Annotated in this window: 55 protein-coding genes and 3 tRNA genes (2 of these 58 cut by a window edge); 18 read left to right on the top strand and 40 right to left on the bottom strand. The window is 67.3% G+C overall.

The genetic code is table 11. The features are described from left to right. The 3 genes from NIBR502770_RS04460 to NIBR502770_RS04450 form a co-directional block, all read left to right on the top strand. Positions 1–1,014, top strand: partial view of a DUF4439 domain-containing protein gene (locus tag NIBR502770_RS04460; protein WP_246857399.1) — the 3' portion only. Its footprint begins 99 nt before the window's first position; 1,014 of the gene's 1,113 nt are visible here — the last part of the coding sequence; the start codon falls outside the window, past its left edge; its stop codon occupies positions 1,012–1,014. A 102-nt stretch (positions 1,015–1,116) separates the two neighbouring features. Beyond that, positions 1,117–1,884 carry a VIT family protein gene (locus tag NIBR502770_RS04455; RefSeq protein ID WP_141181156.1) on the top strand — a complete coding sequence of 256 codons (768 nt, stop codon included), beginning with the start codon at positions 1,117–1,119 and terminating at the stop codon, positions 1,882–1,884. Next, positions 1,877–2,917, top strand: a complete 1,041-nt coding sequence (locus NIBR502770_RS04450) for an aminoglycoside phosphotransferase family protein (RefSeq protein WP_246857398.1) — start codon at positions 1,877–1,879, stop codon at positions 2,915–2,917. The genes NIBR502770_RS04455 and NIBR502770_RS04450 overlap by 8 nt, the downstream gene beginning before the upstream one ends. A 68-nt stretch (positions 2,918–2,985) precedes the next feature. Here NIBR502770_RS04450 and NIBR502770_RS04445 read toward each other — a convergent pair whose 3' ends face one another. The 11 genes from NIBR502770_RS04445 to dxr all read right to left on the bottom strand — a co-directional run bounded on the left by NIBR502770_RS04445 (position 2,986) and on the right by dxr (position 14,545). Continuing rightward, positions 2,986–4,380, bottom strand: coding sequence for a pyridoxal-dependent decarboxylase (locus NIBR502770_RS04445; protein WP_141181155.1), 1,395 nt, complete (start codon positions 4,378–4,380; stop codon positions 2,986–2,988). A 55-nt stretch (positions 4,381–4,435) separates the two neighbouring features. Next, complete coding sequence (locus tag NIBR502770_RS04440) at positions 4,436–5,230, bottom strand: TSUP family transporter (protein WP_141181154.1); 795 nt, start codon at positions 5,228–5,230, stop codon at positions 4,436–4,438. Further along, positions 5,227–7,038, bottom strand: a complete 1,812-nt coding sequence (locus NIBR502770_RS04435; protein WP_141181153.1) for a proline--tRNA ligase — start codon at positions 7,036–7,038, stop codon at positions 5,227–5,229. Before NIBR502770_RS04435 ends, NIBR502770_RS04440 begins: the two co-directional genes overlap by 4 nt. A gap of 372 nt (positions 7,039–7,410) precedes the next feature. Further along, positions 7,411–8,169, bottom strand: coding sequence for a hypothetical protein (locus tag NIBR502770_RS04430; RefSeq protein WP_141181152.1), 759 nt, complete (start codon positions 8,167–8,169; stop codon positions 7,411–7,413). Positions 8,170–8,208: 39 nt separating this feature from the next. Continuing rightward, positions 8,209–9,099 carry a GNAT family N-acetyltransferase gene (locus tag NIBR502770_RS04425; RefSeq protein WP_141183316.1) on the bottom strand — a complete coding sequence of 297 codons (891 nt, stop codon included), beginning with the start codon at positions 9,097–9,099 and terminating at the stop codon, positions 8,209–8,211. Next, positions 9,062–10,228: a flavodoxin-dependent (E)-4-hydroxy-3-methylbut-2-enyl-diphosphate synthase gene (gene ispG / locus NIBR502770_RS04420; protein ID WP_141161002.1), complete on the bottom strand. Its 1,167-nt coding sequence runs from the start codon at positions 10,226–10,228 to the stop codon at positions 9,062–9,064. Before ispG ends, NIBR502770_RS04425 begins: the two co-directional genes overlap by 38 nt. A 34-nt stretch (positions 10,229–10,262) precedes the next feature. Beyond that, on the bottom strand, positions 10,263–10,556 hold the full coding sequence (locus tag NIBR502770_RS04415) for a YciI family protein (RefSeq protein ID WP_141181151.1): 294 nt from the start codon (positions 10,554–10,556) through the stop codon (positions 10,263–10,265). 98 nt (positions 10,557–10,654) lie between these two features. Beyond that, positions 10,655–11,182: a hypothetical protein gene (locus tag NIBR502770_RS04410; RefSeq protein WP_141181150.1), complete on the bottom strand. Its 528-nt coding sequence runs from the start codon at positions 11,180–11,182 to the stop codon at positions 10,655–10,657. Beyond that, positions 11,179–11,934 carry a MarR family transcriptional regulator gene (locus NIBR502770_RS04405; protein ID WP_246857397.1) on the bottom strand — a complete coding sequence of 252 codons (756 nt, stop codon included), beginning with the start codon at positions 11,932–11,934 and terminating at the stop codon, positions 11,179–11,181. Before NIBR502770_RS04405 ends, NIBR502770_RS04410 begins: the two co-directional genes overlap by 4 nt. A 77-nt stretch (positions 11,935–12,011) precedes the next feature. After that, positions 12,012–13,343 (bottom strand): RIP metalloprotease, encoded by a 1,332-nt coding sequence (locus NIBR502770_RS04400; RefSeq protein WP_141181149.1) that lies wholly within the window; start codon positions 13,341–13,343, stop codon positions 12,012–12,014. A 17-nt stretch (positions 13,344–13,360) separates the two neighbouring features. Then, on the bottom strand, positions 13,361–14,545 hold the full coding sequence (dxr, locus tag NIBR502770_RS04395; protein WP_141181148.1) for a 1-deoxy-D-xylulose-5-phosphate reductoisomerase: 1,185 nt from the start codon (positions 14,543–14,545) through the stop codon (positions 13,361–13,363). 108 nt (positions 14,546–14,653) lie between these two features. Here dxr and NIBR502770_RS04390 point away from each other — a divergent pair, with 108 nt between their 5' ends. Beyond that, positions 14,654–16,123, top strand: a complete 1,470-nt coding sequence (locus NIBR502770_RS04390; protein ID WP_141183315.1) for a lipase maturation factor family protein — start codon at positions 14,654–14,656, stop codon at positions 16,121–16,123. Here the strand turns inward: NIBR502770_RS04390 and NIBR502770_RS04385 are convergent, their stop codons facing one another. Genes NIBR502770_RS04385 through NIBR502770_RS04355 form a run of 7 tightly spaced genes read right to left on the bottom strand, consistent with a single transcriptional unit; the run spans position 16,124 to position 24,068 of the window. Next, positions 16,124–16,963 carry a CoA ester lyase gene (locus NIBR502770_RS04385; RefSeq protein WP_141161007.1) on the bottom strand — a complete coding sequence of 280 codons (840 nt, stop codon included), beginning with the start codon at positions 16,961–16,963 and terminating at the stop codon, positions 16,124–16,126. A 4-nt stretch (positions 16,964–16,967) separates the two neighbouring features. Then, complete coding sequence (locus tag NIBR502770_RS04380; protein WP_246857396.1) at positions 16,968–17,537, bottom strand: MaoC family dehydratase; 570 nt, start codon at positions 17,535–17,537, stop codon at positions 16,968–16,970. Further along, positions 17,534–18,310, bottom strand: coding sequence for a CoA transferase subunit B (locus tag NIBR502770_RS04375; RefSeq protein ID WP_370871403.1), 777 nt, complete (start codon positions 18,308–18,310; stop codon positions 17,534–17,536). The genes NIBR502770_RS04380 and NIBR502770_RS04375 overlap by 4 nt, the downstream gene beginning before the upstream one ends. Beyond that, the gene (locus NIBR502770_RS04370; RefSeq protein WP_141183313.1) at positions 18,307–19,071 is read right to left on the bottom strand and encodes a CoA transferase subunit A; all 765 of its coding nucleotides are present in this window, start codon (positions 19,069–19,071) and stop codon (positions 18,307–18,309) included. Before NIBR502770_RS04370 ends, NIBR502770_RS04375 begins: the two co-directional genes overlap by 4 nt. 20 nt (positions 19,072–19,091) lie before the next feature. Then, a complete protein-coding gene (locus NIBR502770_RS04365; protein ID WP_141181147.1) occupies positions 19,092–20,255 on the bottom strand; it encodes an acyl-CoA dehydrogenase family protein in 1,164 nt (387 codons plus the stop codon). A gap of 2 nt (positions 20,256–20,257) precedes the next feature. Continuing rightward, complete coding sequence (locus tag NIBR502770_RS04360; RefSeq protein WP_141181146.1) at positions 20,258–22,447, bottom strand: biotin carboxylase N-terminal domain-containing protein; 2,190 nt, start codon at positions 22,445–22,447, stop codon at positions 20,258–20,260. 13 nt (positions 22,448–22,460) lie between these two features. Then, positions 22,461–24,068: a carboxyl transferase domain-containing protein gene (locus NIBR502770_RS04355; RefSeq protein WP_141181145.1), complete on the bottom strand. Its 1,608-nt coding sequence runs from the start codon at positions 24,066–24,068 to the stop codon at positions 22,461–22,463. 172 nt (positions 24,069–24,240) lie between these two features. Here NIBR502770_RS04355 and NIBR502770_RS04350 point away from each other — a divergent pair, with 172 nt between their 5' ends. Further along, positions 24,241–24,879 (top strand): TetR/AcrR family transcriptional regulator, encoded by a 639-nt coding sequence (locus NIBR502770_RS04350; protein ID WP_141161012.1) that lies wholly within the window; start codon positions 24,241–24,243, stop codon positions 24,877–24,879. Positions 24,880–24,973: 94 nt separating this feature from the next. Here NIBR502770_RS04350 and NIBR502770_RS04345 read toward each other — a convergent pair whose 3' ends face one another. From NIBR502770_RS04345 to pdhA, 3 genes are read right to left on the bottom strand one after another with little or no spacing between them, the layout of a single operon-like run. Then, entirely contained in the window at positions 24,974–26,380 is a 1,407-nt protein-coding gene (locus NIBR502770_RS04345) for a dihydrolipoamide acetyltransferase family protein (protein WP_141181143.1), read from the bottom strand. Continuing rightward, on the bottom strand, positions 26,377–27,387 hold the full coding sequence (locus NIBR502770_RS04340) for an alpha-ketoacid dehydrogenase subunit beta (RefSeq protein ID WP_141181142.1): 1,011 nt from the start codon (positions 27,385–27,387) through the stop codon (positions 26,377–26,379). Before NIBR502770_RS04340 ends, NIBR502770_RS04345 begins: the two co-directional genes overlap by 4 nt. Then, positions 27,387–28,556 carry a pyruvate dehydrogenase (acetyl-transferring) E1 component subunit alpha gene (gene pdhA / locus NIBR502770_RS04335; protein WP_141181141.1) on the bottom strand — a complete coding sequence of 390 codons (1,170 nt, stop codon included), beginning with the start codon at positions 28,554–28,556 and terminating at the stop codon, positions 27,387–27,389. The genes NIBR502770_RS04340 and pdhA overlap by 1 nt, the downstream gene beginning before the upstream one ends. 193 nt (positions 28,557–28,749) lie before the next feature. Between pdhA and NIBR502770_RS04330 the strand changes: the two genes are divergently transcribed. From NIBR502770_RS04330 to NIBR502770_RS04315, 4 genes are all read left to right on the top strand, one after another. Further along, entirely contained in the window at positions 28,750–29,223 is a 474-nt protein-coding gene (locus tag NIBR502770_RS04330; protein ID WP_141161016.1) for an Lrp/AsnC family transcriptional regulator, read from the top strand. Between the two features lie 134 nt (positions 29,224–29,357). Then, positions 29,358–29,939, top strand: a complete 582-nt coding sequence (locus tag NIBR502770_RS04325) for a hypothetical protein (protein WP_246857395.1) — start codon at positions 29,358–29,360, stop codon at positions 29,937–29,939. Positions 29,940–30,084: 145 nt separating this feature from the next. Next, positions 30,085–30,489, top strand: coding sequence for a DUF4383 domain-containing protein (locus NIBR502770_RS04320; protein ID WP_141161017.1), 405 nt, complete (start codon positions 30,085–30,087; stop codon positions 30,487–30,489). A 16-nt stretch (positions 30,490–30,505) separates the two neighbouring features. Further along, positions 30,506–31,126 (top strand): hypothetical protein, encoded by a 621-nt coding sequence (locus NIBR502770_RS04315; protein ID WP_246857394.1) that lies wholly within the window; start codon positions 30,506–30,508, stop codon positions 31,124–31,126. Between the two features lie 137 nt (positions 31,127–31,263). Here the strand turns inward: NIBR502770_RS04315 and NIBR502770_RS04310 are convergent, their stop codons facing one another. After that, complete coding sequence (locus NIBR502770_RS04310; RefSeq protein ID WP_141161019.1) at positions 31,264–32,880, bottom strand: cation acetate symporter; 1,617 nt, start codon at positions 32,878–32,880, stop codon at positions 31,264–31,266. Then, positions 32,877–33,257, bottom strand: a complete 381-nt coding sequence (locus NIBR502770_RS04305) for a DUF485 domain-containing protein (protein WP_141181139.1) — start codon at positions 33,255–33,257, stop codon at positions 32,877–32,879. Before NIBR502770_RS04305 ends, NIBR502770_RS04310 begins: the two co-directional genes overlap by 4 nt. Positions 33,258–33,469: 212 nt before the next feature. Here NIBR502770_RS04305 and NIBR502770_RS04300 point away from each other — a divergent pair, with 212 nt between their 5' ends. Genes NIBR502770_RS04300 through NIBR502770_RS04280 form a run of 5 tightly spaced genes read left to right on the top strand, consistent with a single transcriptional unit; the run spans position 33,470 to position 37,950 of the window. Continuing rightward, a complete protein-coding gene (locus NIBR502770_RS04300) occupies positions 33,470–34,651 on the top strand; it encodes a sensor histidine kinase (RefSeq protein WP_141161021.1) in 1,182 nt (393 codons plus the stop codon). Between the two features lie 32 nt (positions 34,652–34,683). After that, positions 34,684–35,400 (top strand): LytTR family DNA-binding domain-containing protein, encoded by a 717-nt coding sequence (locus NIBR502770_RS04295; protein ID WP_141181138.1) that lies wholly within the window; start codon positions 34,684–34,686, stop codon positions 35,398–35,400. After that, positions 35,397–35,768 (top strand): DUF485 domain-containing protein, encoded by a 372-nt coding sequence (locus NIBR502770_RS04290; protein ID WP_141161023.1) that lies wholly within the window; start codon positions 35,397–35,399, stop codon positions 35,766–35,768. Before NIBR502770_RS04295 ends, NIBR502770_RS04290 begins: the two co-directional genes overlap by 4 nt. Before the next feature lie 7 nt (positions 35,769–35,775). Then, positions 35,776–37,242: a cation acetate symporter gene (locus tag NIBR502770_RS04285; protein WP_141183312.1), complete on the top strand. Its 1,467-nt coding sequence runs from the start codon at positions 35,776–35,778 to the stop codon at positions 37,240–37,242. Between the two features lie 18 nt (positions 37,243–37,260). Beyond that, positions 37,261–37,950 (top strand): hypothetical protein, encoded by a 690-nt coding sequence (locus NIBR502770_RS04280; protein ID WP_141181137.1) that lies wholly within the window; start codon positions 37,261–37,263, stop codon positions 37,948–37,950. A gap of 22 nt (positions 37,951–37,972) precedes the next feature. Here NIBR502770_RS04280 and NIBR502770_RS04275 read toward each other — a convergent pair whose 3' ends face one another. The 6 genes from NIBR502770_RS04275 to rpsB all read right to left on the bottom strand — a co-directional run bounded on the left by NIBR502770_RS04275 (position 37,973) and on the right by rpsB (position 43,017). Beyond that, entirely contained in the window at positions 37,973–38,557 is a 585-nt protein-coding gene (locus NIBR502770_RS04275) for a DivIVA domain-containing protein (protein WP_141183311.1), read from the bottom strand. A 134-nt stretch (positions 38,558–38,691) separates the two neighbouring features. Next, positions 38,692–39,612, bottom strand: coding sequence for a phosphatidate cytidylyltransferase (locus NIBR502770_RS04270; protein WP_141161025.1), 921 nt, complete (start codon positions 39,610–39,612; stop codon positions 38,692–38,694). Beyond that, positions 39,612–40,169 carry a ribosome recycling factor gene (gene frr / locus NIBR502770_RS04265; RefSeq protein ID WP_141161026.1) on the bottom strand — a complete coding sequence of 186 codons (558 nt, stop codon included), beginning with the start codon at positions 40,167–40,169 and terminating at the stop codon, positions 39,612–39,614. The genes NIBR502770_RS04270 and frr overlap by 1 nt, the downstream gene beginning before the upstream one ends. A 129-nt stretch (positions 40,170–40,298) precedes the next feature. Beyond that, on the bottom strand, positions 40,299–41,036 hold the full coding sequence (gene pyrH, locus NIBR502770_RS04260) for a UMP kinase (protein ID WP_141161027.1): 738 nt from the start codon (positions 41,034–41,036) through the stop codon (positions 40,299–40,301). A 150-nt stretch (positions 41,037–41,186) separates the two neighbouring features. Next, a complete protein-coding gene (tsf, locus tag NIBR502770_RS04255; RefSeq protein ID WP_141161028.1) occupies positions 41,187–42,023 on the bottom strand; it encodes a translation elongation factor Ts in 837 nt (278 codons plus the stop codon). Between the two features lie 130 nt (positions 42,024–42,153). Further along, a complete protein-coding gene (gene rpsB, locus NIBR502770_RS04250; RefSeq protein ID WP_141161029.1) occupies positions 42,154–43,017 on the bottom strand; it encodes a 30S ribosomal protein S2 in 864 nt (287 codons plus the stop codon). 446 nt (positions 43,018–43,463) lie between these two features. Here rpsB and NIBR502770_RS04245 point away from each other — a divergent pair, with 446 nt between their 5' ends. Further along, complete coding sequence (locus NIBR502770_RS04245; protein WP_141181136.1) at positions 43,464–44,048, top strand: M23 family metallopeptidase; 585 nt, start codon at positions 43,464–43,466, stop codon at positions 44,046–44,048. Positions 44,049–44,114: 66 nt separating this feature from the next. Here NIBR502770_RS04245 and NIBR502770_RS04240 read toward each other — a convergent pair whose 3' ends face one another. The 6 genes from NIBR502770_RS04240 to NIBR502770_RS04215 all read right to left on the bottom strand — a co-directional run bounded on the left by NIBR502770_RS04240 (position 44,115) and on the right by NIBR502770_RS04215 (position 49,390). Beyond that, positions 44,115–45,305: an acyl-CoA dehydrogenase family protein gene (locus tag NIBR502770_RS04240; RefSeq protein ID WP_141161031.1), complete on the bottom strand. Its 1,191-nt coding sequence runs from the start codon at positions 45,303–45,305 to the stop codon at positions 44,115–44,117. Between the two features lie 138 nt (positions 45,306–45,443). Next, a tRNA-Ile gene (locus NIBR502770_RS04235) sits at positions 45,444–45,517 on the bottom strand. Positions 45,518–45,592: 75 nt separating this feature from the next. Continuing rightward, the gene (locus tag NIBR502770_RS04230; protein ID WP_141181135.1) at positions 45,593–46,789 is read right to left on the bottom strand and encodes a glycosyltransferase; all 1,197 of its coding nucleotides are present in this window, start codon (positions 46,787–46,789) and stop codon (positions 45,593–45,595) included. Positions 46,790–46,905: 116 nt separating this feature from the next. Next, positions 46,906–47,814, bottom strand: coding sequence for a DMT family transporter (locus tag NIBR502770_RS04225; protein ID WP_141161033.1), 909 nt, complete (start codon positions 47,812–47,814; stop codon positions 46,906–46,908). After that, complete coding sequence (locus tag NIBR502770_RS04220) at positions 47,814–48,437, bottom strand: CDP-alcohol phosphatidyltransferase family protein (RefSeq protein WP_141181134.1); 624 nt, start codon at positions 48,435–48,437, stop codon at positions 47,814–47,816. Before NIBR502770_RS04220 ends, NIBR502770_RS04225 begins: the two co-directional genes overlap by 1 nt. A 101-nt stretch (positions 48,438–48,538) precedes the next feature. Next, complete coding sequence (locus tag NIBR502770_RS04215) at positions 48,539–49,390, bottom strand: phage holin family protein (RefSeq protein ID WP_141181133.1); 852 nt, start codon at positions 49,388–49,390, stop codon at positions 48,539–48,541. A gap of 178 nt (positions 49,391–49,568) precedes the next feature. Here NIBR502770_RS04215 and NIBR502770_RS04210 point away from each other — a divergent pair, with 178 nt between their 5' ends. From NIBR502770_RS04210 to NIBR502770_RS04200, 3 genes are all read left to right on the top strand, one after another. Beyond that, positions 49,569–50,792: a multidrug effflux MFS transporter gene (locus NIBR502770_RS04210; protein ID WP_141181132.1), complete on the top strand. Its 1,224-nt coding sequence runs from the start codon at positions 49,569–49,571 to the stop codon at positions 50,790–50,792. 58 nt (positions 50,793–50,850) lie between these two features. Next, positions 50,851–51,030 carry a glycine zipper 2TM domain-containing protein gene (locus tag NIBR502770_RS04205; RefSeq protein ID WP_141161037.1) on the top strand — a complete coding sequence of 60 codons (180 nt, stop codon included), beginning with the start codon at positions 50,851–50,853 and terminating at the stop codon, positions 51,028–51,030. A gap of 79 nt (positions 51,031–51,109) precedes the next feature. Beyond that, positions 51,110–51,517 (top strand): hypothetical protein, encoded by a 408-nt coding sequence (locus NIBR502770_RS04200; protein WP_141161038.1) that lies wholly within the window; start codon positions 51,110–51,112, stop codon positions 51,515–51,517. A gap of 66 nt (positions 51,518–51,583) precedes the next feature. Here NIBR502770_RS04200 and NIBR502770_RS04195 read toward each other — a convergent pair. The 5 genes from NIBR502770_RS04195 to NIBR502770_RS04175 all read right to left on the bottom strand — a co-directional run. Continuing rightward, a tRNA-Asn gene (locus NIBR502770_RS04195) sits at positions 51,584–51,656 on the bottom strand. 122 nt (positions 51,657–51,778) lie between these two features. Then, positions 51,779–51,851 (bottom strand) — tRNA-Asn (locus NIBR502770_RS04190). Between the two features lie 94 nt (positions 51,852–51,945). After that, complete coding sequence (dnaG, locus tag NIBR502770_RS04185) at positions 51,946–53,889, bottom strand: DNA primase (protein WP_141181131.1); 1,944 nt, start codon at positions 53,887–53,889, stop codon at positions 51,946–51,948. A 28-nt stretch (positions 53,890–53,917) separates the two neighbouring features. After that, complete coding sequence (locus tag NIBR502770_RS04180) at positions 53,918–54,178, bottom strand: ferredoxin (protein WP_141181130.1); 261 nt, start codon at positions 54,176–54,178, stop codon at positions 53,918–53,920. Further along, positions 54,175–55,119, bottom strand: the 3' portion of a protein-coding gene (locus tag NIBR502770_RS04175; RefSeq protein ID WP_246857393.1) for an NADH-ubiquinone oxidoreductase-F iron-sulfur binding region domain-containing protein. The gene runs 324 nt beyond the window's last position; 945 of the gene's 1,269 nt are visible here — the last part of the coding sequence; its start codon lies beyond the right edge, outside the window — the gene reads right to left on this strand; it ends in the stop codon at positions 54,175–54,177. Before NIBR502770_RS04175 ends, NIBR502770_RS04180 begins: the two co-directional genes overlap by 4 nt.

The raw sequence follows: 55,119 nt of genomic DNA, 5'->3' as shown, positions 1-55,119 counted from the left end.
CTGATTCCCGCGGAAAGACCTGTCCCTGCCGAGCCGCCGTTTTCCGAGCGGGCCCGGGCGGCGGCCCTCAGTGCGGTCCTGGAAATGCGCACTGCAGGATTGGCCCTTGCATCAGCAGACACCAGCCAATCCACTGCGCTGGGCCCTGTTGTGACCTTGCTGACCATTCAGGCCAGGGCCCTGTTGGCCCCCGCGTCCGGGTCCCCGTCCGCACCCACGGAGGCGTCCCCGCCACCGGCAGCGGCGACGCCGTCCGCAGACGCCGGTCCGCAAAACACCGCCGAGCTGGTCCGGGCCCTGGCCGTCAGCGGGACAGCCCGCCTCAAGGACGCGGAGACGGCCGACGGCGGCATGGCCCGGCTTTTGGCCGGCACCGGCACCGCACAGCTCCTCGCCGCCGCCCAGTTGGCTTCCGCAGCCGGGGTTCCCGTGCCGCCGGAGGCGGCAGGACCCGGCACCGAGGTCCAGGCAACAGCACAGCCTGCGTCGCCGTGCCCGTCCCCACCTGCCCGGGCTGCCGCGCCGGCTCCCGCTGTTTCATCCCCCGCCGCATTGGCCGCCGCCGTGTCCGCCGAACAGCAGGCCGTCTACGGCTACCAGGCAGCGCTCCCCCGCCTCGCACCCGCCGACGCCGGCCCGGCGTCGGAATTCCTGGGTGCGCACAAGGAACTGGCTGCCGCGGCGGTGGAACGCCTGCGGCTGGCCTGCGGTACGGAGGTACCGCAACAGCCCGGGTACGTCCTTGATCCCGGTTTCCTGGCTGCCCCGGCGGCGGCGCTGGGCAGGCTTGAGGCGGCCACGGTGGTGGCCTATGGCGATTTGGTGGCGGCTGCGCAGGGCCAGGACCGGAAGTGGGCGCTGGCAGCCCTTCGGTCAGCCGCCGCCCGCACCCTTCGGTGGGGTGCGGATCCGGGCCCCGTTCCGGGCCTCACCCTGGACGCAGGCCAATTGCCTGGGCTTCCCGCCGGGGACGGCCGTGCCGCCGGACCCCGGCCGTCGTCCGTTGCTTCCTGAACCCGGTCCGGAACCGCGCAGCTTTCCGGCCCTTGGCGCAGTCCCGCAGGGAAGGCCTCCGGGAGGGTGGCGTTGGGCGGCCCGGGATGGTTTGCTGAAGGGATGAACGCGGACGAAACGGCCGGACGTCCGGAACCCACGGCAGCGGGCCGGGGCCTGGGCCGGCACCCCGAGGCGGAACCGCACGGTGACGACACTGCGCACCGGCTTAACTGGCTGCGTGCCGGTGTCCTGGGCGCCAACGACGGCATCGTCTCGGTTGCCGCGATCGTGGTGGGCGTGGCCGGGGCCACTCCTGAGGTGGCCCCCATCCTCACCGCGGGTGTGGCCGGTGTGGTGGGCGGGGCAGTGTCCATGGCGCTGGGTGAGTACGTTTCCGTCAGCAGCCAGAGCGACAGCCAGCGGGCGCTGATCGAGAAGGAACGGCGTGAGCTGGCCGAGGATCCGGAAGCTGAACTGGCGGAGCTGGCCGCCATCTACCAGGAGAAGGGCCTCACCGCCGAAACGGCGGCCAAGGTTGCCAAGGAACTGACGGCCCATGACGTCCTGGCGGCGCATCTGTCCGCCGAACTCAACATCGACGAAGCTGACATCGTCAGCCCCTGGCATGCCGCCTTTGCCTCGGCAATCGCCTTCACCATCGGGGCCGTCCTGCCCATGCTGGCCATCCTGTTGCCGCCGCCGGGCATCCGGGTACCACTCACGTTCATCTCGGTACTGGTGGCCCTGGCGTTGACCGGCGCCCTCGGGGCCTGGATCGGCGGCGGGTCGAAGACCCGGGCAGCAGTACGGGTAGTGGTGGGCGGGGCCCTCGCGCTGGCGGCGACGTTCATGATCGGCAACCTGCTCGGCGCTTCCGGTGTTGTCTGATCCCGCAGTGCCACGCCCCGTGGTGCCCGCGGTCCCCATCCCGCCCAGGCTCGCTGCCCGCTATGCACGCAGCGGCGCCGGCCGGGACTGGCTTGGCGGCCTGCCTGGCCTGCTGGCCGATCGCCTGGAGCAGTGGCACCTGGAGGTGGACCTGGAGCCAGGAAGCTTCCCGTGGAGCGGCCACGGCGGCCTCGTGGTCCCGGTGCGGCAGGACGACGGATCCCCCGCAGCCCTCAAAATCGCTTTTCCCCATGACGAGGCCCAGGTGGAGCGGCATGCGCTGGCGCTCTGGGGCGGCCGCGGCGCCGTTCTCCTGCTGGCCTCGGACGGCGCGTCGTGCGCCATGCTGCTGGAGCGCCTTGAGGCCGGCCGCTCACTGGCCGCCCTGCCGATCGATGAAGCCGTGCACGTGTGGGGCGGGCTGGTACGGGAATTGGGGCTGGTCCCGGACCACCGCCCGGAGTGGCAGGAATTCAGCCACATAGCCGCCCGGGCTGAGCAATGGAGCGACGACCTGCCCGCTGACTGGGATCAACTGGGCCGTCCTTTTCCCAGGTGGCTGTTGGAGGCGGCCCTGGAGGTTTGCCAGACGCGCGGCGCGGTGGGACGCCGGTCCGCATACGATGTCCTGGTCCACACGGACCTGCATTTCGACAACGTCCTGGCGCGGCCGGGGACAGCGGGGGCAACTCCGGCCGGCTACGCGGCGATCGACCCCCAGCCCATGATCGGCGAGGCCGGGTTCGCGGTTGCTCCGCTGCTGTGGAACCGCCTCAAAGACCTCCCTGCTGCCCTGCCGGGTCCTGCGCTGGTGGAGCGCTGCCAGAACTTCAGTGCCGCCGCAGGGCTGGACCCGGACGCGGCCCGGGAATGGGCCATCGCCAGGGAAGTCGACAACGCGCTGTGGTATTTCCGGAACGGGCACCGGGGAGACCTGGCCCGCTCGCTTTGGGTAGCCAGCACCCTCGCCGGGAACACCCTGGCCGGCCTTCCCCACCCACATTCCCTTCCCGGGCCCGGACAGGACGGATAAGGCCCGGCACCGCCCGGGGCAGTCCGGCACCACACGCGGTCCGGACGCCCGGCGGGCCCAGGAGTCCTCTAGGCCGGGCCCTTCACGGCGGCCAGCGCTGACCGGACAGCGTCCACTGCCGTGGCCACGTCCTCGCCCCCCGTGTGCCAGTTACTCACCGACACCCGGAGGATGTCCCGGTCCTGCCAGCGCGAACCGGACATCCAGACCTTTCCCTCCTCGATGATGCGGGCGGTGACCGCCCGGGTGGTGGCATCGTCCCCGAACGCCAGGCACACCTGGGTGTAGCCGACGTCGTTGAGGACCTCCACCCCGTCCAGTGCCGCCAGCCCCGCAGCGATGGCCCTGGCCGCAGCGGCCAGGCCGCCCACCTGGGCCGCCACACCGTCCCGGCCCAGGCTTTTCAGGGCCGCCCATACCGGCACTCCCCGCGCGCGGCGGGACAGCTCCGGGACCTTCTCGAAAGGATCTCCGGGGCCTTCGGCGTCGTGCACCAAGTAGCTCGCATGCAGTCCCATCGCGGCCCGCAGTGCAGACGGGTCCCGGACGATGGCAATGCCGCAGTCATAGGGAACGTTCAAGGTCTTGTGGGCGTCCGTGCCCCAGGAGTCCGCTTCTTCAAACCCCTGGGTGAGGTGCCGCAGGTCCGGCGCGGCAGCCGCCCACAGGCCGAAGGCGCCATCGATGTGGACCCAAGCGCCATGTTTGCGCGCCACGGCGATGGCTTCGGCAAAGGGATCGAAGGCGCCCGAGTGCAGGTTGCCGGCCTGGAGGCACACCAGCGCCGGACCGCTCCCGGAAGCAAGGGCGGCATCGAGTGCATCGGGAACAAGGCGGCCCAGGCCGTCAGCGTCGACCTGTTCCGGCTGTCCAAGGCCCAGGTAGCGCAGGCCAAGGTCAACGGTGTCATGCCGTTCGCGGCCCACAAAGCAGCGGATGCGTGGCGCACCGGAGAGCCCATCGCGGTCCAGGTCCCAGCCGGCGTCGGCCAGCAACCGCCAGCGGGCAGCAGCCATCCCCGTGAAATTTGCCATGGTGGCGCCGGTAACGAATCCGACATCGGCTCCGGACGGCAGGCCCAGCAGTTCAAGTACCCACTGTCCGGCGGCTTCCTCGATGGCGGCGGTGGCTGGGGTGGCGTAGCGGAGTCCTGCGTTCTGGTCCCAGGCGCTGACCAGCCAGTCGGACGCCAGGGCGGCAGGCAGGGTGCCGCCGATGACCCAGCCGAAGAACCGGCCGGAGGGCATTGCCATCAGTCCGGGCTCGGCGTTCGTGGCCAGGAAGTCGATCACTTCAGCGGCCGGCACGCCCGCTTCGGGCAACGGACCACCGAACACCCCGCCAAGGTCTGACGCATGCAGCCTTGGTCCCACGGGGCGGTGCCGGAGGCTGGCCAACCAGGCCTGCGAGTGCCTTGCTGCGGCCGCCAGTGCCGCGGCATACTCGTCATCGCCGTGTGCCATACCTGCATGCTACGCCGGGCGGGCGAGTGCCACGAGGACCAGTCCTGGCCAGGGGTCAGGCGAAGTTTTCCTGCCAGACGTCGTAGCCGAGTTTGAGGATCAAAGCCGCGACGACCACAAGGAAGACCACCCGCACAAACTTGCTGCCTTGCTGCACCGCGGTCCGGGCACCGAGGTAGCCGCCGGCCATGTTCGCCGCGCCGAGGACCAGGCCGATCCCCCACAGGATGGACCCGTGCGGGGCAAAGAACAGCAGCGCCCCGGCGTTGGTGGCCATGTTGACGATCTTTGCCTTGGCACTGGCCTCCAGGAAGGCGTATCCCATGGCGGACACCAGGGCTATGACCAGGAAGGATCCCGTCCCGGGCCCGATGAGTCCGTCGTAGAAGCCGATCACGGCACCGATGAGGCAGGCAACGACGTAGTGGCGGTGGCCCGCGTGCCGGAGCGCCGTCAGCTCACCGACATTCGGTTTCAGGGCGGTGAAGAGCGCGACGGCGACCAGCGCCACCACGATGATGGGCTTGAAGACTCCGGCCGGCAGGGTGGCCGCCAGGCTGGCTCCGCCGAAGCTGCCCGCCAGGGCAATGACGGCCATGGGGACGGCCGTCCGGAGGTCCGGCCCCACCCTCCGGTAGTACGTGGCGGCGCTGGTGGCGGTTCCGAAAATGGAGCCCATCTTGTTGGTGGCAAGCGCCTGGACGGGCGCGATGCCGGGCACCAGGAGCAGCGCCGGAAGCTGGATGAGTCCTCCGCCGCCCACCACCGCGTCAACCCAGCCGGCTGCGAATCCAGCCACCACAATCAGGATGATCGTGGTGAGCTGGATCGACTCGAAGCCGGAGATCACTGGTTGCGGACGGCGTTGACCACGTAGTCGACGGCTTTGTCCACCTCGATGTTCTCGGCCTCACCGCTGCGGCGGTCCTTGATCTCCACCACGCCGTCCACCAGGCCGCGGCCCACTGCCAGGATGGTGGGGACGCCCACCAGTTCAGCGTCGCCGAACTTCACGCCGGGCGAGACCTTGGGGCGGTCGTCGTAGATGACTGAAAGGCCTGCTGCTTCAAGGTCTGCCGAGAGCTTCTCGGCTGCCTGGAAGATCTCCTCACCCCGGCCCGCGGCCACCACGTGCACATCGGCAGGGGCCACGGTGCGGGGCCAGACCAGTCCGCGCTCGTCATGGTTGGCCTCAGCCAGCGCGGCCACGGCACGGGTGACACCGACGCCGTACGAACCCATGGTGACCACCACCTGCTTGCCGTTCTGGTCGAGCACCTTCAGGTCCAGCGCTTCGGCGTACTTGCGGCCCAGCTGGAAAATGTGGCCCATTTCGATGCCGCGGGCGGTTTCCAGGGGGCCGGAGCCGTCCGGAGAGGGATCGCCGGCGCGGACTTCGGTGCACTCGATGACGCCGTCCCAGGTGAAGTCACGGCCTGCCACGAGGCCGAAGACGTGCTTGCCGGCCTGGTTGGCGCCCGTGATCCAGGCGGTTCCGCGAACCACCCGGGGGTCCACCAGGTACAGGAGCTTTGTTGCGCTTTCGGCGCCGAGAAGTGCCTGGTCCAGGGTAAGGCCCGGTCCCAGGTAGCCCTTGACGATCAGCGGCTGCTTCTTCAGGTCCTCCTCGCCGGCCTGCTCGAGTCCGATCTCGCCCGAGATGGGCAGGAACGAGCCAATGTTCGCTTCGACGCGCTTGAGGTCGACGGCCCGGTCGCCCGGGACGCCAATGACCACCAGCTGCCGCTCACCCGTGGGGAGGGTGACGGCGAGGACCACGTTCTTAAGCGTGTCGGCGGCCGTCCAGGCGCCGCCGTCGGCCTCCGCGCGCGGGGCGATCTGGTTGGACGCGGCCACCAGGGTCTCGATGGTGGGGGTGTCCGGGGTGTCCAGGACCTCCGCAGCCGGGGCGTTGGTGAAGTCGATCTCCTCGGGAACCACCGTGGTCACGGCCTCCACATTGGCCGCGTAGCCGCCTGCGGAGCGGACGAAGGTGTCCTCGCCGATCTCGGTGGGGAACAGGAATTCCTCGCTCCTGGACCCGCCCATTGCGCCGGCGGTGGCCGCGACCGGCACAACCTCGAGCCCCAGGCGTTCGAATATCTTCAGGTAGGCGGCGCGGTGCGCGGCGTAGCTGGCCTCCAGGCCGGCGTCGTCCACGTCGAAGGAGTAGGAGTCCTTCATGATGAATTCGCGGCCGCGGAGGAGTCCCGCGCGGGGGCGCGCCTCGTCGCGGTACTTGTTCTGGATCTGGTAAAGGCTCAGCGGCAGGTCTTTGTAGGACGAGTACAGGTCCTTGACCAGGAGTGTGAACATCTCCTCGTGCGTGGGGGCCAGCAGGTAGTCTGCGCCCTTGCGGTCCTGCAGCCGGAACAATCCTTCGCCGTATTCGGTCCAGCGGTTGGTGGCCTCATACGGTTCCCGGGGCAGCAGGGCGGGGAAGTGGACTTCCTGGGCACCGATGGCGGCCATTTCCTGGCGGATGATCTCCTCGACCTTGCGCAGGACGCTGAGCCCCAGCGGCAGCCAGGTGTAGATGCCGGGGGCGGCGCGGCGGATGTAGCCGGCGCGGACCAGGAGTTTGTGGCTGGCGACCTCGGCATCGACGGGGTCTTCGCGCAGCGTGCGCAGGAAAAGCTGGGAAAGTCGTAGGACCACGGGTGGTATCCGTTTCTGGGGAAGTGCTGGGTCAGCAGGGCCGGACAATTCGTCTGGGTACTAATCTACCGGCAGGGAACGAACGGTACGGACTGGCGGGCCGCAGCCGCCCAGGGCCACGCCGGGAAAACAGTAGAGCCACGCCCGGGAATGCAAAGCCCCTGGCCCCCCAATAGGGCTGGTCATCGCATCCGGGCGTGGCTCGACGCCGTTATCGCCTTAGTACTGGTGAGGACTGGTGAGACCGCCCACCCCACTTCCAGCGCAGCTAGATCGAACTTATGTGATCGTGCGCACGTTTGACAAGAGTTTTTATTTTTTGGAATCCGCTTGCTGCGATTGACGCACATTGTTTCTTCAGCCGCCGGGTGTTTACTTGACCAGCGCACCGGCCGATTCGATGAGCGCCCCTGCGCGCTGCACGGCGTCTGCCTCGCTGGCGCCGCCGGAAGCCACCGAGGTAAGCACTACGCCCTGCTGGACAACCTGCGCCGTGACCGTGGACTGCTTCTGCCCATCGGGCAAGGCTGTGTCGGTGCGGTAGGCGATGGTGCCGGGACGGCTGCTGACTCCCTGCAGCGCCGTGACGGTGACGGCCACCTCCATGCCCGAGGCCGTCATGGTCATTGAGGAGCACTTTGCCAGCTGGTCCTGCTGGCCCTTGAGCCTGGCAAGGAAGCTTTGGTCCAGGCCGGACACCAGGGACAGCGCAGTGACGGCCCCTGTGGCAGCGTCGGTGCCCATGCCCACGGCCATGGCGGCGCCATCGACGGACGGGACAGTACTCGAGGCTGCGAGTTCCTTGCACTCGGCCGGTTTGACGTCGATGGAGGAAAGCATTGCCTTCGTTTGTTCCAGCGTGGTGGCAATGTCTGCGCTGGGCAGGACGGTCAGCCTCCGGTCGGCGGAGTCCCTCACCTGCCCGACGATGGCCGCGAGTTCTCCGGCGGTATACGCCTTGGCTGTCGGGGATGGGGATGGCGTGGGGGTGGCGGCAACAGTTGTGGCGGTGCCGGCAGGGGCTGCGGGTGTGGACCCGGCCGCTTTCGGTTCGGATGTTCCACCACAGGCGGAGACTGCTGTGGCAAGAAGGACAGAGACCGCGAAAGTTCCCAGCACCGACGTCTTCAATTTTCCCCCAATATTCTGCGTGCTGCCGGTGATCGCCGGCTAGAAGAGAACTGTAGCGAAGGTGCCCACCTGGCGGAAGCCTACGCGTTCGTAGGTGGACCGCGCCCTGGTGTTGAATCCGTTGACGTAGAGACTGGTCACGGGGGCCAGTTGCTGGGCCTTTTCCACCACGGCGGACATGTAGCCGGCACTGAGCCCCTGGCCACGGAAGACCGGGTTCATCCACACGCCCTGGACCTGGGTGACGTGGTCCGTGACTGCCCCAAGCTCCGCCTTGAACACCACGTCCCCCTGGTCGTTGAGGTGGACCATGGAGTGCCCCTGCCTGATGAGGCCCTCCACGCGGCGGCTGTAGAACTCCCTGCCGCCCAGGTAGGGCGAATAACCTACCTCTTCCTCGAACATTGCGGCGCAGGCGGGCAGGATGCGGTCGAAATCGGCGAGGTTGCCCAGGGCCAGTCCGGGGTTGGGCTGTACCAACGCCGGCCCCTCAATAACCATCAGGGGCTGGTCGTCACGGACCTCATGGGCCCGGTGGCCCAACCCGGCGAGTTGGGTATGGAGTGCAAGCACCGCGTCAGCGGGCCCAAAAGCGGACGCATACCGGCGCCCGGAAGTGTTGGCGGCCTCCGCCACCAGCGGGGCCAGGGCGGGATCAAGCTGGACCGGAACCAGGTTGGCCCCGGCCCAGCACGCGCCCGTGAGGATGCCGTCGTCGAAAACCCCGATGACCCCGGCCCCACCGCTGGTGGGCGCCGCCGTCCCCGTGGCCCGGAGATGCGAGAGGATGAAGACGTTGGTCACCGGATCCCGCTGGGCCAGCACTGTCAGCGCCGGGGTATCCTGGCCGTCCAGGATACGGACGGAAAGCCCCGCGGGGTCTGCCGCGTCCCTACGAGACGCTAACCACGGGGCTACCTTTGACAGCATCTTCGCCATCGGCCTCCCCCATCTCTTCCGCGATACGCATAGCCTCTTCGATCAGTGTCTCAACAATTGCGCTCTCGGGAACAGTCTTGATGACCTCGCCCTTAACGAAGATCTGCCCCTTGCCGTTGCCGGAGGCGACACCGAGGTCAGCCTCGCGCGCCTCACCGGGCCCGTTCACGACGCAGCCCATGACCGCCACGCGCAACGGGATCTCCATCCCTTCCAGCCCGGCAGTGACCTGCTCGGCCAGGGTGTACACGTCCACCTGGGCGCGGCCGCAGGAAGGACAGGACACGATTTCAAGTTTGCGGGGCCGCAGGTTCAGCGATTGGAGGATCTGGTTGCCTACCTTGATTTCCTCCACCGGCGGCGCGGAGAGGGACACCCGGATGGTGTCGCCGATGCCCCGGGAGAGGAGTGCCCCGAACGCGGTGGCGGACTTGATGGTGCCCTGGAAGGCAGGCCCGGCTTCGGTGACGCCCAGGTGGAGGGGCCAGTCGCCCTTTTCGGCGAGCATTTCGTAGGCGGCCACCATGACTACGGGGTCGTTATGCTTCACGGAAATCTTGAAGTCGTGGAAGCCGTGCTCCTCGAAGAGCGAAGCTTCCCAGACTGCCGATTCAACCAGCGCCTCCGGGGTGGCCTTGCCGTACTTCTTGAGGATTCCTGGCTCCAGGGATCCTGCGTTGACCCCGATGCGGATCGAGGTTCCGTGGTCCTTGGCCGCGGCGGCGATTTCTTTTACCTGGTCATCGAATTTGCGGATGTTTCCGGGGTTCACGCGCACTGCCGCGCACCCGGCCTCGATGGCCGCGAAGACGTACTTCGGCTGGAAGTGGATGTCCGCGATGACGGGGATCTGGGACTTCCGGGCGATGATGGGCAGCGCCTCGGCATCGTCGGCGGAGGGGCAGGCCACGCGCACAATGTCGCAGCCGGACGCCGTGAGTTCGGCGATTTGCTGCAGGGTGGCGTTGATGTCCGTGGTGGGCGTGGTGGTCATGGACTGCACGCTGATGGGGAAATCAGATCCGACGCCTACCGAGCCGACTTTGATTTGGCGCGTCTTGCGGCGGGGGGCAAGGACGGGCGGTGGTGCTGACGGCATTCCCAGGCTGACCGAGGTCACGTGGACTCCTTGAGTTGAAAGGGTAGAAAAGCGGCTACGCGGCGATCCCGGCCAGCATGCCGGTTACCGGGGACCATTCCGTGATGCGGGTACCGGCAATCACGCCGGCCTTGGCGAAAGGATCCTGCTTGAGGATCGAGTTAAGGGCGGCTTCGTCTGATGCCTTGAAGATCAGCAGGGCACCGGCGCCGTCGCCGTAGGGTCCGCTGGCCACGATGACGCTGTCCTGCGCCAGCCTGCCTGTCCATTCCCGGTGCGCGGGGCGGACCTCGTTGCGGGTTTCAGTGGAGTTGGCGGCATAAACGTACTCAACGGCAAAAACTGTCATACCGCTACCCTATCTCCATGGCCGGCCTGGTACCGTCCCAATCCCCCATGCCGGAGGACGTGCCGGGGCGGAGCACACGCCTGCACCGCGGGCTGCGGTCAGTGCAGGAAGAGGACTTTGACCGCGGCAGCGGTGCCGGCCGCCCAGAGCATGGAAGTGAGGGTCCCAATGATGAAACGCTCGGCGGCTACCGGTGTCTCCTTCAGTTCAGCGAACCTGCCCAGGCCCTTGATGGCAACGATGTAGGCGATGGCCACGGGCTGGCCGGTGAGGATGGCCAGGCACACCCCCAGCCGCTCCAGTACGCCGATGATGGCCCCGCCGCGCAGGATGCGCTGGCTGGGTGCGGCAGCTCCGGCCGCGGGGGCGTTCGACGGCGTCCGGCCGGGAGCGGCGGTCAGCTCGTTGTCCACCGCCTGGCCGCCGCCTCCGCCTCCGGCGTCCGGGACGGGGTCCAGGGTGACGTCAGCCGAGGGGTCCTCTTCAGCCGCCCGGGCATCCTCGGCGGCCTTGGCGGCATCGGCCTTGTCGTCGATGGTCCGGGCGAGCCTGAAGACCAGCGCAGTCACCGGCCAGCCGGCGAAACCTGCCATTACTAAGGCCACTGCCACCCACAGTGCGGTCACCTGTCTCCTTCAGTCCTGTTCGCCGGCTCCTGGCCGGGCGGGGCTTCCTTCCGGCCCGGAGCGTCCTCCAGGGCTTGGCCGAGCCGGGAGTCGGCATACCCAAGAAGCATGGACGCGGCCGGCCTGGCTGCCCATTCTTCCTGCCACCCGGAGCGGATGACGGTTCGGCTCACCGATTGTTCCGAGATTCCGAGTTCAATAGCCACGTGCTTCTGGCTTCCGTGCCGGCCCTGCCGCTGCCCGGGGGTGCCCAGGCGGCGCAGGGCATCCACTACCCGCCACTGGGCCTGCGTACGGTCCTGGACGAGCCTGCCGAGCAGCCTGAGCACCGCTTCCGCATTGGCGCATGCCTGCACTCCTTCCCCGGCGGCGCCCCTGGCCGCTTCCCCAGCCATAATGCCGGGCACCACTGACAGCGGCACCTGGGATCCGGCTCCTTTGGCAAGCTCAACCGCCCGGCGGGCGGCAACAAAGGCCGTTCCCGTGCCTTCCCGGGGGCTGGCATGGGGTGGCAGGGCTACAGTTCCGACGCCGATCCCGACGTACCAGCGTCCGCCGCGGAGCGCGTGCAGGGCTATCTCCACCACGGCGGCCGCGTCCCGCACGACGCCTTGGACTTCATCCCCCACGGAGCGGTCGAAGATGGGCTTGTCCGTTCCCGTCAGTTCGAGGCGTGCCAGCTGTTCGAGCAGGGCCGGTACGCGGTCCTGGTCTCCAGTGCTTCCCCGCTGGTCGATGGTCATGACGAACATACCTCAACCATAGATGGTTGATACCGGTCAATCAATCAGATTTGACTGATTTCTTGTAATCAACCATTAGGGGCCGATCAGCCGAACAAATTGACCGGCTTGACGATGTCCGCGTAGATCAACAGCGCACTCATGCCCATCAACAGGGCTGCGACCACGTAGGTGACGGGAAGCAGTTTGGCAATGTCGAACGCCCCCGGGTCCGGCCGTCCGCGCAGCTTCGCCACCCTGCGCCGGGCGCCCTCGTACAGGGCGCCGGCAACGTGGCCGCCGTCCAGCGGCAGGAGCGGGACGAGGTTGAACACCGCGAGGGCGAAATTCAGGCCGGCCAGCAGGCCAACGAGGGTTGCCACCCGGGACTGCATCGGAACAGCCTCCATGGCTGCCACCTCGCCTGCCACCCGTCCGACGCCCACCACGCTGATGGGGCCGTTGGGGTCGCGCGGCTCTTCGCTGAACGCAGCTTTGGCCACCCCCACTACGCGGGCAGGCAGGTTGAGGACCACACCGGCCACCTGGCGGATGTTCTCCCCCGCCATGGGCAGGACGGACGACGCCGGCTGGGGCACCAGTGCGGTCTGCGCACCGATACCAAGGAATCCGACGTCCTGGTACTGGAGGTTGCCGGCGGCGTCGGTGGCCTGGCGCCCGTCGGTTCCGATGACCGGCCGGGCCGACAGCACCGGCGTCACGGTGGTGGAGACCGTTTGGCCGTCCCGCTGCACGGTGATGGCCACTTCCTTGCCGGCCGACGCGCGGATCCACTCCGTCAACTGGTCCCACCGGGTGACGGGTTTGCCGTCGAAGGAGGTAATGGTGTCATTGGGCTTCAGGCCTGCCGCGGCTGCGGGCGTCAGCTGGCAGTCGGCGGAGTCAGGATCAACGGTTTGTCCCGCTGCCACCTGGCACTTGGAGACGTCCGAGATGGTGGTGGTGGCCGTGGCAACACCGAAACCCATCAGCAGCACGGCGGTGAGCAGCACGCCCAGGATCATGTTCATGGCCGGGCCGCCCAGCATCACAATGACTTTCTTCCAGACGGGCAGCCGGTAGAATACCCGGTTTTCGTCGCCCGGCCCCACTTCCTCATGGGCCATGGAACGTGCCTCGGTGGCCAAAGTCTGGAACATGCCGGTGCTGGAGGGCCGGACTGAGCCGTCCTCCTTGTTGGGCGGGTACATGCCGATCATGGAGACGTAGCCGCCCAGCGGCACAGCTTTCACGCCGTACTCGGTCTCGCCCTTCCGGCGAGACCAGAGCGTCGGCCCGAACCCGATCATGTACTTGGTGACACGGACCTTGAAGAGCTTGGCGGGCACCAGGTGGCCCACTTCGTGGAGCGCAATGGACACGGCGATGCCAAGGGCGACGAAGACGACGCCGAGAATGAAAAGTAGGACAGGGGTCATGGAGGTGCTGCTGCTTCCTAGAGTCTGCTGACTGCTAAACGTTCGTGGGCCCGTGCGCGTGCCCAGCTTTCAGCATCCAGCACGGATTCCACCGTCAGCCCGGAGGAACCTGAGTGTTCGCTGAGCACACTGTCCACGGTGTCGACGATGTCCGTGAACCGGATCCGGCCGGCATGGAACGCCGTGACCGCTTCCTCGTTGGCCGCATTGAAGACAGCAGGGTAGGTGCTCCCCTGCTTGGCGGCGTCCTTGGCCAGTCCGACGGCGGGGAAAGCTTCGGTGTCCAGCGGTTCAAAGGTCCACGTGGCGGCCTGGGTCCAGTCGCACGGGCTGGCGGCGTTGGGCACCCGGGCGGGCCAGCCGAGCCCCAGCGCGATGGGCAGGCGCATGTCCGGCGGGGAAGCCTGGGCGATGGTGGAGCCGTCCACGAACTGGACCATGGAATGGACCACCGACTGGGGGTGCACCACGACGTCGATCCGGTCCAGCGGAATATCGAACAGCAGGTGCGCCTCGATGACTTCCAGGCCCTTGTTCACCAGCGTGGCGGAGTTGGTGGTGACCATGACGCCCATGTCCCAGGTGGGGTGGGCCAGGGCTTCCCGGGGGGTGACGGAGTGGAGCTCTTCCCGGCTCCTGCCCCGGAACGGTCCCCCTGAAGCTGTGAGGATGAGCTTGTCCACCTCAACGGCAGTGCCGGAGCGCAGGCACTGGGCGATGGCCGAGTGCTCCGAATCGACGGGGACTATCTGGCCTTCGCGGGCCGCTGCCTTGACCAGGCTGCCGCCGACGATCAGGGATTCCTTGTTGGCAAGGGCCAGCGTGGCTCCGGACTTGAGTGCCGCGAGGGTGGGGGCCAGGCCGATTGATCCGGTGATGCCATTGAGCACCACGTCCGCTTCCACCGCCGCGATGCGGGCGGAGGCGTCCGGGCCTGCCACGATCTCCGGCCGGTACCCCTGGCGGCCTGCCGCAGCCGCGGCGTCGCTGATCAGCGATGCCAGCCGGGCAGGATCCCCGCCGGCAATCCCCACCACAGTGGCGCCGGTGTGGACCGCCTGCTGCGCCAGGAGCTCCAGGTTGCCGCCCCCGGCACTGAGGGCCACCACTTCGAACAGGTGCGGGGCGCCGTCGACGACGTCAATCGCCTGGGTGCCGATGGAACCAGTGGATCCGAGGAGGACGATTCTGCGTGGCTGCATGGGTTAAGTATCCCGCACCAGTCCGGCCCCTTTGACGCCCCCGATCCTGCTGCGCCCGGCCTGATGATGCACCTTGACCCCCGCGTGACCGGGCGTAACGTGGAATCCGTGGACTGGCTGTGGTGGTTTGACGCGCCGGAATACGGGTTCGCCCGCCAGGTGCTGCAACGGGGTGTGGCGGCACTGTATTTTGTTGCGTTCCTGTCCACGATGAACCAGTTCCCCGCCCTGCTCGGCGAGCGCGGCCTCCTCCCGGTGCCTGGGTTCCTTGCCGCGTTCCCCCGTTTCCGCCGGCCCACGCTGTTCCGCTGGCGGTACTCGGACGGGCTGCTGCGCGGAGTCTGCACCGCCGGCCTGGTGGTATCGGCACTGCTGGTGGCCGGACTCCCGCAGCTGGGCCCGCCATGGGTGCCACTGCTTGCGTTCCTGGCCCTGTGGCTGCTGTACATGTCCATCGTGAACGTGGGCCAGACCTTCTACGGGTTCGGCTGGGAAATGCTGCTCCTTGAGGCGGGCTTCACCGTTGGGTTCCTCGGTTCCAACCAGACGGATCCGCCCCGGACCATCCTGGTCCTGGTCGTGTGGCTGGTGTTCCGGCTGGAATTCGGCGCGGGAATGATCAAGATCCGCGGCGGCAGGGAGTGGCGCGACCTGACCGCCCTGTACTACCACCACGAAACCCAGCCCATGCCCGGCCCGCTGAGCCGGCAGGCCCACCTGCTGCCCAAGCCGCTGCACCGGATCGAGGTGGTGGGCAACCACATCGCCCAGCTGGTGGTGCCGTTCCTGCTGTTCGCCCCCCAGCCCGTGGCAAGCGTTGCGGCGGGGGTGGTCGTGCTGACCCAGCTGTGGCTGGTGGCCACCGGCAACTTCGCCTGGCTGAACTGGATGGCGATCGTGCTGGCGTTCGCGGCGGTCAGCGACCCCGTGGCGCACGCCGTGATACCTGCCATCCCGGCGGACTGGAATGCCGCCACGGGCGCCCGGACGGAAACGCCGCTGTGGTGGCTGGCCATCACCCTGGCGGCGTCGATCCTGCTGCTGGTGCTGAGCTACTGGCCGCTGCGGAACCTCTTCTCCCGCCGGCAGCTGATGAATGCCAGCTTCAACCGGTGGCAGCTGGTTAACGCCTACGGGGCCTTCGGCACAGTGACCAAACAGCGCATCGAAATCGTGGTGGAGGGCACGCTGGACGAGGACCCCCATGACGGTTCGGACTGGCGCGAGTACGGCTTCAAAGGCAAGCCTGGGGACGTCCGCCGGCTCCCGCGCCAGTGGGCCCCCTACCACCTGCGGCTGGACTGGCTGATGTGGTTCCTGCCGCTGCGGACCGTCCACGAGGAATGGTTCTACGCCTTCCTCGGCAAGCTCCTGGCCGCTGACCGGCAGGTGCTGCGGCTGCTGCGGAAGGACCCGTTCGACGGCGCCGCGCCACGCTGGGTGCGCGTGCGCAGCTTCCATTACCGCTTCGCCAGCCGGAAGGAGTTCCGCGAAACAGGGAACCGCTGGGTGCGGACCCTGCTTTCCGAGCCGATCCCGGCCACGTCCCTCCGCCGGCCCAAGGGACGGCAGCGGTAGTTATGCCTCCACGGCGGCGCGGCGGACGATCTCCTGGGCGTGCTTGAGGATGGGGCCGTCGATCATTTTGCCCTGGTACTTGAAGACCCCGGATCCCGCCGACGCGGCAGCGTCCAGCAGGGCCGTGGCCGCTGCCACCTCGTCGGCCGAGGGCGCATAGGCCTTCCGCACCACGGCTGCCTGGCTGGGATGGATGCAGGCCTTGGAGCTGAAGCCGGAGGCCACGGCGTCGGCCGCTTCAGCAGCCAGCCCGTCGAGGTCGGGGATGTTGGTGTAGACGGCATCCACTGCTTCCTTGCCGTGGGCCCGCGCTGCCAGGAGGACTGACGAGCGGGCGTGCAGCGCCACTGCCCGGTAGCCGCCGTCGTCCTTCCGGCTGGACGTACCGCCCAGGGAGGCCAGCAGGTCCTCGGCCCCCCACATCAGGCCCACCACGTTGGGGGCGGCAGCGATGGCCGGGGCGTTGAGCACGCCCACGGCCGTTTCGCACAGCGCAATCACCTGGTAGCCCTCCAGCGCCTTGAGCTGGTCGGCCGACTCCGCCTTGGCCAGCATCACGGTGCGGTAGGGCGTGTGCGCCAGGCAGTGGAGGTCTTTTTCAAAGTCCTCGGTGCCCACGGGGTTGACCCTGACAATGGTGCAGCTGGGTTCAAGCTCGGGTTCCACGCCGGTGGTGCCCAGTTGGGCCAGGATAGCGCCGCGGGCCCGCTGCTTGTCCGCCGGCGCCACCGCGTCTTCGAGGTCCAGGATGACGGCGTCCGCACGCGCGGCGGCCTTTTGGTAGCGCTCGGGACGGTCGGCGGGGCAGAAGAGCAGGGCGGGGCCCATCACAAAGGTCATAAGGCTATTCTCCGACGTTTTGGCTGCCCTGTGCGTTCCCATGCGCCTCCCGCGTCCACATCAGGCAGCTGCGGGTGGCCCGTGCCACCACGGCGCCGTCCTGGTTGCGGCCGGTGTGTTCCATGGTCACGATGCCCTGGCCGGGGCGTGAGGCCGAGAGCCTCCTGCCGGTGATGACGGTCTCCGTGTACAGGGTGTCCCCGTGGTACAGCGGGTGCGGGAAGGAAACGTCCGTCAGGCCCAGCTGGGCAATGATGGTCCCTTGGGTCAGCTGGGTGACGGACTGGCCCACCATGGTGGCCAGGGTGAACATGGAGTTCATTAGCCGTTGCCCGAACGGCTGGCCGGCGCTCCAGGCGGCGTCCAGGTGCAGCGCCTGGGTGTTCATGGTCAGGGTGCTGAACAGGACGTTGTCCGTTTCCGTCACCGTCCTGCCGGGACGGTGGGCGTACACCAGCCCCTCCTCCAGCTCATCGAAGTACAGCCCGCGCTGTTCGATGACCCGCGGGCCGGCAGCGGGGCCTCTGCGGGCGCCGGCCCCGGAGTTGCCGTCCGTGGGGTTGCTGCCGGTCATACCGTGAGTTCCCGGTCTTCCTCGAACAGGTCCGCCCCGGTAGCGGCCACTACATCCTCCACGGAGACGTTGGGGGCCAGTTCGCTCAGGACCAGCCGCGATCCGCCGCCGTCCCGCACGACGTCGATGACGGCCAGGTCCGTGATGATCCGGTCCACGCAGCCCTTCCCGGTCAGCGGCAATGAGCACTCCTGGACGATCTTGGGGTTGCCGTTGCGGTCGACGTGCTCCATCATCACGATCACCCGCTTGGCCCCGAACACCAGGTCCATGGCGCCCCCCATGCCCTTGACCATCTTTCCCGGGATCATCCAGTTGGCGAGGTCCCCGTTGGCTGCCACCTCCATGGCGCCGAGCACGGCCACGTCAACGTGGCCGCCGCGGATCATGCCGAAGGACGTTGCCGAATCGAAGAACGCCGCTCCCCTGTTGACGGTCACGGTCTCCTTGCCGGCGTTGATCAGGTCGGGGTCGATGGCGTCCTCGGCCGGGTAGGGGCCGACGCCGAGGATCCCGTTCTCCGAGTGCAGCACCACCTCCACTCCGTCCGGGATGTAGTTGGGGATCAGGGTGGGCATCCCGATCCCGAGGTTCACGTACTGGCCGTTGCGGAGTTCCTTGGCCACCCGGGCGGCGAGCTCGTTCCGCGTCCAGCCTTTGGTTTCGGCGGCGCCTGCTCCGCCGGGCCCGGGCTGGTGCTCGCCGCCACGCCGGTATTCCGGGCGTACGGCTTCTGGCCGCGGGGCGTCGGGGCTGTTGGGATCCATGGTCATGCTCCTGCCTGGTTGAGTGCCACCGTCCGCTTTTCGATCCGCTTTTCCCCGTCCCGGGCCAGGACCACCCGCTGGACGAAGATGCCGGGGGTGTGGATGTGTTCGGGATCCAGTTCGCCGGGCTCCACGAGTTCCTCCACCTCGGCGATGGTGATGCGCCCTGCCATGGCGCACAGCGGGTTGAAGTTCATGGCCGTGGCGTGGAACACCAGGTTGCCGTGGCGGTCTCCCTTCCACGCATGCACCAGCCCGAAGTCCGGCGTAAGCGACTCTTCCAGGACGTAGTCCACTCCCCCGAAGGGGCGCACTTCCTTCGGCGCAGAGGCGACCGCGATCCCGCCGTTGGCGTCGTACTTCTGCGGCAGGCCGCCGTCGGACACCTGCGTGCCAACCCCCGCCTTGGTATAGAACGCCGGGATCCCGGCCCCGCCGGCCCGCAGCTTCTCGGCCAGCGTGCCCTGCGGGGTGAGCACCACTTCAAGCTCGCCGGCGAGGTACTGGCGGGCGAACTCCTTGTTCTCGCCCACGTAGGAGCTGATGGTGCGGCGGATGCGGCCGTCGCGGAGCAGGATGCCGAGCCCCCAGTCATCCACGCCGCAGTTGTTGCTGACAGTCTCCAGGCCCGAGGTGCCGGCCCGGTGGAGGGCATCGATCAGGGCCACCGGGATCCCGCAGAGCCCGAAACCGCCCACCGCCAGCGAGGCGCCATCGGGGATGTCCGCGACGGCTTCGTCAGCGCTCGCAACAACCTTGTCAATCATCATTGATCCTTTCGGGCCGGCTAGAGTCCCAGTTCGCGGGCAATCAGCATCAGCTGGACCTCCGTGGTGCCCTCCCCCACTTCAAGGATCTTGGAGTCGCGGTAGTGGCGCGCCACGGTGAACTCGTTGATGAAGCCATAGCCGCCGAATACCTGGGTGGCATCCCGCGCATTGTCCATGGCTGCCTCGCCTGCGACCATCTTAGCGATGGCCGCCTGGGTCTTGAACGGCTTGCCGGCAAGCATCCGGGCGGCCGCGTCGTAGTACGCCAGGCGGGCGGTGTGGGCGCGGGCCTCCATCCGGGCGATCTTGAAGGAGATGGCCTGGTACTTGCCGATTTCGTGGCCGAAAGCCCGGCGTTCGCGGGCATACTTGACGGACTGGTCAACGCAGCCCTGCGCGGCACCGGTGGCCAGGGCGGCGATGGCAATCCGGCCCTCGTCCAGGATGGACAGGAAGTTGGCGTACCCGCGCCCCTCGGTCCCCAGCAGGTTTTCCTCCGGCACCCGGACGTCCTTCAGGGTGAGGGGGTGGGTGTCCGAGGCGTTCCAGCCCACCTTGTTGTAGGGCTTTTCCGCCTTGAAACCGGGCGTGTCGGTGGGGACCAGGATGGTGGAGATGTCCTTCTTGATGCTGCCGTCGGGGCGTTCCTGCTGTCCGGTGACGGCGGTGACGGTGACCAGACGGGTGATGTCGGTTCCGGAGTTGGTGATGAATTCCTTGTTCCCGTTGATCACCCACTGGCCGTCCTCCCGCCGGGCGTGGGTCTTGGTGCCGCCGGCATCCGAGCCGGCCTCCGGCTCGGTGAGCCCGAACCCGGCGAGCGCCTGGCCGGACGCCAGCATGGGCAGCCATTCCTGTTTCTGCGCATCCGTACCGAACCGGTACACCGGCATGGCACCGAGGGACACGCCCGCCTCCAGGGTGATGGCGACAGACTGGTCCACCCGGCCAAGCTGTTCCAGTGCGAGCGCCAGGGCGAAGTAGTCCCCGCCCATTCCGCCGTATTCCTCGGGGAACGGCAGCCCGAACAGGCCCATTTCCGCCATCTGCTTCACCACTTTATAGGGGAAGCTGTGCTCTTCGTCGTGTTTGGCGGACACCGGGGCCACGACGTTGTCCGCGAAGTCGCGGACGGTGTCGCTGAGGTCCTGGTATTCCTCGGTGAGTTCAAAACCGGTCATGGTCAGGCTCCTTCGCCTTGTTCTGCAGCTTCGCCTGTAACGGTGTCTGCGTCGGTGTGTGCGGGTTCCGCATCCGCGGGGTGGATGGTGGCCAGGATCTGGTCGGCCTTGACAAGGTCACCGGTACGGGCGGTCAGGTGGACGGTGCCGGCAAGGGGGGCCACCAGGTGGTGTTCCATCTTCATGGCCTCGACGGACACCAGGACTTCCCCCGCTTCCACCGCATCTCCGTCGTTGACCGGGACCGCCACGACGGTTCCGGGCATCGGCGAGCGCACCTCGGGATCGGCGGCACCTTCCTGTCGCTGGACTGCTGCGAGGACCCGCTCCAGCCGGGCTTCCCGGGTGAGGAGTTCCAGCCGGCAGGACCAGCCGCCGCTGCCGAGGAAGATCTGCCCGGGGGCCACGGCCACCCGGTACTCCCGGGCTGCCCCGCCAAGGGTAAGGACTGCGCTGCCGTCTTCCGCCCTGCGCAGCGACGCTTCCTGCGGCGCGCCCCCGTTGACGGCGGCCACGGCTGTGCCTCCACCAGTCGGACTATCCGTCACCGCAACGGTGGCCACCCCGCCGTCGGGCGTTCCCAGGCTGATCCGGCGGGGCGCCGGTGCCCCCAGCCGCCAGCTGCTCCTGTAGTGCCACGGTCCGCGGGCGGGAGTGGGATGGTTCCCATCCTCCTGTGCGAGTGAGTACAGCGCTGCAGCCACCAGTTCGTGATCGCCAATGCGCCTGAATTCCAGCGCCGGCATCTTCCGTTCGATCAGTCCGGTGTCCAGTAGCCCGGCCCGGACATCGGGATCGCTGAGCAGGAGCCGCAGGTACTCGACGTTGGTCTCGATGCCCAGTGCCGTGTACCCGGCCAGCGCCTTGTCCAGGGTTTCCAAGGCTTCTGCACGGTCTCCGCCCCAGGCGATGACCTTGGAAATCATGGGGTCATAGTTGGCGGAGAGCTCCAGCCCTTCCAGCAGCGAGGAATCCACCCGGACCCGGCCGTCGTCCGCAGGTGGCAGCTCGGCCAGCCGGAGCACCGTCCCGGTGGATGGGAGGAAGTTCTTTTCCGGCACCTCGGCGTAGACGCGGGCCTCCACCGCGTGGCCGGAAAGCCCGACGTCGGCCTGCCGGATGGTGAGCGGCTCACCGGCGGCGATCCGCACCTGCCATTCCACCAGGTCGACGCCCGTCACCATTTCCGTGACGGGGTGCTCCACCTGCAGCCGGGTGTTCATCTCCATGAAGAAGAACTCATCCGGCGCATTGTCCGAGACCAGGAACTCCACGGTTCCGGCCCCCGTGTAGTTCACGCTGCGGGCGGCGTTGCAGGCGGCCTCGCCGATCCGCGCACGCACGTCCGCACCGTTCGGCAGGCCCTCCAGCAGGGGCGAGGGGGCTTCCTCGATGACCTTCTGGTGCCGCCGCTGCAGGGAGCATTCGCGTTCGCCCAGGTGGATGACATTGCCGTGGCCGTCCGCGAGGACCTGGACTTCGATATGCCGTGGTGTGGTCACCAGCCGCTCCAGGAAGAGGGTGTCGTCACCAAAAGCGGCGGCGGCCACCCGCCGTGCGGTGGCCAGGGCGGCGGGCAGGTCCGCCGGCTTCTCCACCACGTGCATGCCTTTCCCGCCGCCACCGGCGGAGGGCTTGATGAGAAGCGGGAAGCCGACGGCGCCGGCGGCCTCCTCGAGCTCACTGTCCGTCATGCCGGGCCTGGCGATGCCGGGGACTACCGGCACGGAGTAGCCTGCCACGTGGTTTTTGGCGCGGATCTTGTCGCCCATCACATTCAGCGCGTCCACGCCGGGACCTATGAACGCTATGCCGGCCTTCTCGAGGGCACGGGCGAAGTCCGCATTCTCGCTCAGGAAGCCGTAGCCGGGGTGGACCGCTTCCGCCCCGGACTGCCGGCAGGCCTCAAGGATGGCGTCGATGCTGAGGTAGCTTTCGGTTGCCGCTGCCGGGCCGATGCGTAAGGCTGTGTCAGCTTCACGGACGTGGCGGGCGCCGGCATCGGCATCGCTGTAAACGGCCACCGATCGGATTCCCAGCGCGCGCAGCGTGCGGATGACGCGGCAGGCGATTTCCCCCCGGTTGGCCACCAGGACGGTGCTGAAGAGGGGTGCGCCGCCGGTTTCCGCGCTAACGGCTTCACCGACCGGCGTGCCTGCGGCGAACCGCTGCGTTGCGGTGTTGGTCTGCATGGTCATTGCTGGCTCACATCCGGAAGAGGCCGAAGGAAGTCTCCGGCAAGGGGGTGCGGGAGACGACGTCGAGCGCCAGGCCCAGGACGGTGCGGGTATCGGCCGGGTCAATGACGCCGTCGTCCCACAGCCGGGCGGTTGAGTAGTAGGGACTGCCCTGGTCCTCGTACTGCCGGCGGATGGGCGCCTTGAAGGCTTCCTCGTCCCCGGCAGCCCATTCCTCCCCTGCGGCTTCGTACTGGTCCCGTTTGACGGTGGCCAGCACGCTGGCTGCCTGGTTGCCGCCCATCACCGAGATCCGCGCGGCCGGCCACATCCACAGGAACCGCGGGGAATAGGCCCGTCCGCACATGGAGTAGTTTCCCGCGCCGAAGGAGCCGCCAATGACCACCGTCAGTTTGGGGACGCGGGCGGTGGCGACGGCGGTCACCATCTTGGCACCGTTCTTGGCGATGCCGCCCTGCTCGGCGTCCCTGCCCACCATGAAGCCGGAGATGTTCTGCAGGAAGAGCAGCGGGATGCCGCGCTGGTCGCAGAGTTCAATGAAATGCGCACCCTTGAGCGAGGACTCGCTGAACAGCACGCCGTTGTTGGCCACGATCCCTACAGGGTGTCCGTCAATCCGGGCGAATCCGGTAACCAGGGTGGTGCCGTAATCCTTCTTGAATTCGTGGAACTTGCTGCCGTCCACCAGGCGGGCAATGACCTCGTGGACGTCGTAGGGGGCGTTGACGTCCGTGGGCACGGCGCCGTAGAGCCCTTCCGGGTCCACGGCCGGTTCGACGCCGGGTTCCACCTGCCAGGCCGGCGCGGCCGGCGGCGGGAGGGTGGCAACGATGTCCCTGATGATCTGCAGGGCGTGTTCGTCGTTTTCTGCCAGATGGTCGGTGACTCCGGAGATTTTCGAGTGCACCTCGCCCCCGCCCAGTTCCTCGGCGGTGACGATTTCACCGATGGCTGCCTTTACCAGTGGCGGCCCGCCCAGGAAGATGGTGCCCTGGTTCCGGACAATGACGGTTTCATCGCTCATGGCGGGGACGTAGGCTCCGCCGGCGGTGCAGGACCCCATGACGGCGGCGAGCTGCGGAATCTTGGCGGCGGACAGGCGTGCCTGGTTGTAGAAGATCCGGCCAAAGTGGTCCTTGTCCGGGAAGACCTCGTCCTGCATGGGGAGGAAGGCCCCGCCTGAATCGACCAGGTAGATGCAGGGCAGCCTGTTTTCCAGGGCGATCTCCTGGGCGCGGAGGTGCTTCTTCACCGTCATGGGGTAGTAGGTGCCGCCCTTGACGGTGGCGTCGTTGGAGATGACCAGGACCTGCCGGCCGTGCACCAGGCCGATCCCGGCGATGACCCCGGCGCCGGGAGCGTCGCCGCCGTACATGCCGTTGGCGGCGAGCGGGGCGATTTCGAGGAAAGGGCTGCCGTCATCGAGGAGCTGGTCGATCCGGTCCCGCGGCAGCAGCTTGCCCCGGGCCACGTGGCGGTCCCGCGACTTCCGGGGGCCGCCCAGTGCAGCATCCGCCAGCTTCTTCCGCAGCTCTCCCGCGAGCGATGACTGTTCCTCCCGGTTGGCGCGGAAGGACTCGCTTGCCGGGTCGAGCCGGGTGGCCAGGGTCTCCATCGAGGCTCCGTCCTAAAGTGGGTCCGGGCGGCCATGAAGGCCAACTCGGTTAGTGACTAATAACTGAAATTCAGGTTAGTCTCGATTAACTGTGATGTCCAACACAGCATCTAACTGTGATGTCCAACACAGCATCGCGTTGCTAGACTCTGGGACGGCCCAAGGAGGAAAAGTGTCCAGCAATACCGCGCAGCCGGCCCCTGCCGCCCAGGCCCCCACCACCCAGCGCGGCAAGGCCAAGGAGAACCGGCGTCAGGCGTTGCTCTCCGCTGCCGCCTCACTGTTCGCGGCCAACGGCTTCAACCGGGTTTCACTGGAAGACCTTGGCGCGGCTGCGGGTGTCAGCGGACCTGCCGTGTACCGCCACTTTTCCGGTAAGCAGGCAGTCCTGGCCGGCCTGCTGGTCACCGTGAGCCAGGAACTGCTCGACGGCGGGCGGCAGGTCGTGGAGCGCACGGCCGACCCCATGGCCGCACTGCGGCAGCTGGTGGAGTTCCAGGTCAACTTCGCCCTCGGCAAGCCGGACGTGATCCGGGTGCAGGACCGGGATCTTCCGAACCTGTCGGAGCAGGACCAGCTGGCCGTGCGGACGCTCCAGCGCAGCTACGTGGAAATCTGGGTGGACGTCCTGGCGCGGATCCATCCCGATACCGACGTTTCGGACCTGCGGATGCGGGCCCATGCCACGTTCGGGCTGATCAATTCCACCCCGCACTCCGTTCGCAGCCATGGCCGCCGGATGGCCTCGAGGACCGCGCGGCCCCTCCTGGAGGCCATGGCCATGGCCGCCCTGACCGTGCCCTCGGCCTGACCCAACCGCCCACCGGACACCAACGGCCGGCGGCCGCACCACCGGCCCCGGGCAGCACCGCTTGTGCGGGCCGGGGCCGGTGGTGCGGACTCCGCTAGACCATGGTGAGTACCATGCCGGGTTCGGCCAGGATGGCTCCCACGTCCGCCAGGAACCGGGAACCCTGCTCCCCATCCACCAGGCGGTGGTCGAAGGACAGGCTCAGCGTGACCACCTGGCGCAGCGCCACCTCGCCCCGGTATTCCCATGGCATGGTCCGGACCGCTCCGAGGCCAAGGATCGCTGCCTCCCCGGGGTTGAGGATAGGGGTACCGGCGTCGATGCCGAAGACGCCGATATTGGTGATGGAGATTGTGCCGCCGGACAGGTCAGCCGGCGTGGTCTTGCCCGCCCGTGCGGTGTCGGCGAGCGCCGTGAGCTCCTGCGCCAGCCGCGGGAAGGGCAGGGCGTGGGCGTCCTTGATATTGGGAACCATTAGCCCGCGCGGCGTGGCGGCGGCGATGCCCAGGTTCACGTAGTTGAAGGTGACGATCTCCTGGTTTTCTTCGTCCCAGCGGGAGTTCAGCGCCGGATTCCGCCCCAGGGCGATCAGGACGGCTTTGGCGGCAAGCGTCAACGGGGTCAGCTTGATTCCCGAGAATTCCCGGCTGGTCTTGAGCTTGGCCAGGAGGTCAAGGCTCGGTGTGACGTCCACGGTCAGGAACTCCGTGGCATGGGGCGCGGTGAAGGCGCTCTGCACCATGGCGGCAGCGGTGTGCTTACGCACCCCCTTGATGGGCGTCCGGGTTTCCCGCTCCCCCGTCCCGGCTCCAGCTGAAGACGATTCCCGCCGCTGCTGCGGGTCAGGTTCCGCGGCGTGGCCGGAAAACTCCTGCACGTCCTCCCGCGTGATCAGTCCGCCGGGACCGGTCCCCGGAACCTGTGCGAGGTCCAGCCCCAGGTCCTTGGCCAGTTTGCGGACAGGAGGCGTGGACCGGGGACGTTCGGCTCGCCCGCTGTCAGCGGGCGGCGTTTCAGCAGGACCGGTTGCGACAGGCTTGGGTTCGGCAGGATCAACCACCGAATGCTTGGGTTCGGCAGGCCCAACCACTGGGGCAAACGTCCGCGCCCGGCGCGTGGGGCGGCCGGAACCTTCGACGACGGCCCCGTACCCCACGAGGTTAGGTTCCCGTTTCGGCGTCTCCGCCACGGTCTCCCCGGACCCCGTGCCCGCGGCGCCGGACGGCGCCGAAGGTGGGGCGCCGGCGTCGTCCGCCACCTCAAAGGAGACAATCGGCTTGCCCACCTCCACGACGGAACCGGGTTGTTCGTGAAGTTCCTTGATGACCCCGGCGAACGGCGAGGGAAGCTCCACCACGGCCTTGGCGGTTTCCACTTCGGCGATGACCTGGTTCAGGCTGACGGTGTCGCCAACGTCCACTTTCCAGCTGAGGATTTCGGATTCTGTAAGTCCCTCGCCCAGGTCCGGGAGACGGAATTCCTTGATCATGGTGGCGCTCATCCTTCCAGTCCACTCAGGGAATTGGGACGTCCCAGGGCGCGGTCCACGCCGTCCAGGATGCGGTCCAGGCCCGGCAGGTGATGCATTTCCAACTTGGAATACGGATAGGGAATGTCGAAGCCCGTGACGCGCACCGGGGCCGCCTCGAGATGGTAGAAGCACCGCTCGGTGATGCTGGCCGCCACTTCCGCGCCGAGCCCGCCGGACTGCCCTGCCTCGTGCGTGACCACCAGGCGCCCGGTCTTCCGGACGGACGCCACCACAGGTTCGTAGTCCACAGGCGCCAGCGAGCGCAGGTCGATGACTTCAATGGTGATGCCCTCGTCCGCTGCCGCGGATGCGGCATCCAGGGCGGTCTTGACCAGCGGCCCGTAGGCCACCAGCGTGACGTCACTGCCGTTGGTCAGCACCCGCGCCTTGTCCATGGGCAGGGCCGAGGCAGGATCGGTGCCCTCGTCCACCTCGCCTTTGTCGTGGTAGCGGCGCTTGGGCTCGAAGTACAGGACGGGATCGTCACAGGCGATGGCCTGCTGGATGACGGTATAGGCGTCCTGCGGGTTGGCAACAGTGACCACGCGCAGCCCGGAGGTATGCGTGAAATACGCTTCCGGGGACTCGGAATGGTGCTCGGGTGAGCCGATGCCGCCGCCGAACGGGACCCTGATGGTGATGGGCATCTTGACTGCCCCCCGGGTGCGGTAGTGCAGCTTGGCCACCTGGCTGACGATCTGGTCGAACGCGGGGTAGATAAACCCGTCGAACTGGATTTCCACCACGGGCCGGTAGCCGCGATAGGCCAGGCCGACGGCGGTTCCCACGATGGCGGACTCCGCCAGGGGCGTGTCCACCACCCGGTGGGTGCCGAAGTCCTTCTGCAGCCCGTCCGTCACCCGGAAGACGCCGCCTAGGGCACCAATGTCTTCCCCGAGGAGAACCACCTTGGAGTCGTTTTCAAGGGACTTCCGGAGCCCGGCGTTAATGGCACGGGCAAAGGTCAACTGGGTCATCAGCGGACACCTTCTTCTTGAACGGCTCCTGCGGGATCACCGAAGGAGGCCAAATACCTTGCATAGTGGTCCTGCTGGCGTTCCAGCCAGGAATTGGGCGTGCTGTAAACGTGCTTGAAGATGTCCATGGGCTGGGGCTCCGGCATGGTGGTGCATCCACGGCGCATCTGCGCTGCGACGGTGTCGGCTTTCTCCTTGACCTGCCGCTGCAGTTCCCCGGTCAGCAGCCCCTTCCGCTCCAGCAGGCCGGCCAGCCGGGAAATGGGGTCCTTGGCGGCCCAGTCCTCCAGCTCGTTGGCGTCACGGTAACGGGTGGGATCATCGGCGGTGGTGTGCGGGCCCATGCGGTAGGTGACGGCCTCGATGAAGGTGGGGCCGCCGCCGCGGCGCGCCCGGTCCAGGGCCAGCCGTGTGGCCGCCATGACCGCCAGGACGTCATTGCCGTCCACCCGGAGGCTGGGAATGCCGAATCCGGCGGCCCGGTCCGCGAGCTGGATGTGCGACTGCAGGCGCACGGGCTCGGAGATGGCCCAGTGGTTATTGGTGCAGAAGAACACCACCGGGACCTGGAAGCTGGCCGCGAACACCATGGCCTCGTTGACGTCGCCCTCGCTGGTGGCACCGTCGCCAAAGTAGGTGACGGCCACGGCGTCGGCACCGTCGTTCTGGATACCCATGGCGTAGCCGGTGGCGTGCAGGGTCTGGGCGCCGATGATGATCTGCGGGGTGGCCATGTTGATGCTGTAGGGATCCCAGCCGCCGGAGGCGTTGCCGCGCCAGACCCGCAGGAGGTCCGTCAGGTCCACGCCGCGGCAGTAGGCCACGCCGTTCTCCCGGTAGCTGGAGAACACGAAATCGTCTGCGCGCAGTGACCGCCCGGAGCCGATCTGGGCTGCTTCCTGCCCGAGGAGTGGCGGCCAGAGGGCAAGCTCACCCTGGCGCTGCAGCGCCGTGGCCTCAACATCGATCCGCCGGATGACGGTCATGTCCTCGAAGAGGGAGCACAGTTGGTCATCCGTGATGTCCCTGACCCAGAAATCGAACTCCGGGTGGCTGATCCGCTCACCGGCCGGGGTGATCAGCTGGAGGAACTCCGGCCCGGCTGCACCAGGATTTCCTGCGCTTTCGGGGGTACTTGCGCCGCTATGGCCCGTTTGGTCTGTAGACACGATTGCCGCAACCTTCGAACGTCGTTGACCTGTGGTTTTGGGGCTTTTGGCTCCGGCTGCCACCGGCCTTCCGGGCGTCATTGCCCCAGATACTGTGACCCTACTCACAACAGCCAGGAGGTACAACCACCGCCGCCATTTCTGAGCAAAGTGCCCTGTCACGCTCCGCTCCACCGTGCTAGCGTTGCGCATTATGCGAGCTTTGGATGGCACTGACACCCGCCTGCTGGCGGCGTTGGCGCAGGACCCCCGCCGGACCGTGGTGGCCCTCGCCCAGAAGCTGGGCCTGTCCCGCAATACCGTCCAGGCGCGCATGGCCCAGCTGGAAAAGAAGCACGTCTTCCTGTCCTTCGAGCGGCGCCTCAACCCGGCAGCCCTGGGCTATCCGCTCATGGCCTTCATTTCGGTCCACGTGCAGCAGCAGAAACTCGGGCGGCTGGCAGAGGAAATCGCCGCCATCCCCGAGGTCCTGGAAGGCTACGGGCTGACGGGCTCGGCAGACCTGCTGCTGCGCGTGGTGGCCAAAGACGCTGAGGACCTTTTCCGCATCAACGGCAAGATCCTGGCCTGCGACGGCGTGGAGCGGGCAGATACGGCCCTGGCCATGGGCGAGTTGATCCCCTTCCGGGTGCAGCCGCTGCTGGACCGGGGCTCCGAAGCCGGGTAGCGGCAGCGTCCGGACGCAGCTTCAGGCACGACGCCGGCAGGCAGGGTTATAGGCTGGTCCAGTCATGCGCCGGGCCGGGAGGCTCCGGCCACTTCGCCGGCGCCGCAGCGCCTGTTCGACGAAAGGCTCCCCCTTTGAGCAGTTCCCACGGTCCGGGCAGTTCCCACGGTCCGGGCAGTCCCGAGGATCCGTACCGGCAGGGCCAAGCGGGCTTCACCCCACAGGGGCTGCCCCCGATGCCGGCCCGGCCGGCGCCGTTCGGCCTCCCGGGGGAACCACCACCGCCGAGGAGCCGCAGGAGGCTATGGATCATCCTGGGGAGCATTGGCGGGGTGCTGCTCCTGGTGATCCTCGGCGTCGTGATCCTGGTGAATGTGGTGGGCAGTGCCACCAACCAGGCCCGGGGCCTGGCCGACGATTTCACCAAAAAGGTGATTGCCGGCGATACCTCGGGCGCCTACGACCAATACCTCGACCCTGCCTTGCAGAAGCAGCTTTCCAAGGAGGCTTTCATCTCCGGCGTGCAGAGCCTGGAAATGGACAGTTCCTGCAAGCCCGCCTACACCGACCTCAAGGTGGCCACCGAGAACGGCGTCAAATCGGCCGAGGTGGTGGGCCAGATCAGCTGCACCGGCAAGAAAGTGGACCTCGCCTACCGGTTCCAGGGCACTGACAGGCTGCTGATGACCAACATCAAGCTTCGGCCCGCGGCCTAGGCAGGTCCAGCCGGCGGAAAAATGGAAAGGGTACTGACCTTTCCACCCATCCGCCCCCGGCAATGATCCGAATCGCTTCCGAGGGCCCCACCCGGGGCCATATCCGGCGGGACAATCCACCCGCCCTGAAGGAAGGATTCGGGTCATGCGAAATTCACCCAACCGCCTCGTCGCCTCCGCTTTCGGAGCCGTCTACCTGCTGGTGGGCCTCTTGGGCTTCGCCGTTACGTCCGGGGTCGGTTTCGCGGCCACCGAGGGCGCGAACCTCATCATTTTCGAGGTGAACCCGCTGCACAACGTGATCCACCTGGCCATCGGCGCCGCACTGCTCTTCGCCGGGCTCCGCGGGGTTGACAGCGCACGCACCGTGAACGCCGCCGTCGGCGCCGTCTACCTCCTGGTCGGCATCGTGGGGCTGTTCCTGCTGGATTCGCCGCTGAACATCATCGCCCTGAACGGTGCCGACAACGTCCTCCACCTCGCCAGCGCCGTGCTCCTCCTCGGCGTGGGCCTGTCCCTGGACAAGTCGCCGGCCGCTGCCCGCGCCTAGCATGGCACGGTCCGGCATGGTTTCGCTCCGGCCCACCGCACCGCGCGCCCACCCGGTGGTGGTGCAGTCCACGGCGCCCCGGGCGGACTCTCTGGTCCGCCTGGTCACCGGGTTCGCCGGCTTCGGCGCAGGCTCGGTCAACCTGGCCATCTCCTCCAGCTTCCTCGCAGGAGGCGCTTCTGGACCGGCAGCGCTCCTTGCGGGCGTGGCGGCCTGCCTCTGGGGCGCCGGGCTGCTGGCCGGGACCGTGGCCTTCCTGGCCAAGGACCGGCTGGCCGGCAACAGGTGGGCGCGGTACGCCCTGGCCGGTGCGGCCGCCACCCACATGGCCGCCATAGCCTTCCCCATCTCCGCCACCTCCCGGCTCAGCCTGACGCAGCTTTCGGCGCTGCTGCTGACGCTGATGATCATCGCCTCGCTCGGGTGGCTCCAGCGGCACAGCACCCCGGCGGACGGGACGCCGCAGCCAGCAGGGGTCGGCATGCGCCCCGGCAGGCTCTTGCTGGCAGCGTTCGCCGGGGCGGTGCTGGTGGCAGGCATTACGACGCCGGGCCTCGCCGCCTCGACGGCGGGACAGTACGCCGTGCCACACGGTGAACACGGGAACCTGGCACCGGGCGGCCACCACCATCCCTGATCGGCCACCGGAAAACACACCGGGTCCGTCCCAACGAAAGAGCCTCCGTGCCGCATCCGCGGCAGGAGGCTCTTCACGTTGCGCCGGAACAGTCGCGGTGCTGGTTGTTGTGGTCCCGGTTTCAGGGGTGGCCCGGTTTAGTGGTCCACAGCCTTTTCGGCACCGATGCCGGTCAGCGAGCGGACCTCCATCTCTGCCTGCTTGGCAGGATCCTCCCGCCGCTTGTCCAGGGTGGTGCCCAGCCAGCCCAGGAAGAAGGCCAGCGGGATGGACACGATGCCGGGGTTGCTCAGCGGGAAGAGGGCGAAGTTGGCACCCGGGATCATCGAGGTCTTCAGTCCCGAAACCACCGGGGAGAACACGATGAGCAGGATGGCCGAAGCCAGGCCGCCATACATGCTCCACACCGCCCCCTGGGTGGTGAACTTCCGCCAGAACAGTGAGTAGATGATGGTGGGCAGGTTCGCCGACGCAGCGACGGCAAAGGCCAGCGCCACCAGGAAGGCCACGTTCTGGCCGTTGGCGAAGATGCCGCCCAGGATGGCCAGGATGCCGATAACCACCACGGTGCGCCGGGCAACCCGGACTTCTGTGGCGGCGTCGGCCTTGCCCTTGGCGATGACGTTGGCGTAGATGTCATGTGCGAAGGATGCTGCCGCCGTGATGGTCAGCCCGGCCACCACCGCCAAGATGGTGGCGAACGCCACCGCGGAGATGAAGCCGAGCAGCAGCGGCCCGCCAAGGTGGAAGGCCAGCAGCGGTGCGGCAGCGTTGACGCCGCCCGGGGCGGATTTGATGGTGTCCGCGCCCACCAGGGCAGCTGCGCCGTAGCCCAGCACCAGGGTGAACAGGTAGAACAGGCCGATCAGCCAGATGGACCAGACCACGGACTTGCGGGCTTCCTTGGCCGTGGGCACGGTATAGAAGCGCATCAGCACGTGCGGGAGGGCTGCCGTGCCAAGGACCAGCGCCAGGCCCAGGGACATGAAGTCCAGCTTGGAGGTTTCGGTCTTCCCGTACTGCAGGCCCGGGTTGAGGACGGCAGGATTGTTGGCGGTTTCGACGGCGCCGCCCAGCAGGGCCGAGAGGTTGAAGCCGTAAATGGCCAGGACCCAGAGGGTCATCACTGCGGCGCCGGCGATCAGCAGCATGGCCTTGATGATCTGGACCCAGGTGGTGCCCTTCATGCCGCCGATCAGGACGTACATGATCATGAGGGCGCCGACGACGATGATCACCAGGGCCTGTCCGCCCCAGTCGCTGATGCCCAGCAGGAGGGAGATCAGGCTTCCTGCGCCGGCCATCTGGGCCAGCAGGTAGAAGAAGCAGACCGCGAGGGTGGAAATTGCGGCCGCGATCCGGACCGGGCGCTGCTTGAGCCGGAAGGACAGCACGTCCGCCATGGTGAACTTGCCGGTGTTGCGCAACAGCTCAGCCACCAGCAGCAATGCCACCAGCCAGGCGACCAGGAAGCCGATTGAGTACATAAAGCCGTCGTAGCCGTTGATGGCGATGGCGCCGGTGATGCCCAGGAAGGATGCCGCGGACAGGTAGTCGCCTGCGATGGCGGTGCCGTTCTGCGAGCCGGTGAACGAGCGCCCGGCGGCGTAGTAGTCGGCGGCGGTCTTGTTGTTCCTGCTGGCACGCAGCACGATCACCATGGTTACGGCCACGAACAGGCCGAAGATGCCCATGTTCAGCAGGGTGGTGTCCTTGAGCGCGGCGACATCCACCGCAGCGGGAATTGCGATCATTTGTTGGCTCCGCCCACTCGGTTTGGGTTCTTGTCGAATTCGTGGCCCTCGATCTCGTGCCTGATCTCCGTGGCAACGGGGTCCAGCCGCTTGTTGGAGTAGTGCACGTACCAGCCGGTAATCGCGAACGTGGAGATGAACTGGAGCAGGCCCAGGATCAGACCGACGTTGATGTTGCCCCAGAGCTTGGTGGACATGAAGCCCACCGCATAGTCCGCGAGAAGGACGTAGGCGAAGTACCACAGCAGGAAGGCCACTGCCATGGGGAAGACAAAGCTGCGGTGACGCTTGCGCAATTCCTGGAACTGCCCGGTCGACTGGACCTGCTCGAAGTCCACGGACGCCGCTGCGTCCGGAGTATGGGCATCATTACCCATCGTTCCTCCTCATTGAGTTGCCGGAACACACCGGGCGGAGGGCCCCGGACTGCCGGACAGGTACCTGGCCGGCAGCACCACGCGGGGGCACCGCAGATGTGACACCAATCACTGTGCCGCCCGGCAGTGGCCCTGTTCCAGCACTTGGCCGCCCGCCGTCGCTCAACGGCTGCGATGCTGCGGCAAGCGGCACCCGCGCTACGCTGGGCACCATGCCGGACTCCCCCCTCCTTACCGCCGCGGCCGTTGCGGTGATCGCCATGGCCATTGCCGTCGTCGTCGGCGTGGGCCTGAAGGTGCTCCGCTCCTTCCGGGAACTGGGCACCGACGCAGAGCGCGCCACGTACCACACGCTCCACGCCGCCTCCCAGGCCGGGCAGCACCTGAGGCGCGGCCTGAACCCCGCCGGCGCCGCGAAAGCCAGCCGCCAGCTGCGGACCCTCCTCGCCTGCGAAGCCTTGGCGATCACCGACACCTCCGGCGTCCTGGCCTGGGACGGGGGTGCCGAGGACATCCGGCCGCGCCTGATGGACCTCGCAGCGGATGTCCTGGCCTCCGGGCGGACAGCAGTGCTCTCCGCCGGCGCGGAGGGAACCGGCGGCCACCTTTCCGGCGTCATCGCCCCGGTACGCGCCGGCACCCGGGTGGTGGGCGCGCTGGCAGCCTTCGCACCGTCCGCCGGGGCAGGCCTGGTCAGGGCAACCGGGGAAGTGGCCGACTGGGTGGCGGTCCAGGTGGAGCTCGCCGAGCTGGACGCCTCCCGGACGCTCCTGATGGAAGCGGAAGTCCGGGCGCTGCGGGCCCAGATCAGCCCGCACTTCATCTACAACTCGCTAAACGCCATCGCCTCCTTCATCAACACCGATCCGGAACGGGCCAGGGAGCTGGTGGTGGAGTTCGCGGATTTCACCCGCTACTCCTTCCGGCGGCATGGCGACTTCACCACCCTCGCCGAGGAGCTCCGCTGCATTGACCGCTACCTGCTCCTGGAGCGGGCCCGGTTCGGCGAGCGCGTCCAGGTCAGCCTCCGGGTAGCGCCGGAAGTGCTGGGCACCGTCATTCCGTTCCTCAGCCTGCAGCCGCTGGTTGAAAACGCCGTCCGGCACGGGCTCGAGGCCAAGGAGGGGCCGGGGCACATCACCATCACGGCGGAGGACGCGGGGGCGTTCGCCGAGGTCACCATCGAGGACGACGGCGTGGGGATGGATCCTGAGCAGCTGAGGTCCGTGCTGGCGGGCCATACCGACGGGGACCACGTGGGGCTGCGGAACGTGGATGCGCGCCTGCGCCAGGTGTACGGCAACGACCACGGGCTGGTGGTGGAAACGGCGCCGGGCGAGGGAACGCTGATCACCATGCGGGTGCCGAAGTCCCAGCCGGGGCATGATGCGTAAGGCCGGCCTGCCGCTGGACGTAACCTAGGAGAATGATAAACGTCCTCGTCGTTGATGATGAGCTGCCCGCCGTTGAGGAGCTGGCCTTCCTGCTGGGCAGGGATGAGCGCATCGGCAAGGTCCTGCGGGCCACGTCCGGCGCAGAGGCGCTCACGGCCCTGTCCGGCGGCAGCATCGACGCTGTTTTCCTGGACATCCACATGCCTGCGGTCTCGGGCCTGGACATCGCCGCGGCCATCGCCCGGAGCAGCAGTCCGCCGGCGGTAGTTTTTGTCACCGCCGACGAGGACCACGCCCTGGCCGCGTTCGAACTTGCCGCCGTGGATTACCTGCTCAAGCCGGTGCGTGCGGAGCGCCTCGCGCGTTCGGTTGGGCGGGTCTGCGAGCTGCGGGAGGGCGGAGCGGCGCCGGAGATGATCACGGTGGACCAAGGCGGGACCACCAGGATGATCCGGCGCGACGACGTCACCTATGTGCAGGCCCAGGGCGACTACGCCCGGCTGCACACAGCCGACGCAAGCTACCTCATCCGGGTGCCGCTGGCTGACCTGGAACAGCAATGGGCGGACGCCGGCTTCATCCGCACGCACCGCTCCTACCTGGTGGCACTCAAACACGTGTCCTCCATGAAGCTGGCCGCCGACGGGCCGCGCGTCACGGTGGCCGGCGCCGGGCTGCCCATCAGCCGGCGGCACCTGCCCATTGTGCGGGAGAAGCTGGAGGCAACCAGGATCAGGCCGCACACATGACCCGGGTCCGGGTTACGGCCCCCAGCGCAGCTGCCCGCACCGCTGTCCATGGTGCCCCGCGTCCGTTTGAGTCGCGGGAAGCCGCGCAGGATTCCGAGGTAGGCCAGGTGTTCGTCCGGTCGCTGATCAGGTCCCAGCTGCGGCTGGCCCTGGTGGTGGCAGCCGGCTTCCTGCTGATCCTGGCGGCGTTCCCGCTGACTTTGGTGCTGGTTCCCGGCCTGGCGGACACCACCATCGCCGGCATCCCGTTCGGCTGGCTGCTGCTGGGCGTGGGAATCTACCCGGTGATCGGGTTGGGCGCCTGGCTCTATGTCAGGACCGCGGCGCGCAATGAGGCGCGCTACCGGGACCTGGCCGGGGACCAGTGACGCGGCCGTGAATGCCGGCATCGCCATCACTGCCGTCACGGTGGTGTCCCTCGCCACGGCCATCATCGGGTTCTACGGGTTGCGCATCTCGCGCACCACCGGGGATTTCTACGTGGCGTCCAGGACCGTGCGGCCCTGGTGGAATGCGTCGGCGATCGGCGGCGAGTACCTCTCTGCGGCCAGCTTCCTTGGCGTCGCCGGGCTGATCCTGGTGTCCGGGACCGACGCGCTGTGGTTCCCGGTGGGCTACACCGCCGGCTACCTCATGCTGCTGCTCTTCGTCGCCGCCCCGCTGCGCCGGTCCGGCGCCTACACCATCCCTGACTTCACCGAGTCCAGGCTCGCCTCCCGGACAGTCCGGCGGGTCACCAGCCTGGTGGTGGTGATGGTGGGGTGGCTGTACATCGTGCCGCAGCTGCACGGCGCGGCCCTGACCATCCATATCGCCACGGGCCTGCCCAACTGGGTGGGTTCGCTGGCCGTCGTGGTGGTGGTATGCCTCACGGTGGTGGCGGGCGGCATGCGGTCCATCACCTTTGTCCAGGCGTTCCAGTACTGGCTTAAGTTGACGGCGCTGGCCGTGCCCATCCTGTTCATCATTTTCGTGCTGGCCGGCCAGGGAGCCGAACCCGAGTCCGCTCCCGCGGTGAACCCCACGGGTGCGCCACCCGCGGGGCTCTACCAGAACGTGTCCCTGCTGGTGGCGCTGCTCTTCGGCACCCTGGGGCTGCCGCACGTGCTGGTCCGGTTCTACACCAATCCGGACGGGCATTCGGCCCGGCGGACCACCCTGATCGTCCTGGGACTGCTGTCCGTGTTCTACCTCTTCCCCACGGCGTTCGGGCTGGTGGCCAGGATGTTTGCCCCCGATCTTGCCCGTTCCGGGCAGCCGGACGCCATGGTCCTGCGGCTGCCCGGTGAACTCATTGGCGGGGTGGCGGGCGACCTGCTCTCGGCCCTGGTGGTGGCCGGGGCCTTCGCAGCGTTCCTGTCCACCACCTCCGGCCTGGTGGTGTCCCTGGCAGGGGTCATCAGCCAGGATGTCCTGGGCGGCAGCGTCCGCGGGTTCCGGCTCGCCGCCGTCATCTCCGCCGTCGTCCCGCTTGGCTTTGCCTTCATGACCGGCTCCCTGGCCCTGGCGGGCAGTGTGGGCCTGGTCTTCGCCTTCACGGCGTCCACGGTCTGCCCCGTGTTGCTGCTCGGCATCTGGTGGCGGGGCCTGACCGACGCCGGAGCCATTGCCGGCATGGTGACCGGCGGGGTGCTGTGCGGCGGGGCGATGATCGCCGGCGCACTGTCGGGATCCGGCCCGACGCCGCCGTGGCTGGCGCAGCCTGCGGCCTGGAGCGTTCCGGCCGCATTCGCCGTGACGGTCATCGTGTCCCGGGCCACTTCACACCGGATTCCCGGGACCATGCCGCGCATCATGACGCGGCTGCACACGCCGGAACGGCCGCTGGCAACCGAGCGGTGACCGGGGGACAATAGCGCCATGTCCATCGAGGACGGCGGTGCCTCCCACCAGCAAAGCGGGGTCCCTCCCTCCGTGCGCGCCCAGTTGCTCGCCACGGAACACTGGGGCTTGCTGGCGTCGCGCAGTACGGCCCAGGGCGAGGTCCTGACCCGCATCAGCATGTTCCTGACGTTCACCTCGGCCAGCATTGTCAGCGTGGCCCTGGTAGGGCAGGCCACGGGCTTTTCGGATGCATTCGTCCTGCTGGCAGTCGTGGTCCTGCTCATCGACACGGCGATCGGGCTGCTGACCCAGCTCCGGGTGATGAACGTGGCCCACGAGGACCTGATGTACGTGACGGCCATGAACAGGCTGCGTGCTGCCTACGTGGACCTGGATCCGGGCGTGGCGCCTTACCTGATGGCCGCGTACCACGACGACGAGGCCGGTTCGCGGCAGACCTACTACTTCTTCGGCAACCGCGGCTCCTTCAGCCACGTCGCTGGCAGCAGCATGATCTTCATGACGACGGCGAACGCCGCCCTGATTGCCATCGTTGCCGGGTTGTTGGTCACCCTGGCCGGGGCGGGGACATCAGGCGGGCTCATCGTCGGGGCGCTGTGCGGACTGGCATTCCTGGCCGTGTCCGCTGTTCGCGGGTACCGGAGCTACCAGGAGGTGTGGCGCCGCTTCACGCCGCTCTCCCCCACCCCGCCGGACGGGGACTGAGGCCCCTCCCGCAGCAGCCCCGTCAGTCGATGGCTGCCATCAGCTCGACAACGCGGTCCAGGAACGCGTCCACCTGCGATTCCTCGTATCCTTCCCGGCCCACGGCCGGGCGGAAGACTGCACGGCGCACACTGTCCACGCTCAGCGGCTTGTCCTGTTCGAGGTAGGCGATGAGTTCGCGGCACAGCCTGTCGACGTCGTCGGTGTTGTAGCTGCGCGCCCTGTTCTTGCTGGGCCGGCGGAAGCGGTCTCCGTCGGGCCGGTGCAGGCGTCCGCGGAGGATGCCGGACAGGCTGCCGATTTCCCGCAGCCAGGCCTCTTCCCCCTGTGCCGCGATCAGCTCGTCACGCTCCCGGCGGGCAAACGCGTCCTCGAGCCGGTCCAGTGCGGCGTCCACCACGGCGGCGGAGTAGCCGCCCTTGACGGGGTCGAAGGACACGGCCCGCACGTCGGCGCTGTTGACGGGCTCTGTGGCTGACTCGGGAGTTTCCAGGGAGATCCGTGCCCGCTGCAGGAACTGGTCCACCTGCCGGGCGTTGTACCCGTACTCGCTGCGCTGCACGCGCTCAAAGGACGCAGGGATCTGCCGATGAATGTCCAATGCCACTTCGATTCCTTCAATGCTCTTCAGCCGGTAGTGCTTCCGCACCAGTTTAGGGTGGCGGGACCAGCGCGGCCGCGGGTCCCCCGTTGTGTGTCATTTCCGGCTTTGGGCGCCGGAAGGGTGATGCGCCGGAGGGGTTATGCGCCGGCCACCATGCCGTACAGGATGAAGGCCACCGGCGAGGCGAAGACGATGGAGTCCAGGCGGTCCATCACTCCACCGTGCCCGGGCAGGATGCTGCTCATGTCCTTGACTCCCAGCTCACGCTTGACCATGGACTCGGCGAGGTCGCCGGCGGTGGACGCTGCCACGGTTCCTACGGCCAGGACCGCACCCACCCACCACGGCTTGTCCAGTACGAAGAGGGCGGCCAGGACGCCAATCAGCATGGCACCCGCCACCGACCCTGCGAAGCCCTCCCAGGACTTCTTGGGGCTGATCTTCGGTGCCATCGGGTGCTTCCCGAGGGATGCGCCCACCAGGTAGCCAAAGGTGTCGTTGGAGACCACCAGCAGCAGCATGACGGCGATCTCCCACGCCCCGAGGGGGGCCAGGCCGCCGGGCCACAGCCCCAGCGGGGTGGTGCCGGCCGCGTGCAGCGGCAGTGCCGCGAAGCTGATGAAGAACGGGACCCAGCCCAGCGTGAACACGCCGGCGAAGATGCTGTTGGCCGAGCCGGCGGCACTTTCGATCGACCGCCACAACAGCACGGCCACGGCACTGAGCAGCAGGGCGAACAGCTGGCTCTCGATGCCGCCAAAATAGGCGGCGAACGGCATGGCCAGTGTGCCGGTCATGACCGGCACGATGGGCATCCTGGTGCCGTTGGCCTCCAGCGCCCGGTAGATCTCCCATACGCCAAAGACTGCGAAGGCCGTGACGATGGCTACGAAGGCCAGCGGGACGAACAGCAGGCCGCCCAGCACGGCGATGAGCATGGACAGGCCCACCACGACGGCGGCGGGCAGGTTCCGCCCGGCCTTTGGCGTCGGGTTGCTCCTGGGCTGCTTCCCCCGTGTGCGCGCCCGTGGTGCGGGGGCCTGATCTGCCTGGCCCATCAGACTTCGAGCAGCTCTGCTTCCTTGCGCTTGAGCAGCTCGTCGATGCCGTCCACGTGGGCCTTGGTGAGGCTGTCCAGTTCCTTTTCGGCGCGGTTGCCTTCGTCCTCGCCGGCCTCGCCGTCCTTGACCAGGCGGTCAAGGGTTTCCTTGGCTTTGCGGCGGATGTTGCGGATGGAGATCTTGGCGTCCTCGCCCTTGGTCTTGACGATCTTCACGTATTCCTTGCGGCGTTCCTTGGTCAGCTCAGGGATGGTGATCCTGATGACGTTGCCGTCGTTGGACGGGTTGGCTCCGACCTCGGAATCGCTCAAGGCGCGTTCGATGTCCCGCATGGCGGTCTTGTCGAACGGAGTGATGAGGATGGTGCGGGCGTCCGGGATGGCGAACGAGGCCAGCTGCTGCAGCGGCGTGGGCGAGCCGTAGTAGTCCACCAGGACCTTGTTGTAGAGGCCGGGGTTTGCGCGGCCGGTGCGGACGGCGGCGAAGTCTTCCTTGGCTACCTCTACCGCCTTGTCCATCTTTTCTTCGGCTTCGAGCAAGGTTTCTTCGATCACGGTCTCTCCTGACGGTTCTGGTGCAGTCCGGGGAGCCGGTTCCCTGCACTCACGTGGTTCTATGTTGCCGTTTCCGTCCCCGCCCGGTGGGGCGGGGACGGAACTGTCCTGAAATCATCCTAGCCGCAGCTAGGCGGTGACCAGGGTGCCCAGCTTTTCGCCAAGGATGGCGCGGGTGACGTTGCCTTCACCTTCCATGCCGAAAACCACCATGGAGAGGTCGTTGTCCTTGCACATGGTCATGGCCGTCTGGTCCATGACGCGGATGTCGCGGCGGAGGGCGTCGTCGTAGCTGAGCGTTTCCAGCCGTTCCGCGGTGGGGTCCTTCTTGGGGTCGGCGGTGTAGACAGCGTCCACCCCGCTCTTGGCCATAAGGACCACGTCGGCGTGGACTTCCAGTGCACGCTGGGCTGCCACGGTGTCGGTGGAGAAGTAGGGCAGGCCTGCGCCTGCGCCGAAGATGACCACGCGGCCCTTTTCCATGTGGCGGATGGCGCGGCGCGGGATGTAGGCCTCGGCCACCTGGCCCATGGTGATGGCACTCTGGACTCGGGTTTCGACGCCCGCCTGCTCCAGGAAGTCCTGCAGGGCCAGGCAGTTCATGACCGTTCCCAGCATGCCCATGTAGTCGGCACGGGAGCGGTCCATGCCGCTCTGGGACAGTTCGGCGCCACGGAAGAAGTTTCCGCCGCCCACCACAATGGCAACCTCCACTTCGGGAACGGCTGCGGCAATCTGCTTGGCGACGTTGCGGACGGTCTCGGGATCGACACCGAGCTTCCCGCCGCCGAAGACCTCTCCGGAGAGCTTCAGGAGGACCCGCCGCCGGTTCTTCTCCGAATGCGTGACAGTGTTGACGGCTTCCATGATGCCTTCCCGTTGGTGACTCTGAAAAAAGGGTATCCTGCCGGCTCCGGTGGTCGGAACCGGCAGTGGTCCAAGCGGACTGTTGCTGCGTCCGTTTGGGCGCATGCAAAAGGGGCGGCCACCGAAGTGGCCACCCCCTTGCAGTTTCGACTAGGAGCCGACGCGGAAGCGCGTGAACGCGGTTCCCTTGACACCGGCCTCTTCGAGGACCTGTGCAACGGACTTCTTCGCGTCCTTGGCGAATGCCTGGTCAACCAGGACCTCGCCCTTGTAGAAGCCGGTTACGCGGCCTTCCACAATCTTGGTGAGGGCAGCTTCGGGCTTGCCCTCGGCCTTGGCGGTCTCTTCGGCGATGCGGCGCTCGGACTCGACGAGCTCGGCCGGAACGTCCTCACGGGTGAGGTAGTTCGGGGCCATGGCGGCAATGTGCACGGCGACGTCGTGGGCGGCGGCGGTGGCGGCTTCGCCTTCACCGTCGACGGCGAACAGCACGCCGACCTGGGCCGGGAGGTCCTTGGAGGTCTTGTGCAGGTAGGCATCAACTGTCGCACCCTCAACGCGGGAGATGCGGCGGACAACGACCTTCTCGCCCAGGATGGCGCCTTCTTCGACGACAACCTCGGAGAGCGGCTTGCCGTCAACGTCGGTGGCCAGCAGGGTTTCGAGGTCGGCAGCGCCGGACTCGACAGCGACAGCCAGGACCTTGTCGGCCAGCTGGATGAACTTGTCAGCCTTGGCGACGAAGTCGGTCTCGCAGTTGACCTCGATCATGACGCCGACGCCGTTGCTGACCTTGGCGGCCACGAGGCCTTCGGCGGTGGAGCGGCCTTCGCGCTTGGTAGCGCCCTTGAGGCCCTTGATGCGGATGATCTCGATGGCCTTTTCGGCGTCACCGTTGGCTTCGTCAAGAGCCTTCTTGACGTCCATCATGCCGGCGCCGGTGCGCTCGCGCAGGGCCTTGATGTCCGCGGCAGTGTAGTTCGCCATGTGAACCCCTCTGTCTAGAAATGTGTGGTGGTGTACGGACCGACAGGACGGCAGCCCACGGAGGTGGGCTGCCATCCTGTCAGCAGCTCCGGCTGCGGACAGCGCGGAGAATCCGGATTTTTTTGCGTGACTACTTGGCGTCTTCGGCGGGAGCCTCGGCAGCTGCCGGGGCTTCCTCGGCTGCCGGAGCTTCAGCGTTCTCTGCCGGAGCTGCAGCGGCTTCTGCCTTGCTGCCTTCGAGGAGCTCGCGCTCCCACTCGGCCAGCGGCTCTTCCGGAGCTTCAGCAGCGCCCGTGCCGCGGTTGTTGCGGGCGATCAGGCCCTCGGCAACGGCGTCGGCAACAACGCGGGTCAGCAGGTTCACGGAGCGGATGGCGTCGTCGTTGCCCGGGATCGGGAAGTCGACTTCGTCCGGATCGCAGTTGGTGTCCAGGATGGCCACAACCGGGATGTTCAGCTTCTTGGCCTCGTCAACGGCGAGGTGTTCCTTCTTGGTGTCAACAACCCACAGCAGGGACGGAGCCTTGGTCAGGTTGCGGATACCGCCGAGGTTGGACTCCAGCTTGGTCAGCTCGCGCTTGAGGAGCAGGAGTTCCTTCTTGGTGTAGGCGGAACCGGCGACGTCGTCGAAGTCGATCTCTTCGAGTTCCTTCATGCGCTGGATACGCTTGGCAACCGTCTGGAAGTTGGTCAGCATACCGCCGAGCCAACGCTGGTTGACGTAGGGCTGGCCCACGCGGGTTGCCTGCTCGGCAATTGCTTCCTGGGCCTGCTTCTTGGTGCCGACGAAGAGCACGGTGCCGCCGTGGGCAACGGTGGCCTTGACGAACTCGTAGGCGCGGTCGATGTAGGACAGCGACTGCTGCAGGTCGATGATGTAGATGCCGTTGCGCTCGGTGAAGATGAAGCGCTTCATCTTCGGGTTCCAACGGCGGGTCTGGTGTCCAAAGTGGACGCCGCTGTCAAGCAGCTGGCGCATGGTTACGACGGGCATTCCGGCGCTCCTTATTTTCCGGCAGGTCATTCATGAGAAAACCCGGAGGCTTCTTACCCTGCCAATAGTTGACGGTTGATCAGCGTGGCCCGGGCGGGCCGTGCTCCTGGCATCCACCGCCCTTCCCGTCAGGACCAAAGCCTGACCGCAGGAAGCGCGGTCCTCCGTGGACAACGCCGGAGCGTTGTCTGTCGGAAGGCCGGATGCGCGTAGTCAGCCGCCGCTCCCCCACACTCCTGAATGAGATGTGCCGACGCCGTCCGGACAGGGCGGTGCACCGCGGGGGTGGACCACTGGGACGGAAAGCGTTGAGGGCGCAGCAGACTGCTCCACCAAGTGTACTACAGGCGGCCCCTGCCGCCGGACACTGCGCGCTGAACGGACCGTTGTCCACATAGCCGGATTCCGCCCTGCCGCCGGCGGGCCAGGGCGGGCATTCTGGTCGCATGAAGACACCAGTCCTGCTGGCGGCAATCCTCCTGCTGCCGGCCTCCGTCGCCTCCGTGGGCACCGGCGTCCCGCTCGCACCGATCACCACCGGCGCCACGGCCCGGGCAGCGGGTCCCGGCCAGGCAGGAATGCCGACGACGGCGGCCCGGCCAGGTGCCCGGGCGTCCTGGCAGTGGCCGCTGGCTCCGCGGCCCGAGGTACTCCGCGGATTTGATCCCCCACCGAAACCGTGGCTCAGCGGACACCGGGGCGTGGATCTCGGCACTGCCGGGGCCGGCACCGAGGTCCACGCCCCGGCCGCGGGAACGGTCAGCTTCGCCGGCGTGGTGGTAGACCGGCCAGTGATCACCATCGACCATGGCGGGGGCCTGCGCAGCAGTTTCGAACCGGTGGAAAGCACGCTGCCGCAGGGCGCCGCCGTGGCTGCGGGCCAGGTGATTGGCACTGTACTGCCGGGGCACTGCCCGCCGGCGCAGTGCCTCCACTGGGGAGTCCGGGACGGTGGGGACTACGTCAATCCCCTGCAGTTCGTCCTGGACCTGCGGCCATCCATTTTGCTGCCACTCGCGGGTGGACCATGACCACTAAACGCAGGCATGGACCCGGAGCATCAGCCGATCAGGCAACTCGCCGTGGGGGCGCCCCGCCTAGACGATGGCCGAGATGCCGGTGATGGCGCGGCCAGTCACCAGGGTGTTGATTTCGGCCGTGCCCTCGTAGGAGTAGATGGCTTCGGCGTCGGCGAAGATCTTGGCCATCCCGTAGTCGGTCACGATGCCGTTTCCGCCGAGGATGCTGCGGCCCAGCGCCACGCTCTCCCGCATGCGGTCGGTGGCGAACGCCTTGGCCAGCGCGGACTGCTCATCCTTGGCTTCCCCGGCATCCTCCAGCTGCGACAGCCGGACCATCATGCCCATGGAGCTGACGGTATTGCCCAGGATCCGGACCAGCTGGTCCTGGATGAGCTGGAAGGAGGCCAGGGGACGGCCGAACTGCCGGCGCTCCACGGCGTAGCGCCGGGCCACATCGAAGGCGGCCATCTGGAGCCCCACGGCCTGCCAGGCAACCGACAGGCGGGTGACCTTGAGTACCTTGTTGACGTCGCGGAAGCTGTTGGCATTGGCGAGCTTGAAGTGATCCGGGACCACCACGTCCTGCAGGACGATGTCGGCATTCTGGACAGTCCGGAGGGAAATCTTGTTCTCGATCTTTGTTGCGCTGTATCCGGCCAGCGTGGTGTCCACCAGGAAGCCCTTGACCTGGTTGTCCGCCACGTCGCGGGCGTACACCACCACCCAATCGGAGAAGGTAGCGTTGCCGATCCACCGCTTTGCGCCGTTGAGGATCCAGTTGCCGCCGTCCCTGCGCGCTGTGGTGCGCGTTCCGCCGGCCACGTCACTGCCTCCAAGCGGCTCGGTCAGGCCGAACGCGCCAATCTTCTTCAGTGCGTAGATGTCGGGGAGCCATTCATCTTTCTGTTCCTGGGACGCCAGCAACTCGATGGAACCGGTGAAGAGCCCGTCGTGCACCCCCAGGAAGGTGGCGATGGAGGCGTCGGCCCGGGTGGCTTCGGCGTGCAGCATGCCGGCGAAGAGGTTGGAGTACCCCTGCCGCCGGACCGGGCTGACCAGGTCCAGCCCGGCAAGCTTCGGCACCAGGTCCATGGGGAACTCTCCGCGGTTCCAGCAGTCCACGGCAATGGGCTTGACCTCGCGGTCCAGGAACCCGCGGACTTCGGCGAGCCGGTCCTGCTCCTTGCCGGAGAGAAGCTGCTCGAACGCGAAGAAGTCGCCGTCGGCGTAGGGAAGCTCGGGAAAGTCGGCTGTGGAGGTGGCCATGGTTACCTTCTTGGGTGATCAGCGCTGACCATGCCGCGGAACGGAGCACGGTATGTTACTGGTCAGTAACATACCGCAGGGTGTGGGGTTATCCAAGAAAACCGCGGCCAACAGAAATTGTCGGCCGCGGTCTATGGGTAGGGCTACTCGGACTTGAACCGAGGACCTTAGGATTATGAGTCCCGCGCTCTAACCAGCTGAGCTATAGCCCCCAAGCCCCGGGGAGCGGGCGGTGGACCGCCGTGCTCCGGCAGGGCAAAAACACTCTAGCAAACACGGGAAAGGGTTCAGACCACTTTGTCCTCGTAGGACGCGCCGCGGTACAGGTCCTCGAAGGTCTGCAGCGTGCCCTGGATGCTGTGGGGTTCCACCATCTGCCGGCTTGCCCGGCCCATGGCGAGTTGTTCCTCCTTGGGCAGTTCCAGGACCTGGGTGATCTTCTTGGCAAGGTCGTCGCTGTCGTTGGGCGTGAAGAGGTAGCCGTTCTCGCCGTCGCGGACCAGGTGGGGCAGCGCCATGGCGTCGGCCAGGACCACGGGTGTGGAGGCGGACATCGCTTCCAGGGTCACCAGCGACTGCAGCTCCGCGGTTCCGGGCATGCAGAACAGGTCGGCGCGGATGTAGGCGGTCCGCAGTTCCTCGTCGCTGGCCAGGCCCAGGAATTTGACCCGCCCGGTGAGTCCGAGCCGGCGCACCAGGTCCTCCAGGGCAGACCGCACCTCGCCGCCGCCCACGATCTCCAGGTGCACGTTCAGCTCCGGCGGCGTCTTGCCGATGGCCTCGATCAGGACGTCCACGTGCTTTTCCTCGGCGAGGCGGCCGGCGAACAGGACGGTGGGGTGCGGGTGCGGCTCGATGTGCTCGCCGGGCTTCAGCTCGTAGGCGGCGGAGTCGATGCCGTTGGACAGCGGCAGGACTTTGCGCAGGAACGCGTGCTCGTGCATGGCCCGGGCGGCAAGCGGGGTGGGGGTGGTGACGACGTCGGCCTGGCCCATGACCTTGCCCATGTCCTTCCAGGAGACCCGCCCGATGATGTCCTTGAACCACTGCGGGAACGGCAGGAAGGGGTTGAGGTTCTCGGGCATGAAGTGGTTGGTGGCGATAATGCGGACGCCACGTTTCACGGCCTCATACAGCACATGCTCGCCAATCATGTAGTGGCTCTGGATGTGCACAACGTCCGGCTTGACGCGGTCGAAGAGGAGGCTGATTTCCTTCTTGATTTCCCAGGGGAAGCAGAGGCGGAAGCTCTCATGCGTGAATGCCTTGTGCGAGCGGAGCCGGTGAACCGTGGCCTCCTCGCGGAACTCGGTGAAGCTCTTTCCCTTGCTGTCGCGGGAAGCCAGGACATGGACGTTGTGGCCCCGGGCCGTCATCCCCTTGGCCAGCCGGTATCCGAACTGGGCTGCACCGTTCACGTCCGGGGGATAGGTGTCTGCGGCGATCAGGATGGTCAGGGGTCGCTGGTCGGCTGGCGTGGTCATGGGGAGTACTCCTGATGGTCACGGTGCGGACAGCGTGGAACTGACAGCACGGTTGGCCGCTGGCGCAGGGGCGCCGGGCTTCGTGGAATTGCTGGTGATGTTGGACTGGAAATGAACTAGTGGGTGGGCCTTCCGGAAGCCTTCCGCGCGTCCTTCTTGCGCTTGGTGACTTCCGGGTGGTGCCGGGAAAGGGCGATGACTCCAACGATAGCAAGGCAGGCAGCCGTTCCCATTGCAATGGCCATGACCGCATGGACGTCGGGCCGCAGTTCACCCAGGATGATGATGCCGATGGCAATGCCCACCATGGGGTCAACCACCGTGAGTCCGGCGATCACCAGGTCCGGCGGCCCCGTGGAGTAGGCGCTCTGCACGAACCATGACCCCAGGCCGCCGGCCGCGATGATGGCCACCACGGAATACCACTGGACGTTCAGCAGGAAGAGCCCGTTCGGGTCCAAAAGGTGCTTGCCGATGATCCGGGTGAGCACCGCCACGAAACCGAACAGGATGCCGGCGCCGAGGATATAGATGAACGCGTTCATCCGGTGCCTGAACATCACGGCCAGCGTGCCGAACAGCCCCACCGCCAGGGCCAGGAGCAGCACGATGGTGAGCTCGTCTTCCGGGCTGACATGGTGGTTCTCCTGGGTCACGTTGACCGCCAGGAGGACGAACAGCGCGGACCCAGTGACGCACGCGGCGATGGAGACCGCCGTGGCACGGTTGATCGTCAGGTCCTGGTCCCTGGCGTTGACCACTGTGGTGATCACCAGGGCAATGGCACCAATGGGCTGGATCACGGTAAGCGGCGCGGAGACCAGGGCTACGGCATTCATGGCCATGCCGGTGCACAACAGCAGGAGCCCCAGCATCCACCGGGGGTTGCGCAGGAGGCGCAGGAAACCGTTCGAACTGAGGGCCAGGCCACCGGTGTCGGCCTTGACCGCGCTCCCCTGGCGCTGGGCACCCAGGGCAAGGCAGAAGGCGCCAAGCACCGCCAGGCCGACGGCAAGCCACACCATCAGCCGTTCCCGCCGTCGTGCTGTTGTTGTTCCCGGCCCTTGCGCAGCATGGCCCAAAAGTAGTTGTACGCGGCAATCCAGTGGCCGACCAGGCCCAGGCCCAGCACCACCCAGGCGGCGGTGAGGAGGGTGGCGGACATGACGGTATCCAGGCGGGATAGGAGCAGCAGGGGCGTGCCCAGCAGCAGCAGCCCGGTCCGCACCTTGCCCACCACGCTGACCGGGAGGTCCGGGTGTCCGTGGAAGAGGGAGAGCGTCAATACCAACAGGACGGCATCGGGAACCACGAGTGCCGCCAGGTAAAGCCAATGCACGACGCCGGCAATCACCAGGGTGAAGGCCACCGCCAGCAGGGCCAGGCGGTCGGCAATGGGGTCAAGGACACGGCCGAGCTTGGAGGCTTGGTCGAACCGGCGGGCGATGTAGCCGTCGATCCAGTCCGTCCCGGCCATGACAGCCAGGACAACCACCCCGGCCCCGTATTCCTTCTGGGCCAGCACAAGCCAGATGAAGAGCGGAACGCCCATGAACCGCACCACGGTGAGCAGGTTGGGGATGGTGGCCACGCGGTCATGGTCCACCTGGGGACGGCCGGGGCGGGCGCCTGCACCAATGAACTTCACCCGTCCCCTCTCCTTCCTGCTGCGCCGCGGCGCGGTCTTTCGGTTGTGCCCTTACAGACGGAAACAGCGTCCGCCGGAATCTTGCGTGGCGGAACGGGGACCTAGTTGGCGCGGAACAGCCTGCGCAGGAGGACCACCAGGACCGTGCCTGCCGCGACGAAGGCGGCCAGCGGCTTCCAGCGCCTGGACAGGTCGGCGGAGCCGGATACTGCCGCGAACCGCTGCCCCGCCGATTCCATGCCGTGCCGCGCCAGCACCTGGCCCTCGCGCGCCTTGACCTGGGCGGCGGCGAGCAGGTAGCGGGCCTGGGTCTTCACATCCAGCTCCGTACCGAGTTCGTCCCGGACCTCGGTGAGGTGGTGGCGGCGCTGGCTCAGGCGCCGCACCAAATCTGCTTCGGACGCGTGCGGGAATTCCTGCTCGTGCTGGGCGGCCTTGGCTTCCTTCTCCGCCTTTGCCTTGGCGGCTGCGTCGGCCTTGGCGGCCTTGGCAGCCTTGGCCTCGGGGCTCTCCGGGTCAAGGATGGCCGGGTTGAAGGCCGAGCCCTCGCGGGCCACCCCGATATCGTGCCTGATGCCGCGGATGGTCTCTTCCGGCATCAGCGGCATGGCCTTCTTGAACCTCGCGAGGCCAACCAGGCCGCCGATGAGGGCTATCAACAGGAAAGCGGCGGAGACCAGCAGGGCTGCCAGCCAGGCGGGCATGATGGTGGCCAGGCCCATGATGGCCGCAACGATCAGTCCAACCACCAGGAATGCGAGGAAGAGCAGCGCGACGGCGAAGAAGGCCGCAGCCACCCCCACCTGGATTCCCTTGCGCTTGAGTTCGATCTTGGCGAAGGCGATCTCGTCATTGAGCTGGCGGGGGGCCAACCGGAAAAGGAGTCTTGCCGTCCCGGGCAGCGCAGTGATACGCAATCCCGGGCTGGTACGCCCGCTGTGACGTCCGCTCATCGGTTCCGCCTTACTGGTTCATGGGTCGATACTGCATCCGTTGGGTGTGGAATGTGCAGCCGCACAGTCCACGCCACCAAAACTACCATTCAGGTTCAGGGCGAACTTGGGGGCTTGCCGGTGGGCGCGGCCTACAACGCTGCAAAAACCGGCATGCGCGGGCCTAGGATTGTTCTCCGTGACCAATCCCCCCAATCCGGGCGACCTGCTGAGCCGCCGCCGGAAGCTCCTGTACATCCTCCTGTTGGGCGCCCTGACCGCCCTTGGACCATTTACCATCGACCTCTACCTGCCCGCCTTTCCGGCGCTGGAGGCAAGCCTGGGGGTGACGGAGGCCCAGGTTCAGCTCACCCTGGCCGGCACCACGGTCGGATTCGCGTTCGGGCAGCTGGTGGTTGGCCCCTTCAGCGACAAGTTCGGCCGCCGTACCCCGCTGATCCTGGCCACGGCACTGCACATCGCGGCATCGCTGGGCGCCGCAGTATCCACGGACATCGCCACGCTGGGTATCTTCCGCGTGCTGATGGGGGTTGGCGCGGCCGGCGGCGGCGTGGTAGCCATGGCCATGGTCCGCGACCTGTTTTCCGGCTACGCCATGGTGCGCATGTTCTCCAGGATGTCCCTGGTCAACGGGCTGGCTCCCATCCTTGCCCCGGTCATCGGCTCACAGCTTCTGCTGGTGATGCCATGGCCGGGCATCTTCGTGTTCCTGGCAGCGTACGGAACCCTCGTGGTTGTCGCCGCGCTCCTCCTGGTGCGCGAAACGCTGCCTCCGGAAAAACGCGGGCGGACCGGCATGACAGCCCGGCAACGCTACAAAGCGCTGTTCAGCGACCGGATCTTCGTGGGGCTGCTGATGGTTGCGGGATTCAACTTCGGCGGACTGTTCACCTACCTTTCGGCCTCGCCATTCCTGTTCCAGGACGTCTTCGGGTTTTCAGCCCAGCAGTACGGCCTGCTGTTTGGCATCAACTCCCTGGGCATCGTGGCCGGCGTGCAGACCAGTGCGCGGCTCATCCGGATCGTCCCGCCGCAGTGGATCCTGGCCGGCGCCACGGCGTGGATGTTCCTGATGGCCCTGTTGATCGTGGTCTTTGACCGCGCCGGCCTGGGACTGTGGGGCGTCATGGTCCCGCTGTGGTTCTACATCCTGGGCACCGGTTTCATGTTCCCCTGCGTCCAGGTGCTCGCCCTGGCCGGACACGCGGCCCAGGCGGGAACGGCAGCGTCGCTGCTGGGTGCCGCTACGTTCCTGATGGCCGGGCTCATTTCCCCGGTGGTGGGCTGGCTCGGCATCACCAGCGCCGCGCCCATGGGCGGGGTGCAGGCAGCCTGCATCCTCCTGGCGGCCGCCGCACTGTGGCTGGTGGTCCGGCCGCGCACGGTACCCTCGATCCACTGAGCCAGGCCATCATCAGGGGCGCATGCCAGCCCCTTTGCCTCCAATCGAAAGGCAGCCCGTGAGCCGCAAGCCGCACCGTAACGGACGGGGACTGTTCCTCGGGGCGGTGCTCGGCGCCGTCGTCGGCTACTTCGCCGGCCGTCTCCTGGGAAACCCGGGCTGGGGCATCATCCTGGGGACGCTGGCAGGCGCCGCGCTCCTGTACCGGGTCAACCCGGGCTCCCGCCGGCGCCGCTGAATTCCCGGCACTGATTGTTATGGCCGGTCCGGTGCGGCATTCCCTGCCGTCCGGGTCCCTCCCGCGATAAAATGATGCCGTGCCCAACTGGCAGAACCAACCGCCACTTCCGGCCACATGGCAACGGTGCGACGCCCGGATCCTGCCACTGTGGTGGGAGCGGCTGTGTGCGCAGGCAGGCCAGCAGTCGGCGGCCCTGTACGCTGCGGGACTGTTCACCGAAGACCGGCGCCGGCCCATCGCCCAATGGTTCAATCCCGCCTTCAACGCGGCCTTGCTGGTGGCGCCGGAAACCTCCCCTGAATGGCCGGTGCAGCGCTTCGGAATCTTCTACGCTCCCCCGGACGCCGGCTTCGTGAGGATCCACTCCGCGCCGCACGAATGGAACCCCCGCGAGCCCCGGAAGTCGCCGACCGAGAAGGAAGCCTTCCAGGCGGCCATCGCCGAGGCCGAAAGGTTCCTGCAGGTGGAAATGGATTTCGTCTGACCACTGCAGCACCGCATGAGAAAATCCCCGCTCCTCCAACCGGAAGAACGGGGATTTTTCGTTGCGCTCCTCCTGCTGGACTTGAACCAGCAACCCTTCGATTAACAGTCGAATGCTCTGCCAATTGAGCTAAGGAGGAATGAAGCAGGTATGACATTAGCAAAGGATTCCGGCACAGGGAAATCGGCAGTTCCCCAGGCCCAAGCCGCCTTGCGGGGAAACAAAAATCCCCGTTCCGGAAGCCGGAACGGGGATTGGAAGCTCCTCCTGCTGGACTTGAACCAGCAACCCTTCGATTAACAGTCGAATGCTCTGCCAATTGAGCTAAGGAGGAATGAAGCGGGTACCAGCCTAGCAAACACCCGGCGGGGAAACGAAATCGGACCGCCGTGACTTGGCCCACCCCGGGTCCGCGGCCCGGGCCACCCCTACGCCTCGGCCCGCAGGGCCCGGCGTTCCATTTCCAGCATCATCAGTTCCCGGTTGAGCCGCTGGTAGGTTTCCGGCTCCGCCGCCGCGTCAAGGCGCTGCAACTGGCCCATTTTGTCAGCCTTGATCCGGGTGATCTGCAGTTCGAACAGCCGGGACAGAATGTCGCGGCAGTATTTCAGGACCGCTTCCTCAGTATGGGCCGGCAGGGGCACCACGGCGAGTTCCGACACCAGCGGCCGGAGGGGCTCTGGAACCTCGTGCATCACGTGTTCCACCCAGCGCACCGGATCAACGGTCAGGCCGGGACCCGTGGCACGCATGGCGTCGTGGACGGCCTGGAAGGCAGGTATGGCGAACCGGGCAGCGGCAAAGCGGTCCCACACCCCGCCCGCCAGCAGCGCAGGCTGCTGCAGCGCCACCTCCAGCGCCTGCCGCTCCATGGAGGCCACGGGATCGCGGGGGTCCGGCCGGTGGAAGGACGGGACAACGCCCGACGACGGCCCGGCAGCTACGCCCGGCGCCCCGGGCTGGGCGGGAGCCGGGCGGGAGGGACCGCCTGGCTGCGGCTGGCCCGGAACCGGGGACCGTCCCGGGTCGCCACGCTTTCCGGCGTTCTTCACTTCTGCGTTGACCATGCGCAGGACCTCGTTGGGGTCCGGCATGCCGAGCCAGCCGGTCAACGCCTGGCAGTAACCCGTCCGGGTGGAGGCATCCCGGATGGCGGCCACCACCGGCACGGAAGCCTTGAGGCCCTGCACGCGGCCCTCAACGGTATCGAGGTTGAACTGCTTCAAGGTGCTGCGGATGGCGAATTCGAACAGCGGCCGGCGGGACTGGATCAGGGCGTGCACCGCGTCATCCCCGCGGCTGAGGCGCAGGTCGCAGGGATCGGCGCCTGTGGGTTCCACGGCCACGTAGGTCTGGGCGGTGAAGCGCTGGTCTTCTTCGAAGGCCCGCAGGGCGGCCTTCTGCCCGGCGGCGTCGCCGTCGAAGGTGAACACCACTTCTCCCCCGGTGCCGTCGTCGGACAAAAGCCGGCGGGCGATCTTGATGTGTTCGGTGCCGAACGCCGTGCCGCAGGTGGCCACCGCCGTCGTGATCCCGGCGAGGTGGCACGCCATGACGTCCGTGTAGCCCTCCACCACCACCAACTGCCGGTCCTTGGCAATGCTGCGTTTGGCGAGGTCGATGCCGTAGAGGACCTGTGACTTCTTGTAGAGGGTGGTCTCCGGGGTGTTGAGGTACTTGGGGCCTTGGTCGTCCTCATACAGCTTGCGCGCGCCGAAGCCGATGGTGTCGCCGGCCATGTCCTTGATGGGCCAGATGAGGCGGCCGCGGAAACGGTCGTAGATGCCCCGGTTTCCTTCGCTGAACATGCCGGTCAGCTTGAGCTCGGCGTCGGTGAAGCCGCGGCCGCGGAGGTGCTTCAGCAGCGCATCCCACCCTTGGGGTGCGTAACCGCAGCCAAAGTGTTCCGCGGCGGCCCGGTCGAAGCCGCGGCCAAACAGGAAGTTGCGGGCCGTGGCGGCGCCGGGGGTGAGCATTTGGGCCCGGAAGAATTCGTCCGCGATCTTATGTGCGTCCAGCAGCCGCTGGCGGCGGCCCACTTCCTCACGGTTGGGGCCGGTGCCGCCGTCCTCGTAGCGCAACTCGTAGCCGATCCGGGACGCAAGTTTCTCCACGGCTTCCTGGAAGGAGCTGTGGTCCTGCTTCTGGACGAAGGCGATGACGTCGCCATCCTCGCCGCAGCCGAAGCAGTGGTAGCGGCCTACCTGGGGACGGACGGTGAAGGACGGCGAGCGCTCGTCGTGGAAGGGGCACAGGCCCTTGAAGGTTCCCAGCCCCGCACCCTTGAGCGTGACGTAGCCGTCAACCACTTCCTTGATGTCCGTGCGCTGGCGTACTTCGTCAATATCTTCACGTTTAATCAGCCCAGCCACACAGCAATCTTAGTGTCACCGCCCGGCTTCACGTCCCCGGCGCCCCATTCTGTGGTTCCGGAGCCTTTCCCTCCAGCAGGCTCAGCGCCAGCTTGGGGCACAGGATGACGGCCTCCTGCGCGGCTTCCCGGTCGGCATCACGCAGCGGAACATCTGTCCGGTCCCGGCCCACCTTCCCCCGTGCCACCGGGTACCCCCAGTCATCCCGGTCCAGTACGCCGGGAAGCAGCTCGACACACAGGCCGCGGCCGTCGCAGCTGGTCCAGTCGATGTGCAGGTGGGTTTTCATGCCGCTGCCCCTCCCGGGCCCGTGCAGTAGCCGGAAAGGTGGGCGCGGAAGTCGCCGGCGAAGACCTCCAGGGCGCTGCTGACCAGGCCGGCGGTCCCCTCCGGGTGCCGGCATGCGCCACGTCCCGAAACCAGCTTCCCCAGCCGTTCAAGCTCGGAAGCAAGCCGGTGATTGGTTTCCCCGCCGGCGATCCGGTTCAGGATGGACGCCATGGCCGGCAGCCCGAACATGCAGGGTCCGCATTGCCGGGCGGATTGGTCGGCCAGGTAGCCCACGATCCTGGCAGTGGCCTGGATGCCGCACGCCTGCAGGTCCAGGGCATGGATCACGCCTGCTCCCGGCCGGACGGTCCGGCCGGGCAGCCCCGCTGGAGAGAGCGCGTGCGCGGCGGGCCGCACCCACCGCCCGTGATAGCCACCCACCAGGACGGCGGACAGGGCAGCAGGATCCATCCCCGCCTCCTGGAGGACCGCCGAAAGTTGTGCACCGCCGGGCACTTCCAGCACCACGTCCGGTACCGGGGCAGGGCCGGAAACGGACACGAGCCGGGTGCCGGGGTCAGCCGGTGTCCCCGCCTGGCGGAACCACGGCGCTCCGTAACGGGCAATCAGGGCAACCTGGGCAAGGGTTTCGACGTTGACCACCAGCGTGGGCCGGCCGTTGAGGCCGGATTCGCTGAGGCGGCGCCGCTGGTCCGTGGGGATGGCGCTGCCGTTGGCAATCATGTTGACGACGGCGCTCGACTCACCGGAGATGAAGGTTTCGGGAGCCTGGACCATGCGGATCCGCTTGCCCCGGGGACGTTCGCCGACGGCCTGTTCCACGCGGGGAAGACTGGCCGCCGGCGCGTACATGTACATGCTTGCGCCGCCCAGTGCCCCGGCCAGGGCAACAAGCCCGTCGATGACCAGGTGGGGTGCATGGGCCAGGAGGGTCCGGTC

The sequence above is a fragment of the Pseudarthrobacter sp. NIBRBAC000502770 genome (assembly GCF_006517815.1).
Taxonomy (GTDB): domain Bacteria; phylum Actinomycetota; class Actinomycetes; order Actinomycetales; family Micrococcaceae; genus Arthrobacter; species Arthrobacter niigatensis.
The sequence above is the reverse complement of the archived record's forward strand: the minus strand, read 5'-3'. Positions and strand labels throughout refer to the sequence as shown.

Bases quoted from the DNA above. Each gene is read 5' to 3' on its own strand.
- NIBR502770_RS04455 (WP_141181156.1), top strand. From the start codon at position 1,117: ATGAACGCGGACGAAACGGCCGGACGTCCGGAACCCACGGCAGCGGGC.
- NIBR502770_RS04445 (WP_141181155.1), bottom strand. From the start codon at position 4,380: ATGGCACACGGCGATGACGAGTATGCCGCGGCACTGGCGGCCGCAGCA.
- NIBR502770_RS04425 (WP_141183316.1), bottom strand. From the start codon at position 9,099: ATGCTGTCAAAGGTAGCCCCGTGGTTAGCGTCTCGTAGGGACGCGGCA.
- NIBR502770_RS04415 (WP_141181151.1), bottom strand. From the start codon at position 10,556: ATGACAGTTTTTGCCGTTGAGTACGTTTATGCCGCCAACTCCACTGAA.
- NIBR502770_RS04405 (WP_246857397.1), bottom strand. From the start codon at position 11,934: ATGTTCGTCATGACCATCGACCAGCGGGGAAGCACTGGAGACCAGGAC.
- NIBR502770_RS04400 (WP_141181149.1), bottom strand. From the start codon at position 13,343: ATGACCCCTGTCCTACTTTTCATTCTCGGCGTCGTCTTCGTCGCCCTT.
- dxr (WP_141181148.1), bottom strand. From the start codon at position 14,545: ATGCAGCCACGCAGAATCGTCCTCCTCGGATCCACTGGTTCCATCGGC.
- NIBR502770_RS04385 (WP_141161007.1), bottom strand. From the start codon at position 16,963: ATGACCTTTGTGATGGGCCCCGCCCTGCTCTTCTGCCCCGCCGACCGT.
- NIBR502770_RS04380 (WP_246857396.1), bottom strand. From the start codon at position 17,537: ATGACCGGCAGCAACCCCACGGACGGCAACTCCGGGGCCGGCGCCCGC.
- NIBR502770_RS04375 (WP_370871403.1), bottom strand. From the start codon at position 18,310: ATGACCATGGATCCCAACAGCCCCGACGCCCCGCGGCCAGAAGCCGTA.
- NIBR502770_RS04370 (WP_141183313.1), bottom strand. From the start codon at position 19,071: ATGATTGACAAGGTTGTTGCGAGCGCTGACGAAGCCGTCGCGGACATC.
- NIBR502770_RS04365 (WP_141181147.1), bottom strand. From the start codon at position 20,255: ATGACCGGTTTTGAACTCACCGAGGAATACCAGGACCTCAGCGACACC.
- NIBR502770_RS04360 (WP_141181146.1), bottom strand. From the start codon at position 22,447: ATGCAGACCAACACCGCAACGCAGCGGTTCGCCGCAGGCACGCCGGTC.
- NIBR502770_RS04355 (WP_141181145.1), bottom strand. From the start codon at position 24,068: ATGGAGACCCTGGCCACCCGGCTCGACCCGGCAAGCGAGTCCTTCCGC.
- NIBR502770_RS04345 (WP_141181143.1), bottom strand. From the start codon at position 26,380: ATGAGCGCCACCATGATCAAGGAATTCCGTCTCCCGGACCTGGGCGAG.
- NIBR502770_RS04340 (WP_141181142.1), bottom strand. From the start codon at position 27,387: ATGACCCAGTTGACCTTTGCCCGTGCCATTAACGCCGGGCTCCGGAAG.
- NIBR502770_RS04330 (WP_141161016.1), top strand. From the start codon at position 28,750: ATGCGAGCTTTGGATGGCACTGACACCCGCCTGCTGGCGGCGTTGGCG.
- NIBR502770_RS04320 (WP_141161017.1), top strand. From the start codon at position 30,085: ATGCGAAATTCACCCAACCGCCTCGTCGCCTCCGCTTTCGGAGCCGTC.
- NIBR502770_RS04315 (WP_246857394.1), top strand. From the start codon at position 30,506: ATGGTTTCGCTCCGGCCCACCGCACCGCGCGCCCACCCGGTGGTGGTG.
- NIBR502770_RS04310 (WP_141161019.1), bottom strand. From the start codon at position 32,880: ATGATCGCAATTCCCGCTGCGGTGGATGTCGCCGCGCTCAAGGACACC.
- NIBR502770_RS04305 (WP_141181139.1), bottom strand. From the start codon at position 33,257: ATGGGTAATGATGCCCATACTCCGGACGCAGCGGCGTCCGTGGACTTC.
- NIBR502770_RS04300 (WP_141161021.1), top strand. From the start codon at position 33,470: ATGCCGGACTCCCCCCTCCTTACCGCCGCGGCCGTTGCGGTGATCGCC.
- NIBR502770_RS04295 (WP_141181138.1), top strand. From the start codon at position 34,684: ATGATAAACGTCCTCGTCGTTGATGATGAGCTGCCCGCCGTTGAGGAG.
- NIBR502770_RS04290 (WP_141161023.1), top strand. From the start codon at position 35,397: ATGACCCGGGTCCGGGTTACGGCCCCCAGCGCAGCTGCCCGCACCGCT.
- NIBR502770_RS04280 (WP_141181137.1), top strand. From the start codon at position 37,261: ATGTCCATCGAGGACGGCGGTGCCTCCCACCAGCAAAGCGGGGTCCCT.
- NIBR502770_RS04270 (WP_141161025.1), bottom strand. From the start codon at position 39,612: ATGGGCCAGGCAGATCAGGCCCCCGCACCACGGGCGCGCACACGGGGG.
- pyrH (WP_141161027.1), bottom strand. From the start codon at position 41,036: ATGGAAGCCGTCAACACTGTCACGCATTCGGAGAAGAACCGGCGGCGG.
- tsf (WP_141161028.1), bottom strand. From the start codon at position 42,023: ATGGCGAACTACACTGCCGCGGACATCAAGGCCCTGCGCGAGCGCACC.
- rpsB (WP_141161029.1), bottom strand. From the start codon at position 43,017: ATGCCCGTCGTAACCATGCGCCAGCTGCTTGACAGCGGCGTCCACTTT.
- NIBR502770_RS04245 (WP_141181136.1), top strand. From the start codon at position 43,464: ATGAAGACACCAGTCCTGCTGGCGGCAATCCTCCTGCTGCCGGCCTCC.
- NIBR502770_RS04240 (WP_141161031.1), bottom strand. From the start codon at position 45,305: ATGGCCACCTCCACAGCCGACTTTCCCGAGCTTCCCTACGCCGACGGC.
- NIBR502770_RS04230 (WP_141181135.1), bottom strand. From the start codon at position 46,789: ATGACCACGCCAGCCGACCAGCGACCCCTGACCATCCTGATCGCCGCA.
- NIBR502770_RS04225 (WP_141161033.1), bottom strand. From the start codon at position 47,814: ATGGTGTGGCTTGCCGTCGGCCTGGCGGTGCTTGGCGCCTTCTGCCTT.
- NIBR502770_RS04215 (WP_141181133.1), bottom strand. From the start codon at position 49,390: ATGAGCGGACGTCACAGCGGGCGTACCAGCCCGGGATTGCGTATCACT.
- NIBR502770_RS04180 (WP_141181130.1), bottom strand. From the start codon at position 54,178: ATGAAAACCCACCTGCACATCGACTGGACCAGCTGCGACGGCCGCGGC.